This is a genomic window from Actinacidiphila sp. bgisy145 (genome assembly GCF_057708125.1).
Genome location: NZ_JBYIRL010000019.1, coordinates 1 through 57,671, shown reverse-complemented (window position 1 = coordinate 57,671; position 57,671 = coordinate 1). Strand labels below are relative to the sequence as shown.

Sequence of the window (57,671 nt, the reverse complement as noted above, 5' to 3'; positions counted from 1 at the left end):
TTCCAGGAGCCCTCCGTGCCGTTCGTGTCGACCGTCACCGGCAGCGCCGATGCGGAGCAGTTGCGGACGGCCGACTACTGGGTCGAGCACGTTCGTGCGGCGGTTCGTTTCGCTGATGCGGTGGCGGAGTTGCATGGGTTGGGGGTGCGGCGGTTTGTGGAGGTGGGGCCGGCTGCGGTGTTGGCGGGGTTGGTGGGGCAGGTGGTGGAGGCGGATGGTGTGGCGGTGCTGCGGCGGCGGGTGCCGGAGGTGCGGGCGGTGGTGGAGGCGGCCGGTGGGGTGTTCGTCCGGGGTGGTGCGGTGGACTGGGCGGCGGTGCTGGCCGGTGGGCGGCGGGTGGAGTTGCCGACGTATGCGTTCCAGCACGAGCGGTACTGGCTCGACGCCCCGGCCGCAGCCGGTGACGTCACCGCGGCCGGACTGCGGAGCGCCGGGCATCCGCTGCTCGGCGCGGCCGTCGAGCTGGCCGGCGCCGACCGTACGGTGTTCGTCGGCCGCTTCTCGGTCGCCGCTCAGCCGTGGCTGGCCGACCACGCCGTCCACGGCACCGTCCTCGTCCCGGGTGCCGCGCTGGTGGAGCTGGCGCTGCGGGCAGGGGACGAGGTCGGGTGCGGCCGTCTGGAGGAGTTGACGCTTCAGGCGCCGCTGGTGCTGCCGGCGAGCGGGGCCGTGCAGATCCAGGTGACGGTGGGCGAGGCGGACGAGGCCGGGCGCCGTACCGTCGAGATCCACTCCCGCGCCGAGCAGGACGCGGCCGGGACGACCTGGTCCTGCCACGCCCTCGGCGCACTCACCGCGCCCGAGGCGCACCCCGCGCCCGCCGCGCTGTCCGACCTCTGGCCGCCGCAGGACGCCCAGGCGCTCGACGTGGACGGCTTCTACACCGACCTGGCGGACCGCGGTTACGCCTACGGGCCCGCCTTCCAGGGCCTGCGCCGGGCGTGGCGGCGCGGCGACGACGTGTTCGCCGAAGTCGCCCTGCCGGACACGGCACTGGACGCCGCGGACTCCTTCGGGCTGCACCCGGCCCTGCTCGACGCCGCCTTGCAGACCATGAACTTCACCTCCACGGACGCGGGTTCGGGCACGCGGCTGCCGTTCGCGTGGGCGGATGTGGCGCTGCACGCGGTGGGTGCGGTGGCGGTGAGGGTGCGGGTTGCGCCGGATGGGCGTGGGGGTGTGGCGGTGGAGCTGTTCGACGAGGTGGGGTTGCCAGTGGCGTCGGTGGGTTCGTTGACGTTGCGTGAGGTGAGTCGGGAGCAGTTGGCGGCGGCGTCGGCGGGGGGCGACGACGCGCTGTTCGGGGTGGAGTGGGTGCCGGTGACGGGCGGGGCCGAGGCGGGGCCCCCGGTCGCGGTGCTCGGTGCCGAGGGGGCGTACGCCGATGTGGACGCGTTGCTGGCGTCCGGCGATGACATACCCGGGACGGTGGTGTGGGAGTGCGGCCCGGCCGATGACGGCGCCGTTCCGGAGGCCGTGCGGTCGCGGCTGGCCGAGGTGCTGGGTGTGGTGCGGCGATGGGTGGCCGAGGAGCGGCTCGCCGAGTCGCGGTTGGTGGTGGTGACCCGGGGCGCGGTGGCCGTGTCCGCCGGTGAGTTGGTGGAGGTGGGGTCTGCGCCGGTGTGGGGTCTGGTGCGGGTGGCGCAGGCGGAGTACCCGGGGCGGTTCGTGCTGGCGGATCTGCCGGTGGGAGCTGGCCTTGACGTACTGACGGCTGGACTGGCGTCGGATGAGCCGCAGGTGGCGGTGCGGGATGGCGTGGTGCGGGTGCCGCGTCTGACACGGGCGGAGGTTCCGGCGTCGGAGGGCCCGGCGTTCGGTGACGGTCCGGTGTTGGTGACGGGTGCGTCGGGTGCGCTGGGCTCCGTACTTGCCCGGCACCTCGTGGTGGCGCATGGCGTGCGGGAGTTGGTGTTGCTGAGTCGTCGCGGCCTGGAAGCGGCTGGCATGCCGGAGTTGAGCCGGGAGTTGACCGAGCAGGGTGCCGCGGTGGAGGTGGTGGCGTGTGATGCGGCAGACCGGGATGCGCTGGCCGAGGTCCTACGGGATCGCCGTTTCACGGGTGTGGTGCACGTGGCGGGTGTGCTGGACGACGGTGTGCTGGATGCGCTGGACGGGTCCCGGTTCGATACGGTCCTGCGCCCGAAGGTGGACGCGGCCTGGAATCTGCATGAGCTGACCCGGGACATGGACCTGTCCGCGTTCGTTCTGTTCTCCTCCGCTGCGGGTGTGTTCGGCAATGCGGGTCAGGCCAACTACGCGTCCGCGAACGTCTTCCTGGACGCGCTGGCCCAGGCCCGGCGTGCCGAGGGCCTACCGGGGCTGTCCCTCGCCTGGGGCCTGTGGGCTGGGGCGGAGAGTGCGATGACCGCCGGGCTGGGTGTGGCGGACCAGAAACGTATCGCGCGGCTCGGTGCGGAGGCGCTGAGTGAGGCGGAGGGGTTGGCGCTGCTGGACCGGGCGCTGGGTGCGGGCGGCAGTGCGGGGACGGACGGCCTGCTCGTCCCCATACGCCTCAACCTCCCCGCGCTGCGCGGGCGGCCGGAGGAGGCACCCGCGTTGCTGCGCGCGCTGGCGCCTGCCAGGGTGCGGCGGCATGCCGCGGCCGGGGCGGCGCGGGAGGGCGGTCCGGGGCTGGCCGAGCAGCTGGCGGGGATGAACGAGGGCCGCCGGGCGGCGCATCTGCTGGCGCTGGTGCGTACGGAGGTCGCCGCGGTGCTGGGCCACCGGTCGGCGGCGACGGTGGAACCGGAACGCGCCTTCAAGGACCTCGGGTTCGACTCGCTCACGGCGGTGGAGCTGCGCAACCGGCTGCACAGCGCGTCCGGGTTGAAGCTGGCCGCCACCGTCGTCTTCGACCACCCGACGTCCGCGGACCTGGCGCGCCACCTGCGGACGCAGATCCCGGACCTGCCGGCGGCCGGACCGGAGTGGCTGCTCGGTGAACTCGACCGGATCGAGCAGGCGTTGGCCGATGTCGACCCGAACGACGAGCAGAGCGCCGGTATCCAGCAGCGCCTGGCCGCGCTGGCCGCCCGCTTCGAGGCCGCTGCCCGGCCGGCGGAGGCCGAGGAGGTCGCCGACCAGATCGACGCGGCGACGGACGACGAGATCTTCGCGTTCATCGACAACGAACTCGGCTGAGCCCCGCCCGGCGCCGTACCCCTACACCCGGTACGGCGCCGACCCCCGTCCCCGCCCCCGCCCCACGTACGCCGATCGTCTCCGACGACGACTCGAATGGTGACTGACTGATGTCCAACGAGCAGAAGCTGCGCGACTACCTCAAGCGGGTCACGACCGACCTGGCCGACGCCCGGCGCCGGCTCGGCCAGGCCGAGGCCGCCCGGCACGAGCCCGTCGCGATCGTCGGTATGGCCTGCCGCTACCCGGGCGGGGTCGGGTCGCCGGAGGACCTGTGGCAGCTGGTCGCCGAGGGCCGCGACGCGATCGGCGACATGCCGGCGGACCGCGGCTGGGACGTCGACGCGCTCTACGACCCCGACCCGTCGAGCACCGGCACCACGTACTCCCGCGAGGGCGGATTCCTGCGGGAGGCGGCCGAGTTCGACCCGGCGTTCTTCACCATCCCACCGCGTGAGGCGCTCGCGATGGACCCGCAGCAGAGGCTGCTGCTGGAAGCGTCGTGGGAGGCGTTCGAGCGGGCGGGCATCGACCCGGCCACCCTGCGCGGCAGCCGGACCGGGGTCTTCGCCGGGGTGATGTACCACGACTACGGCGGCCGCTTCGGCACCGGCCCGGGCGCGCTGCCCAAGGGCGTCGAGGGGTACGTCGGCAACGGCAGCGCGGGCAGCATCGCCACGGGCCGGATCGCCTACACCTTCGGGCTCGAGGGCCCGGCGGTGACCGTGGACACCGCCTGCTCGTCCTCGCTGGTCGCGCTGCACCTGGCGATCCAGGCGCTGCGGCAGGGCGAGTGCGCGCTCGCCCTCGCGGGCGGCGTCACCGTGATGTCCACGCCGGACACCTTCGTCGAGTTCAGCCGCCAGCGCGGGCTGGCCCCGGACGGCCGCTGCAAGGCGTTCGGTGCGGGTGCGGACGGCACGGGGTGGGCAGAGGGCGTGGGGATGCTGCTGGTGGAGCGGCTGTCGGACGCCCAGCGGCTGGGCCATCCGGTGCTCGCCGTGGTCCGGGGCAGCGCGGTCAACCAGGACGGCGCGTCGAACGGTCTGACCGCGCCCAACGGCCCCTCTCAGGAACGGGTGATCCGCCAGGCGCTGGCCGCCGCGCAGCTGACCCCCGCACAGGTGGACGTGGTGGAGGGCCACGGCACCGGTACGACGCTGGGCGACCCCATCGAGGTCCAGGCGCTCCAGGCGACGTACGGGCAGAGCCGGACCCCCGAACGGCCCCTGTGGCTCGGGTCGTTGAAGTCGAACATCGGGCACGCGCAGGCCGCGGCGGGGGTCGGCGGGATCATCAAGATGGTGATGGCGCTGCGCGCCGACGTGCTGCCCCGCACGCTGCACGCGGCCGAGCCGTCACACCAGGTCGACTGGTCGGCGGGCACCGTGCGGCTGCTGAACCAGGCACGCCCGTGGCCCGAGACCCGGGAGCCGCGCCGTGCGGCGGTGTCGTCGTTCGGGGTCAGCGGCACCAACGCGCACGTGATCATCGAGCAGGCGCCGGAGCAGCAGGAAGAGGCTGCGGCAGACACGACGCCGGTCGGCCCCGCTGCCCAAACGCCGGCCGTCGCACCGGCGTTGCTGCCCTGGCCGCTGTCCGCCGGCAGCGCCGAGGCCCTACGGGCCCAGGCGGCCCGGCTGCACGCCCACCTCCTCGCCCACCCCGACCACACGGCCGCCGACATCGCCCACGCGCTCGGCACCACGCGCGCCGCGCTCACCCACCGCCTCGTCGCACTCGGCGCCGACCGCGCCGAACTCCTCGCCGCCGTGGCCCGGTTCGCCGAGACCGGCGCCGTATCGGGCGAATCCGGCGCCGTACCGGGTGGGACGGGCACCACCGCCTCCGCCGACGGTACGGCCCTCGGCGTCACAGGCACGGCCGCACCCGGCGCGACCGCCTTCCTCTTCTCCGGCCAGGGCTCGCAGTGGGCCGGCATGGGCCGCGAACTCCACCGCCGCTACCCGCGGTTCCGGCAGGCCCTCGACGAGGTGTGCGCCGCACTCGACCCGCTGCTCGAACAGCCGCTGTACGACGCCCTGTTCGCCGAGCCCGGCACGCCCGCGGCCGCCGCGCTCGACGCCACCGGCCGCACCCAACCCGCCGTCTTCGCCCTGGAGATCGCCCTCTTCCGGCTGCTGGAGTCCTGGGGCATACGGCCCGACCTGCTCACCGGGCACTCCGTCGGCGAGATCGCCGCCGCCCATGTCGCCGGGGTCCTCTCCCTGGCGGACGCGTGCGCCCTGGTCGCCGCGCGCGGCCGACTCATGCAGCAACTCCCCGCCGGGGGCGCCATGGTGGCCGTCGAAGCCGACGCCGACGAGGTGCGTCCGCTGCTCGCCGGACACGAGCACGAGGCCGGCCTCGCCGCCGTCAACGCGCCCGGATCGGTCGTCGTATCCGGTGCGGAACCGGCGGTGCGCGCGGTCGCCGACGCGCTCGCGGCCCGCGGCCGCCGCACCAAGCAGCTCAAGGTCAGCCACGCCTTCCACTCGCCGCTGATGGAGCCGATGACGGCGGAGTTCCGGACCGTCGTGGCGGGCCTGGACTTCCACGAGCCGAGCCTGCCGATCGTGTCGACCGTCACCGGCACCACCGATCCGGAGCAGATGCGGACCGCCGAGTACTGGGTCGAGCACGTACGCGCCACCGTCCGTTTCGCCGACGCGGTCGCGGAACTGCACGCGCAGGGCGTGCGCAGGTTCGTGGAGGTGGGCCCGTCGGCCGCGCTCCTGCCCATGGTTGAGCGGACCGTGGACGCGCAGGACGCACTCGACGTGCCGGGCACGGTGGACGCACCGGGCACCCCGGACCCGGCCGACCGGGCGGACAGGAGCGGCGCCGCGGACCCGGGCGGCCCGGCCGTCGTCGTCTCCGTGCTCCGCCGGGCCGCACCGGAGGAGCGCGCCCTGCTCACCGCCGTGTCCCGGCTCCACGCGGCCGGCACGCCCGTCGACTGGGCGGCCGTGCTCGACGGGCTCGGCGCGCGGCGCGTCGACCTGCCCACGTACGCCTTCCAGCGGCAGCGGTACTGGCTCGACGCCCCCGCCGGCACCGGTGACATGACCGCCGCCGGCCTCGGCGCGGCCCACCACCCGCTGCTCGGCGCGTCCGTCGCCCTCGCGGAAGGCGACGGCGTCCTCCTCACCGGCCGGCTCTCCGTGGCGGCCCAGCCGTGGCTGGCGGACCACGCCGTCGCCGGCGCGACGCTGGCGCCGGGCACCGCGCTGGTGGAACTGGCGCTGCGCGCGGGCGACGAGGTCGGCTGCACCCGCGTCGACGACCTCACCCTCGAAGCACCGCTGGTCCTGCCCACGGGTACGGCGGACACCGCGGCCGGGCAGCACCACGCCCAGCTCCAGGTGCAGGTCACCGTCGGCGCACCCGACGAGCGCGGGGCGCGCCCGGTCCACATCTACTCCCGGCCGCAGCCCGACGGGCACCCCGGGCAGGGGCAGAGCGCCGACAGCGCCTGGACCCGCCACGCCACCGGCCTGCTCACCGCGGGCACCCCCGCCCCGGCCCCGTCCGACGACCTCACCGCCTGGCCGCCGCCCGCCGCCGAACCGGTGAACCTCGACGGCTTCTACGACGGCCTCGCCGACCGCGGCTACGCCTACGGGCCCGCCTTCCGCGGTCTGCTGCGCGCCTGGCGCCGCGGCGACGACCTCTTCGCCGAGGTCGCCGTGCCCGACCAACAGGGCTTCGCCGTCGGTGAGTTCGGCCTCCACCCGGCCCTGCTCGACGCGGCCCTCCACCCGATCGGCCTGACCTCCCTCGCCGCCGACGGTGCCACCCGGCTGCCGTTCGCCTGGTCCGGCGTCTCCCTCCACGCCGTCGGTGCCACCGCGCTCCGCGTCCGCCTCGCCCCGACCGGGCCCGACAGCTTCTCCGTCACCGCCGCTGACCCGACGGGCGCCCCGGTGGCCGAGGTCGAGTCCCTGCACGTACGGGAGACGTCGCGGGACCAGCTCGTCGCGGCGATGGGGGCAGCGGTGTCGGCGGGGGGTGAGGACGCGCTGTTCGGGGTGGAGTGGGTGCCGGTGGTGGGTGGGGGTGAGGTGGGTCCGTTCGTGGTGGTGGGTGCCGAGGGGGCGTACGCCGATGTGGACGCGCTGCTGGCGTCGGGTGATGACGTGCCGGGGACGGTGGTGTGGGAGTGCGGTCCGGTGGGTGGTGGTGCGGTGCCGGGGGTGGTGCGGTCGCGGTTGGCTGAGGTGTTGGGTGTGGTGCGGCGGTGGGTGGGTGAGGAGCGGTTGGCGGGTTCGCGGTTGGTGGTGGTGACGCGGGGGGCTGTGTCGGTGTCCGCGGGGGAGTTGGTGGAGGTGGGGTCTGCGCCGGTGTGGGGTTTGGTGCGGGTGGCGCAGGCGGAGTACCCGGGGCGGTTCGTGTTGGCGGATCTGCCGGTGGGTGCCGACGTTGAGACGGTGGTGCCCGGGCTGGCCTCGGCAGAGGGGCAGTTGGCGGTGCGGGATGGCGTTACCCGCGCGCCCCGTCTGGTGCGGGCGCGGGTGGCGGCGGAGGAGGGCGGTCGGGCGTTCGGTGACGGTCCGGTGTTGGTGACCGGGGCGTCGGGTGCGCTGGGCACCGTGGTGGCGCGGCATCTGGTGGCGGCGCATGGCGTACGGGAGTTGGTGTTGCTGAGTCGTCGCGGCCTGGCAGCCGAAGGTATGCCGGAGTTGAGCCGTGAGTTGAGCGATCAGGGTGCCGTGGTGGAGGTGGTGGCGTGTGATGCGGCGGACCGGGACGCGCTGGCCGAGGTCCTACGGGATCGCCGCCTCACCGGCGTGGTGCACGTGGCGGGCGTACTTGACGACGGTGTACTGGACTCACTCGACGACGGGCGCTTTGACACGGTGCTGCGCCCGAAGGTGGACGCGGCCTGGAATCTGCATGAGCTGACCCGGGGCATGGACTTGTCGGCGTTCGTGCTGTTCTCCTCCGCTGCGGGTGTGTTCGGCAACGCCGGTCAGGCGAACTACGCGTCGGCGAACGTCTTTCTGGACGCTCTCGCCCAGGACCGCCGTGCTGCGGGCCTTCCGGGGTTGTCCCTGGCCTGGGGTTTGTGGGCGGGTGCGGAGAGTGCGATGACTGCCGGGCTGGGTGTGGCGGACCAGAAACGTATCGCGCGGCTCGGCGCGGAGGCGCTGAGCGAGGCGGAGGGGCTGGCGCTGCTGGACCGGGCGCTGGGAGCGGGCGGCAGCGCGGAGAGGGAGAGCCTGCTCGTCCCCGTACGCCTCAGCCGGGCGGCGCTGCGGGCCCAGGCGCAGGCGGGGACGTTGCCCGCGCTGCTTCGGGCGTTGGTGCCGGCGACCGTACGGCGGCAGGCCGCGACACGGTCCGCGCCGGGCACGAACGGAGCCGGTGGCGGACTGGCCCAGCACCTGGCCGGCCGGTCACCGGCCGAACGCACCGCACACGTCCAGGACCTGGTGCGCCGCGAGGTCGCCGCGGTCCTCGGCCACAGCACCCCGGACGCGGTACGGGCCACCCAGTCCTTCAAGGAACTGGGCTTCGACTCGCTGACCGCGGTGGAACTCCGCAACCGCCTGACCGCCGCGACCGGCCTGCGGCTGCCCGCCACCCTCATCTTCGACCACCCGACCTCGGCCGCCCTGGCCGCCCGCCTGCTGGCCGACCTCGTCGGCGCGGACGCGGAGCCGGCCGCGCGTGCCGCCCGCACCGTCGTCATGGCGCACGACGAGCCGATCGCGATCGTGGGCATGGGCTGCCGCTTCCCGGGAGGAGTCGACTCTCCCGAGGACCTGTGGGACCTGGTGCTGGCCGGGGGCGACGCCGTCTCCGGCTTCCCGGGGGACCGGGGCTGGGATGTGGAGGCCCTGTTCCACCCGGACCCGGACCACGCGGGGACGACGTACTCCCGCGAAGGTGGGTTCCTGGACGCGGTGGCGGAGTTCGATGCGGGGTTCTTCGGTGTGTCGCCGCGTGAGGCGTTGGCGATGGACCCGCAGCAGCGGTTGTTGCTGGAGACGTCGTGGGAGGCGTTCGAGCGTGCGGGTATTGATCCGGCCGGGTTGCGGGGGAGTCGTACGGGTGTGTTCGCGGGGGTGATGTACCACGATTACGCGTCGCGGTTGCGTGAGGTGCCGGGGCATCTCGAAGGGTTGATGGGGACGGGTAACGCGACGAGTGTGATTGCGGGTCGGTTGTCGTACACGTTCGGGCTGGAGGGCCCGTCGGTGAGTGTGGATACGGCGTGTTCTTCGTCGTTGGTGGCGTTGCATCTTGCGGTGCAGGCGTTGCGTGCGGGTGAGTGTGAGATGGCGTTGGCCGGTGGGGTGACGGTGATGGCCACGCCGGAGGCGTTTGTGAACTTCAGCCGTCAGCGGGGGTTGGCGGTCGATGGGCGGTGCAAGGCGTTCGGTGCGGGTGCGGATGGCACGGGGTGGGCTGAGGGGGTGGGGGTGCTGCTGGTGGAGCGGTTGTCGGATGCCCAGCGGCTGGGCCATCCGGTGCTGGCCGTGGTGCGGGGCAGTGCGGTGAACCAGGATGGTGCGTCGAACGGTCTTACCGCGCCCAACGGGCCGTCCCAGCAACGGGTGATCCGCCAGGCGCTGGCAGCGGCCGGCCTGGAGGCCTCGCAGGTCGACACGGTGGAGGCGCACGGCACCGGTACGACGTTGGGTGACCCGATCGAGGTGCAGGCGCTCCAGGAGACGTATGGGCAGGGGCGTGATGCTGAACGGCCGTTGTGGTTGGGGTCGTTGAAGTCGAACATCGGGCATGCGCAGGCGGCGGCCGGTGTCGGCGGTGTGATCAAGATGGTGATGGCGTTGCGGGCTGGTGTGCTGCCGCGGACGTTGCATGTGGAGGAGCCCTCCCCGCACATCGACTGGTCTGCGGGCGAGGTGCGGCTGTTGGCCGAAGAACGGGCGTGGCCGGCAACGGGTGAGGCGCGGCGTGCGGCGGTGTCGTCGTTCGGGTTCAGCGGGACGAACGCGCACGTGATCATCGAGCAGGCCCCGGCGGTCGTGGCGCCCGAGGAGGACGGGGAGCCGCGGCCGGACGCGGTGGTGCCGTGGGTGCTGTCCGCGGCTTCCCCGGAGGCGCTGCGTGGGCAGGCGGAGCGGCTGAGGTCGTATGTTGCCGGGCGGGCTGGACTGCGGCCGGTGGATGTGGCGTGGTCGTTGGCGACGACGCGGGGTGCGTTGGAGCATCGTGCGGTGGTGGTGGGTGCGGATCTGGGTGAACTGGTCGATGGGCTGGGTGGGTTGGCGCAGTCCGGTGTGGCGGTGGGTGGGCGCACCGCGTTCCTGTTCACGGGGCAGGGTGCGCAGCGGCTTGGGATGGGCCGGGAGTTGTATGACGTGTTTCCGGTGTTCCGGGGGGCGTTGGACGAGGTGTGTGCGGAGTTGGACGCGGTGATGGCGCGTCCGGTGCGTGAGGTGATGTGGGGTGAGGACGTGGAGGTGTTGGCGCGTACGGAGTTCACGCAACCGGCACTGTTCGCCGTCGAAGTGGCGTTGTTCCGGCTCCTGGCGTCGTGGGGGATACGTCCGGACGCGGTCGCGGGGCACTCGATCGGTGAGATCGCGGCGGCGCACGTGACAGGTGTGTTGTCGTTGCGGGACGCGTGTGTGCTGGTGGCGGCGCGGGGCCGGTTGATGCAGCAACTCCCCGTGGGCGGGGCGATGGTGGCGGTCGAGGCGACCGAGGCGGAGGTGCGTGAGCTGCTGGAAGGCGTGGCGGACACTGTGGGTGTGGCGGCGGTCAACGGCCCGCAGTCCGTGGTGATCTCGGGTGCGGAGCAAGCCGTCGAGCAGGTGGCGGAGAAGCTGGCTGGGCAGGGCCGGCGGGTCAAGCGGCTCGCGGTGAGTCACGCGTTCCACTCGCCGCTGATGGAGCCGATGGTGGCGGAGTTCCGTACGGTCGTGGCGGGCCTGGACTTCCACGAACCCTCCGTGCCGTTCGTGTCCACGGTGACGGGTGCTGTGGTCGGCGCGGAGATCGCCGCGCCGGATTACTGGGTCGAGCATGTTCGTGCGGCGGTCCGTTTCGCCGATGCGGTCGCGGAACTGCACGCGCTGGGGGTGCGGCGGTTTGTGGAGGTCGGGCCGGACGCGGTGCTGGCCGGGCTGGTGGAGCCGGCGCTTGAGCCGGTGCTTGAGACGGACGTGGCCGCCGTGGCCGTACTGCGGCGGGACCGGGCGGAGGAGCGGGCGGTCATGGCCGCGGTCGGCCGGCTGCACATGGCCGGGGTGCCCCTCGAATGGGCGGCGGTGCTGCCCGGCGGGCGGCGGGTGGAGCTGCCGACGTACGCGTTCCAGCACGAGCGGTACTGGCTCGAGGCCCCGGCCGGTGCGGGCGATGTCGCCGCGGCCGGGCTGCGGAGCGCCGGGCATCCGCTGCTCGGTGCGGCGGTCGAACTGGCCGGCGCCGACCGTACGGTGTTCGCGGGCCGGCTGTCCCTCGCGTCGCACGGGTGGCTGGCGGACCACGCCGTGGGCGACGTGGTGCTGGTGCCGGGTGCGGCGCTGGTGGAGCTGGCGCTGCGGGCGGGGCACGAGGTCGGGTGCGGCCGTCTGGAGGAGTTGACGCTCCAGGCGCCGCTGGTGCTGCCGGCGAGCGGAGCGGTGCAGATCCAGGTCGCGGTGGGCGAGGCGGACGAGGCCGGGCGCCGAACCGTCGAGGTCCACTCCCGCCCCCATGACCCGAGCGGCGCGGGGACCGCCGAGTGGACCGCGCACGCCGACGGCGTCCTGGCGGCGGTCGACACCGCCCCCGACAAGCAGGACGGACCCTGGCCGCCCGCCGGGGCCACCCCCGTCGACGTGTCCGGCGTCTATGACGCGCTCGCCGACAAGGGCCTGCACTACGGCCCCTCGTTCCGCGGCCTGCGGGCGGCCTGGCGGCAGGGCGACGAGGTCCTTGCCGAGGTTGCGCTCCCCGACGAACTGGCCGACTCGGCCGACTCGTTCGGGCTGCACCCGGCCCTGCTGGACGCCGCTCTCCACACGATCGGCCTGCTGCCGCTCGCCGACGGTTCGGGCACGCGGCTGCCGTTCGCGTGGGCGGATGTGGCGCTGCACGCGGTGGGTGCGGTGGCGGTGCGGGTGCGGGTTGCGCCGGATGGGCGTGGGGGTGTGGCGGTGGAGTTGTTCGACGAGGTGGGGTTGCCGGTGGCGTCGGTGGGTTCGTTGGCGTTGCGTGAGGTGAGTCGGGAGCAGTTGGCGGCGGCGTCGGCGGGGGGTGAGGACGCGCTGTTCGGGGTGGAGTGGGTGCCGGTGGTGGGTGGGGGTGAGGTGGGTCCGTTCGTGGTGGTGGGTGCGGGTGGGTTGTACGCCGATGTGGAGGCGTTGTTGGCGTCGGGCGATGACATACCCGGGACCGTGGTGTGGGAGTGCGGCCCGGCCGATGACGGCGCCGTTCCGGAGGCCGTACGGTCGCGGCTGGCCGAGGTGCTGGGTGTGGTGCGGCGGTGGGTGGGCGAGGAGCGGCTCGCCGAATCGCGGTTGGTGGTGGTGACCCGGGGCGCGGTGGCCGTGTCCGCCGGTGAGCCGGTGGAGGCGGCGCTCGCGCCGGTGTGGGGTCTGGTGCGGGTGGCGCAGGCGGAGTACCCGGGGCGGTTCGTGCTGGCGGATCTGCCGGTGGGCGCCGACGTTGAGACGGTGGTGCCCGGGCTGGCCTCGGCAGAGGGGCAGTTGGCGGTGCGTGACGGCGTTACCCGCGCGCCCCGTCTGGTGCGGGCGCGGGTGGCGGCGGAGGAGGGCGGTCGAGCGTTCGGTGACGGTCCGGTGCTGGTGACCGGTGCGTCGGGTGCGCTGGGCTCCGTAGTTGCCCGGCACCTGGTGGCGGCGCACGGCGTCCGTGAGTTGGTGTTGCTGAGCCGTCGCGGCCTGGAAGCGGTTGGCATGCCGGAGTTGAGCCGTGAGTTGACGCAACAGGGTGCCGCGGTGGAGGTGGTGGCGTGTGATGCGGCCGACCGGGATGCGCTGGCCGAGGCCCTGCGGGATCGCCGCCTCACCGGTGTGGTGCACGTCGCGGGCGTACTGGACGACGGTGTACTGGACTCACTCGACGACGGGCGCTTCGACACGGTGCTGCGCCCGAAGGTGGACGCGGCCTGGAACTTGCATGAGCTGACCCGGGACATGGACCTGTCCGCGTTCGTGTTGTTCTCGTCGGCCGCGGGTGTGTTCGGCAATGCGGGTCAGGCCAACTACGCGTCGGCGAACGTCTTCCTGGATGCTCTTGCCCAGGCTCGGCGTGCTGAGGGTCTTCCGGGGTTGTCCCTCGCGTGGGGTTTGTGGGCGGGGGCGGAGAGTGCGATGACCGCTGGGCTGGGTGTGGCGGACCAGAAACGTATCGCGCGGCTTGGTGCGGAGGCGCTGAGTGAGGCGGAGGGGTTGGCGCTGCTGGACCGGGCGCTGGGTGCGGGCAGCGGCGCGGGGACGGACGGCCTGCTCGTCCCCGTACGCCTCAACCTCCCCGCCCTGCGGACGCTCGCGGACTCCGGCCGGCTGCCCGCGCTGCTCGGCGGGCTCGTCCGTACCCGGCCCCGCCGGGCGGTGGGCGCTGCGGCGGCGGGCGGCGGCGTTCCGCTGCGGGAGCGCCTGGCCGGCATGAACGAGGCCGAGGCGGAACAGCACGTGGTGCGGCTGATCCGGAGCGAGGTCGCCGCGGTCCTCGGTCACGCGTCGCCGGACGTGGTCGGCCCGAAGCGGTCGTTCACCGAGCTGGGCTTCGACTCGCTGACCGCGGTGGAGCTGCGTAACCGCCTCACCGCGGTGACCGGCCTGCGGCTGCCCGCCACGCTCATCTTCGACTACCCCAACTCCACGCTGCTCGCGCGGCAGATCCGGCTGGAGCTCACCCCGGAAGCGGCGGCCGAGGCGCCGGCGGACGCCGAGGAGCGGGCCTTCCGGGAGGCCGTCGCGGCGATTCCGATGGCCCGGTTCCGTGAGGCCGGCCTGCTGGACCTGGTCCGCCAACTGGCCGACCCGGTAGCGGAAGAGGCGACCGTCCCGGGAGGGGACGACGAGGCCGAGTCCATCGACGACATGGACCTCGACAACCTGGTGCGCATGGCGCTCGACGGCAAAGACTCCTGACCCACCTCGTAATCCGGAGCAGAACATGGCAACGCCCAACGAAAAGGTCGTCGCGGCACTGCGCGCCTCCCTCAAGGAGACCGAGCTGCTGCGCCGGCAGAACAACGCGCTGCGCGCCGCCTCCAGCGAGCCGATCGCGATCGTGGGGATGGCGTGCCGTTTCCCCGGGGGCGTCGGGTCACCGGAGGACCTGTGGGAGGTGGTGCGTTCGGGCGCCGACGTCATCGCGGAGTTCCCGGCGGACCGGGGCTGGGATGTGGAGGCGCTGTACGACCCGGACCCGGACCGCCCCGGCAAGACCTACGGCCGCCGCGGTGGGTTCCTGGACGCGGTGGCGGAGTTCGATGCGGGGTTCTTCGGTGTGTCGCCGCGTGAGGCGTTGGCGATGGACCCGCAGCAGCGGTTGTTGCTGGAGACGTCGTGGGAGGCGTTCGAGCGTGCGGGTATTGATCCGGCCGGGTTGCGGGGGAGTCGTACGGGTGTGTTCGCGGGGGTGATGTACCACGATTACGCGTCGCGGTTGCGTGAAGTGCCGGGCCACCTCGAAGGGTTGATGGGCACGGGTAACGCGACGAGTGTGATTGCGGGTCGGTTGTCGTACACGTTCGGGCTGGAGGGCCCGGCGGTGAGTGTGGATACGGCGTGTTCTTCGTCGTTGGTGGCGTTGCATCTTGCGGTGCAGGCGTTGCGTGCGGGTGAGTGCGAGATGGCGTTGGCCGGTGGGGTGACGGTGATGGCCACGCCGGAGGCGTTTGTGAACTTCAGCCGTCAGCGGGGGTTGGCGGTTGATGGGCGGTGCAAGGCGTTCGGTGCGGGTGCGGATGGCACGGGGTGGGCTGAGGGGGTGGGGGTGCTGTTGGTGGAGCGGTTGTCGGATGCCCAGCGGCTGGGCCATCCGGTGCTGGCCGTGGTGCGGGGCAGTGCGGTGAACCAGGATGGTGCGTCGAACGGTCTTACCGCGCCCAACGGGCCGTCCCAGCAACGGGTGATCCGCCAGGCGCTGGCGGCGGCCGGACTGGAGCCCTCGCAGGTCGACACGGTGGAGGCGCACGGCACCGGTACGACGTTGGGTGACCCGATCGAGGTGCAGGCCCTGCAAGGCACCTACGGGCGGGGGCGTGATGCTGAACGGCCGTTGTGGTTGGGGTCGTTGAAGTCGAACATCGGGCATGCGCAGGCGGCGGCCGGTGTCGGCGGTGTGATCAAGATGGTGATGGCGTTGCGGGCTGGTGTGCTGCCGCGGACGTTGCATGTGGCGGAGCCCTCTCCGCACATCGACTGGTCTGCGGGCGAGGTGCGGCTGTTGGCCGAAGAACGGGCGTGGCCGGCAACGGGTGAGGCGCGGCGTGCGGCGGTGTCGTCGTTCGGGTTCAGCGGGACGAACGCGCACGTGATCATCGAGCAGGCCCCGGCGGTCGGGGAGGTCGTGGCGGCCGAGGAGGCGGACGAGCCGCAGCTCGGGGACGTAGTGCCCTGGGTGGTCTCCGCGGCTTCCCCCGAGGGCTTGCGGGCGCAGGCGGAGAGCGTGCGGTCGTACGTCGCCGGGCGGCCCGAACTGCGGCCGCTGGACGTCGCGTTCTCGCTGGCGACGACCCGCGGGGCGTTGGAGCACCGCGCCGTTATCGTCGGCGCGGACCGGGCCGAACTCCTCGACAAGCTAGGCACGTTGGAGCCGTCGGGTCCCGTGTTGGAAGGGACATCCGCGTTCCTGTTCACGGGGCAGGGTGCGCAGCGGCTCGGGATGGGCCGGGAGCTCTACGACGCCTTCCCGGTGTTCCGGGAGGCGTTGGACGAGGTGTGTGCGGAGTTGGACGCGGTGATGGCGCGGCCGGTGCGTGAGGTGATGTGGGGTGAGGATGCGGAGGTGTTGGCGCGTACGGAGTTCACGCAACCGGCACTGTTCGCCGTCGAAGTGGCGTTGTTCCGGCTCCTGGCGTCGTGGGGGATACGTCCGGACGCGGTCGCGGGGCACTCGATCGGTGAGATCGCGGCGGCGCACGTGACAGGTGTGTTGTCGTTGCGGGACGCGTGTGTGCTGGTGGCGGCGCGGGGGCGGTTGATGCAGGAGCTTCCGGTGGGTGGGGCGATGGTGGCGGTGGCGGCCACCGAGGTGGAGGTGTGTGAGCTGCTGGAAGGCGTGGCGGACACTGTGGGTGTGGCGGCGGTCAACGGGCCGCAGTCGGTGGTGATTTCGGGTGTGGAGCGGGACGTCGAGCAGGTGGCGGAGAAGCTGGCTGAGCAGGGCCGGCGGGTGAAGCGGCTCGCGGTGAGTCACGCGTTCCATTCCCCGTTGATGGAGCCGATGGTGGCGGAGTTCCGTTCTGTCGTGGCGGGGCTGGAGTTCCGGGAGCCGTCGGTTCCGTTCGTGTCCACGGTGACGGGTGCTGTGGTCGGCGCGGAGATCGCCGCGCCGGAGTACTGGGTCGAGCATGTTCGTGCGGCGGTCCGTTTTGCTGATGCGGTGGCGGAGTTGCATGGGTTGGGGGTGCGGCGGTTTGTGGAGGTGGGGCCGGCTGCGGTGTTGGCGGGGTTGGTGGGGCAGGTGGTGGAGGCGGATGGTGTGGCGGTGCTGCGGCGGCGGGTGCCGGAGGTGCGGGCGGTGGTGGAGGCGGCTGGTGCGGTGTTCGTCCGGGGTGGTGCGGTGGAGTGGGCGGCGGTGCTGGCCGGTGGGCGGCGGGTGGAGTTGCCGACGTACGCGTTCCAGCACGAGCGGTACTGGCTCGACGCCCCGGTCGGCGCCGGTGACGCCACCGCGCTCGGCCTGAGCGCCGCGCGGCACCCGCTGCTCGGCGGCTCCGTCACCCTCGCCGACCGGTCGGGCGTGCTGTTCACCGGCAGGCTCTCCCTGGCGACCCACCCGTGGCTGGCCGACCACGCGGTCCACGGCACCGTCCTGGTCCCGGGCACCGCGCTGGTGGAGCTGGCGCTCCGGGCGGGAGAGGCGGCCGGGTGCGCGGCAGTCGAGGAACTGACGCTCCAGGCGCCCCTGGTCGTCCCGGCCGCGGGCGCCGTACAGGTCCAGATGGTCGTCGGGGAGCCGGACGCCCGCGGCCTGCGGCCCGTCGACGTGTACGCGCGGACCGAGGACGACACGGCGGACGCCCCCTGGACCTGCTGCGCCACCGGCCTGCTCGCCCCCGCCCCGGCCACCGCCGACCCGGCCGACCTCGCGGTGTGGCCGCCACGCGACGCGGAGCCGGTCGACACCAGCGGCTTCTACGCCTCGATGGCCGAGCGCGGCTACGCCTACGGTCCCGTCTTCCAGGGCCTGCGCCGCGCCTGGCGGAGGGGCGCGGAACTCTTCGCCGAAGTGGCGCTTCCGGCGGAAGCGGCCGACGCGGCACGGGAGTTCGGCCTGCACCCGGCCCTGCTGGACGCCGCCTTGCACGCCGCCGCAGCGACGGCCCCGGACCAGGGCGACGGTGCGCGCGTCCCCTTCTCCTGGCGCCGCGTCGCGCTGCACGCCGTCGGCGCCACCGCGCTCCGCGTCCGCCTGGCCCCCACCGGCGACGACGGGACGAGCCTCGCCCTGGACGTCGCGGACACATCCGGCGGCCCCGTGGCCTCCGTCGAGTCGCTGGCCACGCGGGAGGTCTCGGCGGAGCAGTTGGCCGCGGCGTCGCCGGCGGGTGAGGACGCGCTGTTCGGGGTGGAGTGGGTGCCGGCGGCCGGTGGGGGCAAGGCGGGTCCGTACGTCGTGGTGGGTGCGGGTGGGTCGCACGCCGATGTGGACGCGTTGCTCGCGTCCGGCGATGACGTACCCGGGACCGTGGTGTGGGAGTGCGGTCCGGCCGATGACGGCGCCGTACCGGAGGCCGTACGGTCGCGGCTCGCTGAGGTGTTGGGTGTGGTGCGGCGGTGGGTGGGTGAGGAGCGGTTGGCGGGTTCGCGGTTGGTGGTGGTGACGCGGGGCGCTGTGTCGGTGTCCGCGGGTGAGTCGGTGGAGGTGGAGCTTGCGCCGGTGTGGGGTTTGGTGCGGGTGGCGCAGGCGGAGTACCCAGGGCGGTTCGTGCTGGCGGATCTCGACGCAGGTGCGGGCGTTGACGTGTTGGCCGCTGGACTGGCGTTGGACGAGGCGCAGTTGGCGGTGCGGGACGGTGAGGTCCGCGTACCCCGTCTCGTACGGGCGCAAGTGGCGGCGGAGGAGGGCGGTCGGGCGTTCGGTGACGGCCCGGTGCTGGTGACCGGGGCGTCGGGTGCGCTGGGCACCGTACTTGCCCGGCACCTCGTGGCGGCGCATGGCGTACGGGAGTTGGTGCTGCTGAGTCGTCGCGGCCTGGAAGCGGCTGGCATGCCGGAGTTGAGCCGTGAGTTGAGCGATCAGGGTGCCGTGGTGGAGGTGGTGGCGTGTGATGCGGCGGACCGGGACGCGCTGGCCGAGGTCCTACGGGATCGCCGCCTCACCGGCGTGGTGCACGCGGCGGGCGTACTGGACGACGGTGTACTGGACTCACTCGACGACGCGCGCTTTGACACGGTGCTGCGCCCGAAGGTGGACGCGGCCTGGAATCTGCATGAGCTGACCCGGAGCATGGAGCTGTCGGCGTTCGCGCTGTTCTCCTCCGCTGCGGGTGTGTTCGGCAACGCCGGTCAGGCCAACTACGCGTCGGCGAACGTCTTCCTGGACGCCCTCGCCCAGGCCCGGCGTGCTGAGGGTCTTCCGGGGTTGTCCCTGGCCTGGGGTTTGTGGGCGGGGGCGGACAGTGCGATGACCGCCGGGCTCGGCGCGGCCGACGTGCGGCGGCTCGGCCGCGGCGGGGACGGCGCCCTGTCGGCGGACGAGGGCCTGGCGCTCTTCGACCGGGCCGTCGCCATGGCTGCCGGGGCGGACCACGACGGCCTGCTGGTCCCCATCCGGCTCGACCTGCGCGCGCTCCGGACCGGGGCGGCCGGCGCGGCGCCGGTGCCGTCGATCCTGCGCGGCCTCCTGCCCACCCGCGTCCTGCGCAGGGCCGCGGGCGAGGCAGCGGGGAACCCGGGCGGCGACGAACTGGCCCTCAAATTGGCCGCGTTGGACGCCCAGGCACAGGCGGCGCACGTGCTGGACGTGGTCCGGTCGGCCGTCGCGGCGGTCCTCGGGCATGCCTCCGCCGACGTGGTCGAGCCGGCGAAGTCCTTCCGCGACCTCGGCTTCGACTCGCTGACCGCCGTGGAACTCCGCAACCGCCTCAGCTCCACCACCGGCCTGCGGCTGCCCGCCACCCTGGTCTTCGACTACCCGACGTCCGCCGCCCTCGCCGACCACGTACGGTCCCAGCTCGTCGGCGAGCAGGCAGGCGCCCCCGCCCCCGTCGCGCCCGGGCGTACGGGCCTGGACGACGACCCGGTCGTCATCGTGGGCATGAGCTGCCGCTACCCGGGGGACGTCATGTCTCCGGAGGACCTGTGGGACCTGGTGCTGGCCGGGGGCGACGCCGTCTCGGAGTTCCCGGCGGACCGCGGCTGGGACCTGGAGAACGTCTTCGACCCCGATCCGGACCACCCGGGCACGACGTACTCCCGCGAGGGCGGATTCCTGCACCGCGCGGCCGACTTCGACCCCGCCTTCTTCGGTATCCCACCGCGTGAGGCGCTCGCCATGGACCCGCAGCAGCGGTTGCTGCTGGAGACGTCGTGGGAGGCGTTCGAGCGTGCGGGGATCGACCCGGCCACCTTGCGCGGCAGCAGCACCGGCGTGTTCGCGGGGGTGATGTACCACGACTACGCGTCGCGGTTGCGTGAAGTGCCGGGCCACCTCGAAGGGTTGATGGGGACGGGTAACGCGACCAGTGTGATCGCGGGCCGCCTGTCGTACACGTTCGGGCTGGAGGGCCCGTCGGTGAGCGTGGATACCGCGTGTTCCTCGTCGCTGGTCGCGCTGCACCTCGCCGTGCAGGCGTTGCGCGCGGGTGAGTGCGAGATGGCGCTTGCGGGCGGGGTGACGGTGATGGCCACACCCGGTGCGTTCATCAACTTCAGCCGCCACCGCGGCCTTTCCCCCGACGGCCGCTGCAAGGCGTTCGGCGCGGGCGCGGACGGCACCGGGTGGGCCGAGGGCGTCGGGATGCTGCTGGTGGAGCGGCTCTCCGACGCCGAACGCCTGGGCCACCCCGTCCTGGCCGTGGTCCGCGGCACCGCCGTCAACCAGGACGGCGCGTCGAACGGCCTCACCGCCCCCAACGGCCCCTCCCAGCAACGGGTGATCCGCCAGGCGCTGGCCGCCGCACGCCTGACTCCCGCGCAGGTGGACGTGGTGGAGGGCCACGGCACCGGCACCTCCCTCGGCGACCCCATCGAGGCGCAGGCCCTGCAAGCCACCTACGGGCAGGGGCGTGACGCCGAAAGGCCTTTGTGGCTCGGGTCATTGAAGTCGAACATCGGGCATGCGCAGGCGGCGGCCGGTGTCGGCGGGATCATCAAGATGGTGATGGCGTTGCGGGCGGGTGTGCTGCCGCGGACGTTGCATGTGGCGGAGCCCTCCCCGCATATCGACTGGTCGGCGGGTGACGTACGGCTGCTGACCGAGGCCCGCGCGTGGCCCGAGACGGGGCAGCCGCGCCGCGCGGCGGTGTCGTCGTTCGGGTTCAGCGGGACCAACGCGCACGTCGTCATCGAGCAGCCGCCCGTCCGACCCGACGCCGGAGCCGCCGACGGACCGCGGCCCGCCGCCGTCGTGCCCCTGCCGCTCTCCGCGGCCTCCCCGGAGGGCCTGCGGGCTCAGGCGGAGACCTTGCGGTCGTACGTCGCCGCGCGGCCCGACCTGCGCCCGGCGGACGTCGCGTTCTCGCTGGCTACCACTCGCGGCGCCCTGGAGCACCGGGCCGTCGCCGTGGCCGCGGACCGGGCCGAACTCCTCGACCAGCTCGCCGCGTTGACGTTGACGGGTGCAGCTGTCCCCGGCCGCACCGCGTTCTTGTTCACGGGGCAGGGTGCGCAGCGGCTTGGGATGGGCCGGGAGTTGTATGACGTGTTTCCGGTGTTCCGGGGGGCGTTGGACGAGGTGTGTGCGGAGTTGGACGCGGTGATGGCGCGTCCGGTGCGTGAGGTGATGTGGGGCGGGGACGTGGAGGTGTTGGCGCGTACGGAGTTCACGCAACCGGCGCTGTTCGCCGTCGAGGTGGCGTTGTTCCGGCTCCTGGCGTCCTGGGGGATACGGCCGGATGCGGTCGCGGGGCACTCGATCGGTGAGATCGCGGCGGCGCACGTGACGGGGGTGTTGTCGTTGCGGGACGCGTGTGTGCTGGTGGCGGCGCGGGGGCGGTTGATGCAGCAACTCCCCGCGGGAGGTGCGATGGTGGCGGTCGAGGCCACCGAGGCGGAGGTGCGTGAGCTGCTGGAAGGCGTGGCGGACACCGTGGGCGTGGCGGCGGTCAACGGGCCGCAGTCCGTGGTGATCTCGGGTGCGGAGCAAGCCGTCGAGCAGGTGGCGGAGCAACTGGCTGAGCAAGGCCGCCGGGTGAAGCGGCTCACGGTCAGCCACGCGTTCCACTCCCCGCTGATGGAGCCGATGCTGGCGGAGTTCCGTAGCGTCGTGGCGGGCCTGGACTTCCACGAGCCGTCCGTGCCGTTCGTGTCGACTGTCACCGGCACCGCCGACCCGGAGCAACTGCGGACCGTGGACTACTGGGTGCACCACGTCCGCGCCACCGTTCGCTTCGCCGACGCCCTCACCGAACTCCACGCGCAGGGCGTGCGCCGGTTCGTGGAGGTCGGCCCGGACGGGGTGCTGACCGGCATGGCCGACCAGAGCCTGCCCGCCGACGTGGCCGCGGTCCCCGTACTGCGCCGGGACCAGCCCGACGCGCGGGCGCTGGTGGCGGCCGTGGGCCGGCTGCACATGGCCGGCGTACCGGTCGACTGGGCGGCGCTGCTGCCCGGCGCCCGCCGGATCGAGCTGCCCACGTACACCTTCCAGCACACGCGGTACTGGCTGGACCCGGAGGAACTGGCCGCCGAGCGGACCGCCCCGGACCCCGGTGCCCTGGCCGCCGATGCCTTGGCCGTGGGCCCCAGGGACTCCGCATCCCGGAACACCGCATCCCAGGACACCACATCCCGGCCCGCCGACCCCGACGCGCGCTTCTGGGCCGCCGTCGCCGACCAGGACCCGGGTTCGCTCGCCGCCCTGCTGGGGCTGGACGACGCGCGGGACCGGGCGGCCGTCGAGGGAGCGCTGCCGGTGCTCGCCGCGTGGCTCGGCCGTCGGAAGGCCGCCGCTCCCGCCCCGCACTACCGCCTCGGCTGGACCGCGCTGCCCCCGCGCCCGGCGGCTACGTCCGCGCGCCTGCACGGCACCTGGCTGCTGGCGGTACCGGAGCAGGGGACCGCTGACCGCCTGGTGCCCCGGCTCTCCGCGGTGTTCGCCGCCGCGGGCGCGGACGTGCGGGTCGTCACGGCCGACCCTGCCGACCCCGCTGCCGCCGACCGCCTGGCCGCCCAACTGGCGTCCCTCACGGCCGACGGCACGGAACCGGCCGGGGTGCTCTCGCTGCTCGCGCTGACGGCCCCGGCCGACCCGGCCGACCCGGCCGACCCGGACGGCGCCCGACGCGCGGCCACCGCCACCCTGGCCCTCCTGCGTGCCGTGTCCGACCTCGCGGGCCCCGATGCCGCGGTACCGGTGTGGTCGCTGACCTCCGGCGCGGTGTCGACCGGCGGCGCCGACCGGGTCACCGCGCCCGGCCAGGCCGTGCTGTGGGGCCTGGGCCGGGTCCTCGCGGACGACCCCGCCACAGGGTGGGCGGGCGTCGTGGACGTCCCGGCGCGGTGCTCCGACCGCGTGCTGCGGCGGCTGGCGGACGTGCTGGCCCGGTCGGAGGAGACCGAACTCGCTGTGCGGGACGCGGGCGCCTTCGCCCGCCGCCTGCTGAAGGCGGGCTCCGGCGCGGCCACCGCTGCCGGTACGGCTGCGGCGCCGCGCGGCACGCTCCTGGTCAGCGGCGGCACCGGCGGCTGGCGCGACCGCGTGGCGCGCCGGCTGGCCGCGGCCGGGGCCGCGCACGTCCTGGTGGCCGCGGCACCCGGCGAGCCCGTCGGCACCGCCGGGCCGGTCGCGGACCACGGCGCGGACCACGGCGCGGACCCGGCCGCCGACCCGGCCGCCGCGCGGATCAGCCACGCCGTCTGCGACGTCTCCGACGCGCCGGCCCTGGCCCGGCTGGTCGCGTCCCTGCCCGCCGAGCAGCCGTTGACCGCGGTGCTGCACGCGCCGCGCGCTGCCGCCGATGGCCCGCTCGACAAGGCCCTGGACGAGCTGCTGGGCACCGAACTGCCCGCCGTACCGGCCTTGTTCGCGGTGGACGGGTCCGGCGCCGAGGGCCGCGCGGACGAGGTCGCCCTCTTCCTCGCCGTCGGTGCGACCGATCTGCTCGGTGCCGACGACAGCGCTGCCGCCGCGGCCGTGGCCGGCTGGTGGGAGGCGGTGGCCCGGGACCGTACGGCCGCGCTCGCGCCCGTACGGCTGGTCGCCGCCGACCCGGACGCCCTCGACCTCGCGGTCCTGGACCGGGCGCTGGCACGGGCGGACAGCCTGCTCGTTGCCACGGACCTGGACTGGGCGGACTACGCCGCTACCCGCGCCAGCGCTCGCAGCCGCCACCTGCTGACGGGCCTGCCCGAGGCGCGTGCGGCACTCGCCGCGGCGGCACCGGCCGAGGCGGGCGGCGCGGGCAGCGCCGGCGGACTGCTGGCCGGTGTGGACGGGCCAGAGTCGCTGCGGCGCAAGCTCGCGGGGCAGTCGGCGGAACAGCGGTCCGAGACGCTGCTGGAACTGGTGCGGGGCCAGGTCGCCGTGGTCCTCGGGCACGCCTCGGCCGAAGCGGTGCCCGCCGAGGGGGACTTCATGGACTTCGGGTTCGCCTCCCTCACCGCAGTCGAGTTCGGCCACCGCCTCACCGCCATCACCGGGCTGGAGTTGCCCACCACCCTCGTCTACGACTACCTGCACCCGGCGGAGTTGGCGGCGCACCTCGCGGCGGAACTCGCCGGTGAACCGGCCGCGGCCTGACAGCGTCCATGGCCTACGACAACCTGGGCCGCGCCTCCGCCGCCCCCGCCGCAGGCGCGAACCGCCCGCACCCGACCAGGAAGCGAGACCCGATGACCTCCGCAGTGGACAGCGGCGTGTGGATGCGCCGCTACCGGCCCGCTCCCGACGCGCGCGTCCGGCTGCTGTGCCTGCCGCACGCCGGCGGCGCGGCCGGCTACTACACGCCCGTGGCCGCTGCCCTCACCCCCGCCGTCGACGTGCTGGCCGCCCAGTACCCGGGCCGCCAGGACCGCCGGCACGAGCAACCCGTCACCGACCTGCGGGAGTTGGCGGACCGGGTCGCCGAGGCGGTCACGGACGGGGACGACCGCCCCCTCGCGCTGTTCGGCCACAGCATGGGCGCGCTGGTCGGCTATGAGGTCGCGCTGCGGCTGGAGGCCGCCGGGCGCGGCCCGGTGCGCCTGTTCGTGTCGGGACGGCGGGCCCCGTCGGCGTTTCGGCCCAGCGAGGACCTGCACAAAGCCGCCGACGCCGAACTCCTGGAGAGCGTCCGGCGGTTGAGCGGCACCGACGACCGGGTCCTCGAGGACGAGGAGCTGGTGCGGCTGGTGCTGCCCGCGATCCGCGCGGACTACCAGGCCGTGGAGACGTACGAGCCGCGCCCCGGCGACCGGTTGGGCTGCCCGGTCACGGTGCTGACCGGCGACGCGGACACCATGACGACCGTGGCGGAGGCGCGGGCGTGGTCGCAGCACACCGACGGCCCCAGCGACCTGCACGTCTTCCCCGGCGGCCACTTCTACCTCAACGACCGGGTGCCGGAGGTGACCGACGTGCTCCGGCGCCACCTGGCGCGCTGACCCGGGCACACGACCGGGCCGGGCCCCTCCCGGCGGAGGGCGCCCGGCCCGGTCGTGCCGTGCAGCCCGCGGATCAGGGGGCGGCGGGCGCGGGGCGGTAGGAGGCGGTGTAGCGGTCCAGCATCCGCGCGAGGTAGGCGGGGCCGCCGGCCGGTGCCAGGGCGCCCACGTGCCGCCGCAGCCGGTCGACCGAGACGACGGCCCGCCCGCCCCGGCCCGCTGCGTCCACCACGTCCCAGCGGGCCTGCCGGTCCAACCGCGCCTCGACGCCGCGCACGATGTCCTCGACGGCGTAGGGGGTGCCCGCGGCCACGTTGAACACCTCGTTGCGTACCCCCGCGGCCAGCAGCGCGTCCAGGCAGGCGGTGACGTCGGCGACGTCGACCAGGTCGCGGTACGCGCCGGCGAAGACCCGCACGTGCCCGGCGGTGATCTGCTCGACCAGCCCGGGCAGCAGCTGGTGCGGGCGCTGGTGGGCGCCCACCACGTGGCTGAGCCGCAGCACCAGCCAGGAGGCGCCCGACCCGGCCAGCTCCTCCTCCAGGTGGAGCTTGTGCCGCCCGTACGGGATGCCCGGTGCGGCCGCGTCCTCGCCGGCCGGGGTGTCGCAGGTGCCGTACAGGGCGCTGGAGGCGGTGGAGAAGAACACCACGGTCCGGCCCTCGGCGCGGCAGCGGCGGGCGGTGGCCCGTACGAGGTCGGCCTCGCGCCGGAAGGCGTCGGGCGAGCCGACCGCGGTGCTCGACACCCCCGCGGCCAGTACGGTCACCTCGCCGTGGGAGGCCGGCAACGCGGACAGATGGCGGGCCAGGAACCCTCGTCCGACGATCTCCACCGTGCTCACCGGCCCTTCTCGTTCGCCGCTGCCAGGGGGCGGGCCGCACCGGTGCAGTCCGCTGCCGGCGGCGCGGCCCCGGTCGCGTTCCGGGCCGGGTCCTCGTCGCCGGTGCGGGCGTTCTGGGCGCGCTGGGCGTTCTCGGCACCGGCGGCCGCCGCCTCGCGGACGTCCGCGAGCAGCCGGGCCAGTTCGACCGCCCAGCGCGCGCCCTGCCGGGCGTTCTCGGCGCCTTCCGGGCGGCCGAGCGCCGCCGCGGCGAACGCCCGCACCGCCGCCGCGACCTGGTCCTCCGCGGGCAGCTCGATGAGCTGCTCGTCCTGGCCGGTGCGCAGCTGGAGGACCGGTACGTGGCCGGCGGGCGGGGTGAACGCGCGCTCCAGGCGGATACGGCCGTGGCTGCCCCACAGTTCGTACGAGGACTCGTAGGCGTGCCGCATCCCGAACGACAGCAGCGCGGTGACCGGGGCGCCCGGCGCCGACGGCGGAGTGCGCAGCAGGACCGCGCCGGCGGTGTCGACCCCGGTGCGCGGGTCGGCGACGAGCGCGGCGCCCGTGACGCGCAGGTCCGTGCCGAGGAAGCGGCCGGCGGCGCGCAGCGGGTACACGCCCACGTCCGCGAGCGCGCCGCCGCCCAGGTCGGGCCGGTGCCGGATGTCGTCGGCGGGCAGTTCGGGAATGGTGAACGTGGCGCGCACATAGCGCAGTTCGCCGATCGCGCCGTCCGCCACCAGTGCGGCGGCCCGGGCGTGGGCGCCGTGGTGGACGAACAGCACGTTCTCCACCAGCACCAGGCCGCGGGCCGCGGCGAGCGCGGTCAGCCGCGCGGCCTCGGCCGGGTCGCCGGTCAGCGGCTTCTCCACCAGGACGTGCTTGCCCGCCAGCAGCGCCCGCTCCGCCCAAAGGGCGTGCAGGGCGCACGGCGTGGGGATGTACACCGCGTCCACGTCGTCCCGGGCCAGCAGCGCGTCGTAGCCGGTGACGGCCGCGCACCCGTACTGCGCGGCGAGTTCGTCCGCGCGGCCCGGGGCGCGGCCGGCGATGGCGGTGACCCGGGTGTCCGGCGCGGCGGCGAACGCCGGCAGCATCCGGCGGCGCGCGATGTCCGCCGCGCCGAGCACGCCGACCCGCAGCGGGGCCGCCGTCACCGGGTTCCCGCCGCGGAGCGCAGGCACGCCAGCAGGGTGCGCGCCTGCACGTTGACGGTGAGCCCGGCGCCCGTCAGCCGCTCCAACTGCCGCACGCTCAGCCAGGTGTACTCCGGCGGCAGGGGCTCGGCGGCCAGCGCGTCGTCGGCGTCGACCAGCAGGTAGTGGCTGACCGCGTTGCGGAAGCGGCCGCCCTCCTCGGAGTGCCGGGCACTGTAGCGGATCTGCTCGGGCTGGGCGGACAGCACCTGGTCGAGGTAGCGGGGCCGCTTGTCCACCGGGTGGTTCTCCGGCACGCACTGCACGGTCGGCGCCACCTCCACCACCGACAGCAGGCCGCCTTCCATCCGGGCGTGCGCCAGGACGTGCGGCAGCCCGTCGAAGTCGCGGACGAGGAAGGCGACGACACCCTCGCCGTGCGGCTGGATCAGCGGCTGCGTCCAGCTGGGCACCTCGCGGCTGGCGGCCTCCACGGCGACCGCGACGACGTCGAAGAACCGCCCGTCGCCGCGGCTGACCTCGCGCGCGGTGCGCTGCCAGCCGGGCAGTCCCGCGAGCGGGACCGGGGTGATCGTCCAGTCGTGGGTCGAGCGGTGCTCGGTGAGCCAGCTGAGCACCTCGGTGTCCGGGTGCAGCGCCAGCCGGCTGCCCGGCCCCTCGGCGACGGCGGGCAGGCTGGACAGCACCGTGCGCGAGTCCATGTTCACCACGTTGTCCAGCTGGAGGAACTGGTGCAGCTGGCCCAAAGTGAACCAGCAGAAGTCCGGGTGCGGCGGTACCTCGTCGCGGGTCTCGACGATCATGTTGCGGTTGTGCTTGCGGTAGAACCACGAGCCGTGCTCGGACTGGAGCACGTCGGCGAGCACCCGGCCGCGGCGCGGCCCGGCGAAGTACTCGACGTAGCGCACGGGCGAACCGCGGTGCGCGCGCGTGTAGTTGCTGCGGGTCGCCTGCACCGTGGGGGACAGTTGCAGCAGGTTCGGATTTCCCGGCTCCATCTTCGCCTGCATCAGGAAGTGCAGCACCCCGTCGAATTCCTTGGCCAGGATTCCGAGAATGCCGACCTCGGGCTGCCGGATGATCGGCTGGTGCCATTCCGGGAAGAGCCCGGCCGAGGTGGTGACCCGCAGCCCCTCCACGGTGAAGAACTTCCCCGACTGGTGCACCAGATTCCCGGTGCGGTTCAGGAAATACCAGCCCTTCAGGTCGGCGAAGTCGATGCGCTCCACCGCGAAGGAGTGTTCGCGCCCGCGGCCGGCCAGCCAAGCGGCGAAGTCCGCCGTGGCCAACTGGGCGCCCTGGTCGGTCAGTCGCGCCGAGCCGGCCAGAAGATCCGTGGTGCGCCGGTCCCAACGCGGCCCCGGCTGCTGCCGGCCGGCGTTCGCCACCCGGCCCGCCGCCGCGGACTTCATCGTCGCTGCAGGTATCGTCACTTTCGACAGCGTACGGATACCGGCCCCCCCTATCGTCCCCCTAGGCGCCCCTGACGGAAAGCGGACGACCGTGATTTCGGCGGCGCTGTCCCGGCCCTGCCGCCGGACAATCTTCTGCACCGGTGCGGGCCTTGCTAGTTTGCCGTACGGAATCGACTCGGCCTGGCCGGGTCCGGCTGCAACGGCAGGAAAGCGAATTGTCGAACGAAACGCAGAGAACGCAGGCAAGGCCGCCCGGCGCCGCGCCCGAGGCGGAGCCCGACGCCGTGGGCGTCCTCACCGCGGCGGCACGGCTGACGGTGCCCCGGGACCGGTGGGCGGCACTCGAGGCGCGCCGCGGACGGCTCCTCGGCTGCGGTCAGGCGCTGGACGCGGTCGACCTGGGCCGGCAGCAACTGCCCCCGGCCTTCCGGCTGGAATGGGAGTGAGCGCGATGACCCGGACACCGACCGCCGACGGCACCGAACAGGCCGTCCCCGTCCATGAGTTGACCGCCGTGGAGACCGCGGCACGGATCGCCGACGGCCGGCTCGGCCCGGTCGAGCTGGTCGAGGCGCTGCTCGCCCGGATACGCACCGTCGATCCGGCGGTCGGCGCGTACACCGCCGTCCTGGCGGACACCGTCCGCGCCGAGGCCGAGCAGGCCGCCAAGCGCATCGCGCAGGACGGCCCGCGCGGGCCCCTGGACGGGGTGCCCGTCTCGGTGAAGGACCTCTTCGACGTCGCCGGCACCCCGACCTGGGCCGGTTCGGCCGCACTGCGCGCCGCCGGCGGCACCCCCGCCGCCGCGGACGCCGCCGTCGTCGCGCGGCTACGGGCGGCCGGCGCGCTGATCGTCGGCAAGACACGGATGGACGAGTTCGCCTTCGGCACGGTCACCCCCGGCACCCGCAACCCGCGGTGCCCCGACCGCTCCGCCGGCGGCTCCAGCGGCGGCGCCGCCGCGGCCGTCGCGGCGGGCCTGGGACCCCTGGCCCTGGGTACGGACACCGGCGGCTCGGTACGCATCCCGGCCGCCATGTGCGGGGTCGTCGGCCTCAAGCCGACCTACGGGGTGCTGCCGGCCGACGGGGTCGCACCGCTGTCCTGGTCGCTGGACACCCCCGGAGTGCTGGCCCGCACCGTCGACGACGCGGCCCTCGCCTTCGCCGCGCTCACCGGCGCCGCCGCCCCCGCTGCCGCGGCCGCGCCGCCCGTCAGCGCCGCCGGGCTCACCCTCGCCGTGCCCGACGACGCGCTCTTCGCGCGCTGCGCCCCGGAAGTGGCCGAACGCGTCGCGGCCGCCGTGGAGTTGCTGGCCGCCGACGGCGCGCGGATCGAGCGGGTGAGCCTGCCGCTGGTCGACCTGGTCTCCCCGGCGGTCTCGCTGATCATGGCAGCGGAGGCGAGCGCCCACCACCGCCGTACGCTCCAGGACGGCGCCGAACTGCACCCCACCACGCGCGACCGGCTGGAGGAAGGCGCGCTGGTGCCCGCCCGCGACTACATCGACGCGCTGCGGTTCCGGCAACTGCTGCACCAGCGCTGGCGGGAGGCGTTCACCGGCGTCGACGCGTTCGTGCTGCCCACCGTGGCCATCACCCCCGTCCCGCACGGGGAGTTCTTCCTCCCGCAGCCCGACGGGGGAATGGACGTCGTCCCGGTCGCGAGCACCCGCTTCGCCCACCCCGCGAGCCTGGCCGGCCTGCCCGCACTGTCCGTGCCCTGCGGCGCGCCCGCCGACGGCCCGCCGGTGGGCCTCCAGTTCATGGGCCGCCCGCACGGCGAGCAGACGGTACTGCGGCTCGGGCGGCGGTACGAGGCGCTGAGCGGCGGGCCCTGGCCGACCACCGACCCGGTCGCGGACTGAGCCGCGGCCCGCACACCGCGGCGGGGCGGACCGGTCCGAAGGGACCCGCCCGCCCCGCCGCGGTGTACGGCTCAGGCACTCTGGTCGGCGAACGCCGCCAGCGCCTCCACGCTCCGGTGCTCGAAGACGTCCTGCAACCGCAGTGTCAACCCCTCCGCACGGGCGGCGGCGATCAGCCGGATCGCGCCCATACTGTCCGCGCCCCGCCGGAACAGGTCGTCCTCCGGGCCGATGCCGTCCAGGCCGAGCAGGTCCGCACACAGCCGGCACAGCAGCTCCTCGGTCGGCGTCGCGGCCGCCCGCCCCCCGCCGGAAGCGCCGAACTCGGGCGCCGGCAGGGCCGTCCGGTCCAACTTGCCGTTGGGCGACAGCGGCAGCGCCGCCAGCACCACCACCGCCGACGGCACCATGTACGGCGCCAGCAACTCCCCGGCGTACGCCAGGAGTTGCGCCGGCACGCACCCCTCGCCCACCACGTAGGCGACCAGGTGCGGCGCGCCCGGGGTGTCCTCGCGCAGCAGCACCGCGCACTGCGCCACGCTGCCGTGCGTGCGCAGCACCTGCTCGACCTCGCCCAACTCCAGCCGCTGGCCGCGCAGTTTGACCTGGTCGTCCGCGCGCCCCACGAACTCCGGCACACCGTCCGCGGTAAGCCGCACCAGGTCGCCGGTGCGGTACATGCGCCCGCCGTCCGGCTGCCACGGGTCGGCCAGGAAGCGCTCACCGGTCAGGTCCGGGCGGCCCAGGTAGCCGCGGGCCACGCCCGCCCCCGCGAGGTACAGCTCGCCGGTCTGCCCGGGCGGGCACGGCAGGCCCCGCCCGTCCAGCACGTACGCCCGGGTGTTGGCGACCGGCCGCCCGATCGTGGGCGCCTCATAGGCCGACAGCCGCGCCATGAACGCGTCGACGGTGCACTCGCTCGGCCCGTACAGATTGAGCGCCAGCAGGTGCGGCAGCGCCCGCAGCCGCGCCCACTGCGCGGCCCCCACGGCCTCGCCGCCCAGCGCCAGCACCCCGAGCCGGTGGCCGCCGGACGCCGCGAACAGGCCGCTGCCATCGAGCTGTTCGGCGAACGTCGGGGTGGTCTCGATGACGTCGACGCGCCGCTCGGCGACGTAGGACACCAGCAGCGCCGGGTCCCGCCGGGTGAGGTCGTCGACCAGGTGCAGTTCGTGGCCCGCGAACAGCCACAGCACCGGGTCCCACGCCGCGTCGAAGGACATCGCCGCGCTGTGCGCCACCCGCAGTCGCCCCCGCCCGACATGCTCGGTGGCGGGCCCGAAGAACACCTCGCGGTGCGAGGCCACCAGGTTCGTCAAGGAGCGGTGCTCCACGACCACGCCCTTGGGACGGCCGGTCGAGCCCGAGGTGAACAGCACATACGCCGCGTCGCCCGGCAGCAGCGGTCGGGTCCGGTCCGCGTCCCCGACCGGCGCGGCGGACAGCGCCGACGTCTCCGCCGCCGTCGCCGGGTCGTCCAGGCACAGCGCGGGCAGCGCGGGCACGTCCCCGGCGAGGCTCTCGGCCAGCGCGCTGGTGGTGAGCAGCAGGCGGGGACGCGCGTCAGCGAGCATGCCCGCGATGCGCCGCGCCGGATAACCGCTGTCCACCGGCACATACGTCGCGCCCGCGGTGAGCACCGCGAGCAGCGCGACGACCGCGTCCGCGGTGCGCGGCAGCAGCACCGCGACCAGGTCCTCGGCGCCGACCCCGCGGGCCAGCAGCAGCCGGGCCAACTGCTGGACATGGGCGTGCAGTTCGGCGTAGCCGTACGTCGCGTCCGGGGCGACCAGCGCGGTCGCCCGCGGGTGCGCGGCGGCCGCCGCGCCGAACAGGTCCGGTAGCAGGGTGTCGGGCACCGGGCGGACCGGGCCGATGAGCACATGGCCGGCGGCTGCCGGCTGCGGCGGGGCCGACGGGGCTGCCGCCCCCGGGGCGCTTGGCCGGGTTGACGGGTGCGGCGGGCTTGAGGGGTGCGGGGCGGTCACCGCGGCTCCCTCGCGGTCGGCGGCGCTCACCGCAGCAGGTCGGAGACGGCGGCGGCCACCTCCGGGCTCGCCAGCAGGTCGACGTGCGCGACCTCGGGGAACGGGATCTCCTTCGCGACCAGCCGCCCCGCCTCGCTGCTGCCCGACGACGTCACCGCGGTCGCCTTCGACCAGCTGCCGACCAGCGCCTCGGGCTCCTCCGCCGCGATCTGGCTGGAGCCGCACAGGAACGACACGTACGTCGTGAAGCCGCCCATGAACTCCGCCGTGCGCTCGTCGTCCAGACCCGAGCGGCGGCACGCGGGCTCGCCGTACTCCCGGAACAGCCGGCTCAGTTCGGTGCCCAGCGCGGTCAGGTCGTCGGCCCGCTCGCGCGCCTGCTCGCCGCGCTGCCGCGCCGCGTCCTTCTCCGCCGCCGTCAGCTCCGGCAGGAAGCGCTCCATGATCTGCTGGTACTGCCAGTACAGGAAGAACTCCTGCGGGATGTCCGGGTCGAAGAACACCGCGTCCGGCGTCCGTTCCTGCACGGCGCCGAGCCGGTGCGCGAGCACCGCCGCGTACGGGCTGGCGGCACAGAAGCCCAGCACCGCGCGGACCGGCCGCCCGCCCACCCCGGCCAGCCACCGGTCGATCCACTGCCCGCCGGTCAGTGTCGTGCCGGCGGCCAGCGGCGGCGGGAGCGTCTCCCACAGCGGGTACGGGATCGCCAGCCGCTCGGCGAGATCCGGGAAGCCGGCCTCCCGCCGCCCCGTACCCGGAAAGTCGACGGCGAGCACGACCCCGTCCGCCTCCCGGCCCGCCTCCCCGGCCGACCGGACTGCCCAGGCTTCGCTCTCGCTCATGACGCCCTGCCTCCACCAAGAGTCCCCGCAACGCTCCCTCAACGGCGTTCGATCGCCGACCCTAGGTGCCTCACCTGCCCGAACAAACCCCAACGTCCCCCCTACTCGCCCCTGTCACCGCGCGCGGTCGGCTCGGCGAGCGGGTGAGCGGGGGCGGGGGTGAGCTGGGGCGGGGCGGGGCGGGCGCGCGCTTCACGGCTGGCGGCTCAGGGCTCACCGCTCAGGGCTCACCGCTCAGGGCTCACGGCGCGGTGCTCACGGCTTGGCGCTTACGGCTCAGGCCTCAGGGCTCGGCGAAGTGCTCTGTGCCGCTGCCCGGGAGCGGGTGGCCGCCGAGATGGCGAGCAGTTCGAGTCGCTCCTCGGACGCGGTGCCGGGTTCGGCGGTGTAGATGACCAGGTCGTGCACGGCCCGGTCCGACAGGTGCAGGTCGAGGGACTGGAAGGCCAGTTCCAGGTGGCCGACCTCCGGGTGCCGGAGCTGTTTGACGCCGTCGTGGCGCATCAGGACGTCGTGCGCGGCCCACTGGCCGCGGAACTCGGGGCTGAGGGTGGACAGTTCACCGACGAGTTCGTGCAGCGCCCGGTCGCGGGGCTCGCGCCCGACCTCGGCCCGCAGCAGCGCGGCGGTGGCGACGCAGGCGGCGTCCCAGTCGACGAAGAAGTCGCCGGCGCCGGGGTCGAGGAAGGTGTAGCGCGCGATGTTCGGGCGACGGCGCCGGTCGACGGTGGCGCTGTCGAACATCGGAGCGAAAAGAGCCCGGGCGAGCGGGTTGGCGGCCGCGATGTCCGTACGGCCGTTGCGTACGAACGCCGAGGACATCGTCATGGAGTCCAGCAGCCACTGGACCCGGGGCGGAACCTCCACGTCCCTGCGGCGCGTCGGCGTGCGGCCGACCTGCCGCGACGAGCGGGCCAGGTCGAACAGGTAGGTGCGTTCGTCGTCGTCCAGGCGCAGGGCGCGGGCGACCGCGTCGAGGACCGCTTCGGACACGCCGCCGATGTGCCCCTTCTCCAGCCGCGTGTACCACTCCGTGCTCACGCCGGCGAGGACGGCGACCTCCTCGCGCCGCAGCCCGGCGACCCGGCGGCGGGCGCTGGTCGGCAGACCGGCCTGCTCCGGGGTGATCCTGGCGCGCCGGCTGGTGAGGAAGTCCCGGATCTCGCCGCGGCTTCCGGGCTCGTGGTCCATGCCCTTCAGGGTATCCGCTGGTCACGGCGGGAGGGGGGCTGAGCTTGTACCCCCCATAAACACGACCTTCACCCGCGGCGGCGAGCGGGGTCTCCTGGGATCGAAGGGTCCGGCACGGACCCGGGGCAACGGAGGTAGGACATGACGAGCAACACCCTGAGTGTGCCCGCGGTGGCGCTGGGCACATGGGCCTGGGGAGACAGCGGCGAGGCCGGCGACGGCTACTTCGGCAGCCGGTTGAGCGAGTCCGGACTGCGGGAGGTCGTCGACAAGGCCCTGTCGAACGGGTTCACCTTGTGGGACACCGCCGTCGCGTACGGCATGGGCCGCTCGGAGAAGGCTCTCGGTCAGGCTCTGGAAGGCTATGACCGTAGCTCGTACGCGCTGTCGACGAAGTTCACCCCGCAGCTCGCGGGTGACGGGGACGACCCGGTCGCGGACCTGCTGGAGCAGAGCCTCGACCGTATGGGCACGGACTACGTGGACCTGTACTGGATTCACAACGCCGCCGACGTCGCAAGGTGGACGCCGCCGCTGATCCCGCTGCTGGAGAGCGGCCGGATCAAGCACGTCGGCGTCTCGAACCACAACCTGGCGGAGATCGCCCTCGCCGACCGGATACTCGGCGAGGCGGGCTTCCGCGTGGAGGCGGTCCAGAACCACTTCAGCCTCCTGTACCGGGCGTCCGAGCGCGCGGGCATCCTCGACCACTGCCGCAAGCACGACGTGCCGTTCTTCTCCTACATGGTCCTGGAACAGGGCGCGCTGACCGGCCGCTACAACCCGGCCAACCCGCTGCCGGAGGGCAGCAGCCGCGCGGACGTCTACAACGGCGTCCTGCACCGGCTCCAGGCGCTGACCGACCGGATGGGGGCGCTCGGCGCCGAGCGCGGCGCGTCCGCCGCCGACATCGCCACGGCCTGGGCCATCGCCAAGGGGACCACCCCGATCATCGGCGTCACGAAGGCCGCCTACATCGACGGGCTGGTCCGCGCCCGCGCCATCGAGCTCACCGACGCGGAGATCGCCGAACTGGAAGCACTGGCGGACACCGCGGACGTCGACACCCGCGGCTGGTGGGAGCAGGAAATGTAATAACCCGCACCCCTCGGCGGAGCCGGCGACGGCCACGTCCGCGGGCAAGCGCCGGCGCCCCCGGCGTGACCCGTGCTGGTCGCGTCGGGGCGTCGGGCGAGACGTACGCCGTCGGCCGAATTCCCCGCGGAGAGGCTCCGGAAGTTCACCACTTCCGCGTCTTCGTCCATCTCGACGGCGAGCCCCACGGCCTGTGCACAGGGTTCATCCGCGGGCCCGATCTGACCTGGTCGCGGATCAAACCCTTCGGAAGCGGTCGAGGCCGGCGAGAGGATCACCGCCGAGGTGCGCATCGCGGAAACACGTCGGGGGCAGGTCGACGTCCCGCCGGGTGTCTCGGCCTGTAGGCCCTTCTTTCCGCTTCGGTGGCCGTTCGGATTTCCTGCCCTTGGGCAAGAACGACTCCAGCCGCACCCACTGCGTCGGATCTCCACATGCCACCCGGTGATCATCACAGACCGTGATCTACTTCTGGTCATCGAGTCGGTCACCAGAAAGCCAAGGTCATGACCAACCACTGCTGCGAAGCGATGAGCCGCCACGCGAACGTGGACTGTGATCAGCACGACGACCCCTTCGCATGCCCGGATGCACTGATCGAGTTCAGCGCCAGGTTCCAGGAGTACGGGCTCATCATTCACGACGGCGGCACGTCGAGCATCACCATCGACTTCTGTCCCTGGTGCGGACGACGCCTCCCCGAGTCACAGCGGGACCGATGGTTCGACGAACTGGAACGCCGCGGGATCGATCCGGGGGAGGACGAAGTACCCGCCGAATTCCAGGACGACCGCTGGCTTGCCGTCCTGCCTCGGGGCTGACGAGCCGACAGCCTGGCAAGGCACTTCCGATACACACCCTGGTTGTATTGACTCGCAGGGTTGTTGAGGCGACTGATCTCGTCGAGCGGGTCCTTCGGCTCGCCGGCGTCGGCCCCATTGGTGGGGCGGTGGGCGCGAGAAACGCCCATGGACCGTCAACCGTGCTTTGGGGTGGGACACCCGCCCCTCTGAGGGTGTGGGGATCTGGAGAGCAGACCGCGGCCGGGACGCTCTGGCGAACATCCCGGTCGCGGCGCGCGATCCTATTGATCATGTGGAAGGGGCGGCTCTGCCCGATCGTGGAGTGCGACTGCCGCTTCCTCCGGTGCTGAATCAGCCGGCTGCGCCGGGCGCTGACCGGCGTGCTGGTCAGGACTGCACGGTCGGCTTCAGGACGTTCTGGCACCACTGGCGGAAGTCGGTGGCAGTGGCGGAGGCCGGGTCGCGGGGTTCGGCGTCGTAGATGCCGTTGTTCTGCGCGCTGACCATGTCGGCCATGTCCTGGGCCAGCGAAGGGCTCGCGCCTCGCTGCACCATCCGGTCCTGGAAGTCCGCGAGCGGCACCTGCTGGTAGCTCACCGTGCGGCCCAGGGTTTCCGAGAGGGTCTCGGCCATGGCGTCTGGCGTCAGACGGTCCGGGCTGACCAGGGGAACGCGGGCCTGACCGCTCCAGGTCTTGTCCAGGAGAAGAGCTGCCGCCGCGGCGGCCACGTCGCGAGTGGCGACGGTCAGCAACGGCCAGTCCGCGGTGTTCGCCATGGAGAACACGCCCTGCTGGGCGATCGGCTGGGCCTGGCGCAGGAGGTTCTCCATGAAGAACGGCAGCGCCAGCGCCCGGTCCTGCACGCCGGTGTCCTTGATCAGCTCGTCCATGTCGAGCGCGGCCGACAACAGGCCGGCCTCACCGTCGTACCCGTGGCCAAGGGAGGTGACGTGCACCATCCGCACGCCCCGGCTCGCGGCTTCCTGGGCGGCGGCACGGGTGAAGTCCAGGTAGTAGCTCCTGGCGGGGCCGGCGTCTTGGAAGCCGGCCGGGGGCACGAGCCAGAACAGGTGGTCCGCGCCCTGGAGCGCCTTCGCGATCGTGTCCGCGTCGGCGTGTGAGCCCTCCACCACCTCCACCCGCGCGCGCACGTGCTCCGGGAGGCGGGAGGAATCGCGGGCGATCACCCGGACCGGCTCGCCGCTGTCCAGGACGCGGTCCAGGACCTGTCGGCCGATGTCGCCGGTGGGCGTAGTAATGACGATCATGTGTGCCTCCATGCGTGGCGGTCGACGGCGACCCCCAGGGGCGTGCCGGGGGTCGCTCTTGAGTGAACCCGGAGCAAAGGCACAGGTGAAGGACCGTCTTGGTCGCTATTGATACCCTGGTGGTATGAGTGACCTGGAGGTGCGGCAGCTCCGCTACTTCGTCGCGGTCGCGGAGGAGCTGCATTTCGGGCGCGCCGCCGACCGACTGGGTATGGCGCAGCCGCCGCTGTCCCGCACGATCCGGGACCTCGAACGACAGCTCGGCGTGACGCTGTTCGAGCGGACCACCCGGCAGGTGAGACTCACCGGTGCCGGAGAGGTCCTGCTGCGCGATGCCAGAACCGCTCTGGAGGCGGTCACCGCCGCCGCCCACCGGGCCCGGCACGCCGGCAGTACCGCGCCGCGGCTGCGGATCGCGCTCAAGGCCGACATCGACGGCGGTCTGCTGCCGCAGATCCTGGACACCTACGGCACCGACCCCGCCGCCCTGCCTCCCGAACTGGTCCTCGGCGGGTTCGGCGATCAACCCCAGGTACTGCGCGACGGCCTCGCCGATGTCGCGCTCGTGCTCCGCCCCATGGACGACCGCGGGCTGGACAGTGAGCCGCTGCTGACCGAGGCGGTCCTGGTCGCCATGGCCGCCACCGACCCGCTCGCCGCCCGTACCGAACTGTGCCTGGCCGACCTGGCCGGCCGAAACCTCCCCAGCGGCGCACCGGCCGACGCCGGGCGCACCACACCGCCTGCCCCTGGGGCGACGAGGTCGGCCTCGAATCTGTCGGAGATCTTCAGCCTCGTCGAGACGGGCAGCATAGTGTTCTTCGCACCCGCCTCGGTCGCCCGACGCAACCCGCGCCCCGGGGTCGCCTACCGGTCGGTCAGCGACCTGCCGGACTGCACACTGGCCGTCGCGTGGCCCCAGGACGCCCGCTCTCCGGCTGTCGCCGCCTTTGTCCGCGCCGCACGCTCGACAGCCACCCACCACACACATGCGGAGAGCACCCCGAGTCCTTCACCCGACCCACGGATGTTCCCGTTCCGATCGAAATCGGCCTGGCGTGAATAGGCATTCATGGTGCGAGGCTGGCCGGCGGATGACGCCGTTGCCGAGGGCGGAGAGCCGGGTGGGCCCGCCGGGCCCGTAAGGGTCGGGCCCCGCGCCTTCGGGCAGGCCCGCATGGAGGGCGAGCGCGTCCGGCGGATGAAGGCCCCGCCGAGCGCGGCGGCCCTGTGGCGGCGCCGGCCGCTGGGCTGCCGCGTCGACGCGGCGAGGGTCAGCCGAACCACAGCACGCGTTCAGGGGCCACACAGTTGTCCGGCGCCCGCCGCGGCCGACGGTGTGCCGGGCCCCGCGGGCGGATCGGCGGGGCCCGGCTCCGGAGGGCTCAGTCGCGGCCGGTCGACGGGCCGACCGGGATGTCCCCGCGCAGGGTGATCCGGTGCATGACCCGGTGGGCGTCGCCGTAGTCGCGGTTGGCGTAGTGGGACGTGGCGCGGTTGTCCCACAGGGCGACGTCACCCTGCCGCCACCGGTGGCGGACGACGTGTTCGGGCTTGGTCAGGTGGGCGTAGAGGATGTCGAGGATTCCGCGGCTCTCCTCCGCGGAGACACCGGCGATGTGCGAGGTGAAGCCGGGGTTCACGAACAGCCCTTTGCGCCCGCTTTCCGGGTGCACGCGCACCACCGGGTGCTCGACCGGCACGAGGTCGGTGAACGTCTCCCCCTCCCACAGGTTGCCGCGCCCCTTGCGGCGCTGCGCGAGGTAGTAGCCGAACTCGCGACTGCCGTCGTGCACCGCGGTGAGCGTGTCCACGTAGTCGCGCAGACCGGGGGAGAGAGAGTCGTAGGCGAGCTGGCTGTCCGCCCAGTTGGTGTCGCCGCCGTGCGGCGGCAGGACCAGCGCCCGCAGGATGGAGACCGCCGGCGGGCGCTGGACGAAGGTGACGTCGGTGTGCCAGACGTCGGCGAATCCGTTGTCCTGGCTGTCCAGGGCGTAGACCTCGGGCGCGACGTCTCCGGAGTCGTGGACGGGGTGCCCGGCGGTGACCTCGCCCAGCCGGCGGCCGAAGTCGATCTGCGTCGCGTCGTCGATGGTCTGGTCGTGCAGGAAGAGCACCTTGTGCTCGACGAGTGCCGCGCGGATCGCCCGCACCTGACCGTCGTCGAGCCGCCCGAGATCGATGTCGTGCACGATGGCGCCGAAGCGCGGGCCGAGCTTGGTGAGCCGCAGTCCCGGCCGCTCGTCGGATACCGCGCCGGCGGTGAGGAGTTGCTCGCTGCTGACGGTCATGAGTCCTTCCCTTCCTCGGGGCTTCGGGCTTGGGGCTTCGGGCGTGGGGCTTCGGGTGCGGGGCGTGCAACGTGGAACGGGGCGTGCGACGTGGAACTCGGGTCTCCGGGCGGGGCCTTCGAGTGCGGGAACACCGGACTCCCTCACGCCGCGGCGGCTTTGACGGCATGGGAGACCTGGGCGCGCAACTCACCGAAGTGCGCGGACTCCCGCAGCTCGTCGGCCCCGACCTCCCCCCGCGGCAGATCGATCGGCAGGTCGAGCGCCACGGTGCCCGGGCCCTTGGTGAGCACGACGATCCGGCTCCCGAGGAACACCGCCTCGTCGGCGGAGTGGGTGACGAAGACCGCCGTCCTGCCGGTCTGGTCGGTGACCTTGCGGATGTCCTCCTGGAGCCGTTCCCGGGTCAGCGCGTCCAGCGCCGCGAAGGGCTCGTCCAGCAGGAAAAGCGGGTGCTCGGCGGCCAGCGCCCGCGCGATGGCGACACGCTGCTGCTGGCCGCCGGAGATCTCCCACGTACGCCGCTGCTCGACGTCCTCCAGGCCGACGCGCTGGAGCAGTTCGGCCCGGCGCCGCGGCCACTGGTCGCGGCTGACACCGGCGTAGCGCAGCGCGAGGTCGATGTTGCCGCGCACGGTGCGCCAGGGGAACAGCCGGGGCTGCTGGAACACCATGCCCGCGGCCCGGCCGGGCCGCGGCGCGGCGCCGGAGACCTCGACCGTGCCGTGGGTCGGCTGCTCGAAGCCCGCGATGAGCCGCAGCAGCGTGCTCTTCCCGCAGCCGGACGCGCCGACCAGGACGAGGAACTCGCCCGCGGGAACGGTCAGATCGACCGGTCCGACGGCGGTGACCGCCTGGTCGCCGCGGCCGTACCGGTGGATGACGTCGCGCAGCCGCACGGAGCCGGGGCGCGCCGTGCCGTCGTCCTGCGGGCGGTGGTCCGCGCCGGCCGGGCGCGTCGCGGGGCCGGTGGGTTCCGCCGTGTCACCGGTGGGTTCCGCCGTGCCGCCGGGCTTAGTTGAAGGCACCGGGCAGTCCCTTCAGGTAGAGCGCCTTGGCGACGGTGTCGCGGGTCGGCGCGGCGTCGATCTGCTTCTGGTCCGCCAGGAACCGCGCGGTGCTGGTGATGTAGTCCGCGAGCTTGCCGGGCGCGCCCTCGGTGCCGAGCCACTCGGCGGAGGCGACCTGGCCGGGGGTGAGGAACACCCCTTGTGCGAGCTGCGCCTTGGCGTCCGCGAGGCTGATGTCCAGTTCGGCCGCGACGGACTTGGCGGAGCCTTCCGGGTCGGACTTGAGCAGCCGCAGGGCCTGCGCCTCGGTCCTGCGCCAGACGTCGATGGCGTGCGGGTCGCTGGCGATCAGTTCGTTCGTCACCACGGCGAGGTCGAGGGTCGGCTTGCCGCCGGCGGCGATCTGCGCGCTGCTGATCAGCTGGTTCCCGGTCTTGCGCAGGTCGTCGAGGGTGGGCAGCCAGACGTAGGCGGCGTCGATGTCGCCGCGCTGCCAGGCGGCGAGGATCGGCTGCGGCTGGAGGTCCACGAGCTTGACGTCCGAGGTGGTGAGCCCGGCCTGCGTCAGCGCCGCGAGCAGGCTGTAGTGCGAGGTGGAGGCGAAGGGCGTGGCGACCGTCCTGCCCTTCAGCCCGGCCACCGAGGTGATGCCGGTGCTCTTGCGCGCGATCAGGGCCTCGTTCTCGCCGGCGACGTCGAGTACGAAGGCGGCCTTGTACGGGATCGGCGAGGACCCCGACACCCCGCGGGCGAACGGGCTGGAGCCGAGGGCCGCGATGTCGAGGGACTTGCCGAGGAACGCCTGGTTGACCGTGGACCCCGAGTCGAACTTGATCCAGCTGATCTTGTAGTCCGGCAGCGCCTTCTCCAGCAGCTTCTGGTTCTTGATGACCAGGTCGCCGCTGGGGAAGGCGAAGTACCCCAGGCGCAGCCGTTTTGCGCCCGCGCCGCCGCTTCCGCTGCCGCCTCCGCAGGCGCTGACCGCCGCGGTGGTCGTTGCCGCCAGGGCGGCGGCCAGCACGGAGCGACGCGTGAGCCGGCCGCCGGCGGGGCGGGTGCCGGCACGGTTCGCTGAAGAAGTCATGGGAGCCGTTTCTGTGCGAAGGGACCGCGGGGGAACGGGGATCGGACGAAGGGGCGGGGACGGGTGCGGGGTGGGTCTAGCTACGGCCGCGCCAGGGCAGCGCCGTACGCTCCAGCCACAGCAGCAGACCGTCGATGACCAGGCCCGAGATGCCGATGACGAAGATGCCGACGATCACCACGGGAGTGTTGTTGTAGTTGGCGGCGTCCTTGACCATGCCGCCGATGCCGGGCAGCCCGTTCACCAACTCGGCCGCCACCAGCGACGAGTACGCGACGCCGACGGCCAGCCGGATACCGGTGAAGGTCTCCGGCAGCGCCGAGGGGATCACGATGTCCCGGACGACCTCCCACCGTGACGCGCCCATCGCCCGGGCCGCTTCGACGAGGCTGCCGGGGACCGCGGCCACCGCGGTCGTGGTGGAGACGGCCACCGGCGGGAACGCCGCCACCGCCAGCAGGGTGATCTTCGGCTGCTCGTTGATGCCCAACCACACGATGAGCAGCGAGAAGTACGCCAGCGGCGGCAGCGTCCGCAGGAAGGTGACCCACGGCTCGAAGAGCGCGCGTACCCACCCGACGCTCCCCATCAGCAGGCCGAACAGCACGCCGATCAGGATGCCGCTGCCCGCGCCGATGCCGATCCGCCGCAGGCTGATGGCCAGGTGGTCGATGAGCAGCGTGCCGTTGTAGCCGCGTACGCCGTCGTGCGTGGTGGACACGTCGATGAACGCGTCCCACACCTTGGCCGGTGAAGGGACCAGGATGTCGCTCCACCGTCCGCTGGCCGCGGCCACCTGCCACAGCACGAGGAACAACACGAGCGACAGCAGCGGCAGCCCGAGCCGTACGAGCAGCGCCCGGCCGGCCCGGGCGCCGCGGCGGCGGCGCAAGGGTGACGTGGACCGCGGGGGCCGGCTGGAGCCGGTTTCCGGAACAGGCGGTGCGGTGGGCATCGTCGGCCTCCAGGGGACCGGACAGGGCCAGGCCGCGGCGGCCGGTCCGCCGCGGAGGGGACCGGCCGGCAGTCACCGCGGCCGGGCAGGAAGGGGCGGTACGCGCCGCGAGGCGGCCAGGCGTACGACGGGGCAAGGAAGGACCGCGTGGCGCGGTGCCGGAACACCCCGGACCGGCGGCGCCTCGAAGCGGGCGCTACGCCTCAGGGGCGGGAGGTCAGCGACAACACACGACGGGGCAGCGGCACAGGTCGATGACCAGTCGTCGCACCAGGTTCGTCGTCGTCATGCGTCGGGACTATACAGGTCCGTGCGTGACATGCCCAGGACGTGTGTGCCGCTGCCGGCGCTCAACGTCGGCTCGCCGTAAGCGAGTTGCGAGGTGAACCGGGCCGCGCGGGCGGATCGGCGCGCCTCGTCACACCGCGGGCTGCTGTTCCTCCGCCAGCACCCGGGTGACGCCGCGGGAGGCGCCGGCGGCGTCCTCCGCGTGGAGCCGCGCCAGTTCCTCGACGAACGGCCGAATCCGGGGGTCGTGCGCCTTGTCCGGCCGTGTCGCGACGACGGTCGAGCGCAGCAGGGGCAGACTGGGGACCTCCGCGAGGCACAGGGACCCCGGCGCCACCTCCTCGGTCACCGCGGTGACGGGAAGCAGGGCGATCATGCCGTGCCGCAGCACGGACTCCTTCACCACCTGCACGCCGCGGGACCCGACCTGGGGGACGCCGCCCGCACCTGTTCCACGCAACTGCGCCTCTTCGGGGGCCGGCAGAGGTTCACCGGGCCGGTGCGCACCGTGCGCTGCCTGGGCGACAACGTCCTGGTGCGCGAGGCCCTGTCGGGGCCGGGCGACGGGCGGGTGCTCGTCGTGGACGGCGGCATCCGTACCGGCCGCCCCCGATAGACTCCCGGCCGTGGACGACCAACCTCCGGGCCTGGACTGGGAACTCGTGCGCGAGAGCCCGAAGGCGGCCGGATTCCTGAAAGTGCGCAGCCGTACCTACCGCTACCCCGACGGCCGGCAGGACCAGTGGGACATCCTCTGCGGGCCGCGCACCGTGGCCGTGGTGGCCCTCACCGACGACCGGCGGGGCGTGCTCGCACGGCAGTTCCGCCCGGGGCCGGGGCGCGTCCTCGACGAGCTGCCCGGCGGCATCGTGGAGCCCGGTGAGGACGTCGCGGCCGCCGCCGCCCGCGAACTGCTGGAGGAGACCGGCTACCGGGCGGGGCGGGTCGAGGTCGTCATGAAGACCTACCTCGCGTCCTACGCCACCCACCTGCGCCACGCGGTGGTGGCGTGGGACTGCCGCAAGGTGGGCGAACCCGCCCTGGACGCGGCGGAGTTCATCGAGCCGGTCACCCTGCCGGTCGAGGAGTACGTGCGGCACGTGCTGACCGGCGAGCTGACCGACGCCGACATGGGGCTCGCGGGCCTGTTCGCCGCGGGCCTGCTGGTCCCCACGCCCTGAACGCCGGCCAGTTCCGTGGGCGCCGGTAGTTCCGTGCCGTGCCGGGTCAGTTCCGTGCCGGTCAGTTCCGTGCCGCGCGGAGCGCGGCCGGCAGACGGGCGCCGACGGCCGGCTCGGCCTCGACGTACAGCCGGGTGCGCGGTTCGGTGGCCGCGCGGCGCACGGTGATCCGGCCGTGCCCGCCGTCACCGAACACCCAGCGGTCCTCGACGGCGGCGGCGTGCCAGCCCGGCAGCAGCCGCGCGACGCGGGCCACGACCTCCTCCGGCTCCAGCGCGACGGTGTGGATGTCCTGCCGGTAGGGGTGGTCGCCGCGCAGCGCGGTGACCGCGTCGTCCAGGTCCGCGACGGCGGGGAAGGCGGCGAGGAGCGTGCCGAGCGCGGCGAGGCTGTCGCGTTCGAAGTATCCGGCGCCGTCGGGGCCCGGCCACACCAGGGCCCCGTTGGGCTCGAGCCCCAGGGCGGGCCGGGGGTCGCTCCGCCAGGCCGCCACGATGTGCTTGAAGCCGACCGCGGTCTCGGTGACCTCGACGTCCGGCCGGTCCGCCGCCACCGCCCGGGCCACCATCAGCGGGGCGACGGCGGTGGTGATAAGCCTGCGGGCCGGCAGGCCGGCCCGCAGGAGCAGCGCCGCCTGCTCGGCGCTGCCGATGAACCGTGAGCGGCGGGTGAACAGCGCCAGCCGGTCCCCGTCGCCGTCCACCATGGCCACCAGGCCGCGGCCGGCGTCGGGCAGGCCGGCGAGCACGCGCTCCGCGACGGCTTCGGCCTGCTGACGCAGCGTCGGGTCCGGGGTGGCGCCGGCGAAGAACGGCAGCGGCCGTGCCCGGTGGAAGGCGAGCCCCGGCAGGTGCGGTGCGAGGGCGCCGACCGCGCCGTGGGCGGCGTCGACCACCAGCCGGCCGCCGAAGCGCCGGGCGCCGGCGAGCAGCGCGCGCCCCACCGCCCCCCGCGCGTACGCGGCGGCCGCGTCGACGGCGCGGTGCGCGCGCACCGCGACCCCGGCGGGCTCCGGCGCGGCGCCCGCCTCCACCGCGGCAGGCGGCCACACCACGCCGTACCCGGCGCTGTCGCGGACCTTCAGCCCGAAGAATCCCGGCGGGTTGTGGCTGGCGGTCATGACGACCGCCGCCGCCAGCCCGCCGTCCTCGTGCACCATGCGCCCCAACGCGGGCGTGGGCGCCGGTCCGGTGGCCAGCCGGCAGGACGTGCCGCGCCCGGCGAGCCAGTCCGCGGCGAGCCCGGCCAGTTCGCGGGAGCCGGCCCGGCCGTCGTGGCCGACGAGTACGTCCGCTCCCCGGTCCTGTCCTGAGAGGAGGGCGGGAAGGACGCCGTGCAGGACGGCGAGCACCTCGCGTTCGCTCCAGCCGGGCCCCGGCAGGCCCCGCCATCCGTCGGTCGTGGTGGGCTGTGACGTCATCGAGGTGTCCGCCTTCCGGTCCGGGGCACCAGCAGGGCGCCGATGCCCAGTGGGGGCGCGCAGCCGGGAGCCGTGGCCAGCCACCCGGTGAGCGTGGTGGGGCGGGCGGGGGCCGGCCGCCTTCCGGCGGCGCCCGCGAACCGGCCCCCGGCCGCGCGCAGGACCATCGCGGCGGCCGCATGGTCCCAGGGGGCCACGGCAGGACTGCCCGGCGCGGGGAGACGGACGGCGGCCGCGGCCCGGCCCAGCGCCACCAGCACCAGTTTCACGCTGGTGGTGGGTACTTCACGGACCGTGTAGCGGCCCGGCGCGGTCCGCTCCAGCAGGGCCTGGAGCGGCCCCGAGCGCCCGGGCCCGGTCAGCACGGCACGCGGCCCGTACCAGGGGAGTGCCTGCGGGGAGCCGCTGACGCGCAGCACACCGGGGGCCGCGGCCAACCGCAGCCCGTAGCCGGGCAGGTCGACCAGGGACTGCGCGGGGCGGCCCGCGTCGATCTGGCAGATGGCGATGGAATAGGTAGCCGAGCCGTACAGGAAGGGCACCGTCCCGTCCAGCGGATCGATCAGGAAGCACCGGTCCGGTACGGCGCCCAGCCGCATCCGGTTCTCCTCCGCGACGACCCTCCTGGCGGGCCGGGCGCGGCGCGCGGCGTCCTCCAGGATCGCCTGGAGCCGCAGGTCGAGATCGCAGACCGGCTCCGGACTGCCGTACACGTTCGTCTTCACCCGGGCCGGGGTGGGAGCGCGCCGGAACTCCCGGACCGCGAGGCGGCAGCGGTCCAGCGCACTGCCGAACAGCGCGTCGAGCCCCGGGTCGAGGCCGCCCCCCGCCGGTCCCGGTACCGGTGGGACGGCCCGGCCCGCACCGCCCGCACCGCCAGCACTGCCCGCACCGGACCGCGCCCCGGCCATCACGCGCCCCCGCTGCCGCCGGCGGGCAGCCCCCCGGCGCGGGCGGACGGCCCGCGCGGTGCCGCGTCGACATGGGTGGGCAGCGCGCCCGCCAGCCGCGCCAGCACGTCCGGGCGGTCCCGCCAGACGCCGGCCAGCCGCAGCAGCGCCGCGAGGTTGTCGCCGGCGGTGTGGCAGCGCACGGACGTCCACGGGGCGCGGGCCGCGAGGCGGTCCAGCAGCCGGCCGCGCAGCCCCTCGGCGGCGGTCAGCAGCGAGCCGGCGAGCACCAGGCCGTACGGGGTCCCCGGGCCGATGCCGGCGGCCTGGGTGACGGCCAGGACACCGGCGGACAACTCCTCGGCCGCCGCCTCGACGAGAGCCGCCGCGACGTGGTCGCCGCCCTGCGCCCACCGCAGGACGTACGGGGCGAAGTCGGCGACCTCGGCCTTGGAACGGGCCGCGTGCACCGCCGCGAAGAGAGCCTCGCCCAGCGGCGCGTCCGCCCGCGGCCCGCCCGCTCGCCCGCACCACTCGCGCGCGGCCCCGGTGAGCGCGGTGCGCGGGCCCCGGCCGTCCACGGCGCGCACCGCCGCGCGCAGCCCGGACACCGCCAGGTCGTAGCCGCCGCCTTCGTCGCCGAGCAGCCACTCCAGCCCCGAGGCCCGCGCCCACCGCTGCCCGTTGCCCGCCGCGAAGCCCGTCCCGGTGCCGGCCACCACGGCGCACACGGCTGCGGCGGGGCCGTCCGCGAGCAGCAGCGGGGCGATGTCGTTGGTCACCAGGACCGGCGCCGCCCCCAGGCCCGCGAGTTCGCAGGCGTGCCGGACCAGGGAGGCGAACTGCCGGGCGCAGACGGCGGTGGACGCCGCGCCGTGCGCCGCGACCACCCCCCGCACCGACCCGCCCGGCACGGCCACGGCGGGCCGCAGCGCGGCGAGCAGCGTGCCGAGGCCGTCCAGGGCGGGGCCCGCCCCGACCGAGCGGGGATTGGTCGAGGAGCCCTCGGCCGCCGCGCGTTCACGGCCGTCGCGGGACAGCGCCGCCCAGGTCCTGCTGCCGCCTCCTTCCAGCAGGACCCACTCGCCGTCCGGCGCCGTCATGGCCGGCACCGGCGGTCGAGGTGGCGCAGCGCCCGGTCGAACGCCTCCCGGGTCACGTCGTCGACCACGGTGCAGTGCCCCGGCGCGGCCGGGACCACCAGGTGCAGGTGCCCGTTGCGTACGCGGCGCACCGCCTCCAACGCGTCCCAGACGTCCGCCCGCAGGGGTGCGGGGACGGTGGTGGGCAGCCGGTGCCCGGACAGCACGGCCAGGATGCGGTCGTGGTCGCCGCGGGTGCAGTGGCCGCCGTGCAGGCTCAGGGCGGTGGCCACGGCCAGCCCCGCGGCCACCGCCTCACCGTGCAGGACGCGGAACCCCGCGGCTGCCTCGTAGGGGTGCCCGACGCAGTGGCCGAGGTTGAGCAGCCGGCGCAGGTCGGCCTGTTCGAACGGGTCGGGAGCCAGCAGGAGCAGCTTCGCGGTGATCGCGGCCCGGATGATCGCGTCCCACGGCCAGGTGGCGGCCCCGCGCCCCACGGACCGCTCCAGGACGGCGAAGAGTCCGGGGTCGGCGATCAGCGCCACCTTGACCACCTCGGCCAGGCCGTTGCGGATGTGCTGGTCGGGGAGGGTGCGGATCAGCTCGGGGTCGACGAAGACCGCCGCCGGGTGCTGGAAGGCGCCGACCAGGTTCTTCGTCCCGTCGTAGTTGATCCCGCCCTTCCCGCCGATCGCCGCGTCGACCTGGGCCAGCAGCGTCGTGGGCACCAGCGCGTACGGCACCCCGCGCATGTACGTCGCCGCCGCGGCCGTGGTGAGGTCGCACACCATGCCCCCGCCGACGCCCAGCACGAGGGTGCGCCGCGTCGCTTTCACCCGCTGGAGCGAGCGCCACAGGCCCTGGAGGCCCGACTGCGACTTGGTGGCCTCGCCCTCGGCGACCAGCACCACGTCGAAGGGCACCCCGACCCGGGCCAGCACGGCGGACACCGAGGACAGGTGGTGCGCCGCGACTACGGTGTCCATGGTCAGCACGATGCGGTGGGCGTCGAGCGCCGCCACCAACTCCCGCAGGTGGTCGGCGAGACGGTCCGTCAGTCCGTTCTCCAGGTGGATGCGGTAGCGGTCGGCGCGGCGTGCGGTCACGTCGAACCCGCCGTCCGCGCCGTGCGCGACCTCCAGGCGCGAGGCGGTGGTGGTCACAGCAACTCCTTGGCGATGCGGTCGGCCACGGCCCGGGCGGTCAGCCCCGCGGCTTCGTACAGCGCCTCCTGCGGCCAGCCGGCCGCGCCGTACCCGTCGGCGCCCAGCGCCAGGCCGCCGGGGGGCAGGAAGCGGCCGAGGACCGTCGAAGGCGCGTTGTGGACGCAGGCGGCGGCGGTGCCCGGTGGCAGGTGGCGCTCCCGTCCGGCGGCGGCCAGGCGGGCGAACCTGGTGGTGCTGACGACCTCGACGACGCGCACGGCGCGGTGCCGCTCCTCGGTGAGCAGGTCGGCGGCCCGCACCGCGGCCTCGCGCATCGCCCCGGCCGTGAGCACGACCAGGTCGGGGCTGGGGTGGTCACGCAGGGTCAGCACACCGTCCTGGAGCGGGGCCGCGCCCAGCTCGGCGAAGGTGTGGCGCACGGGCACCGCCTCGTGCGGCAGCCGCAGGTAGGCGGGCCGGCCGTCGGCGAGCGCCTGCACGGCGAGGTACTTCGCCGTGTTGACGTCCGCCGCCTCGAACATCTCCAGGCCGGGCAGGGCGCCGAGGGCGGCCAGGCAGCCGTCGGACTGGACCATCGGCCCCAGCGGGTCGCCCAGGCCGCCGGAGGTCCCCACCAGCAGCACCGGCAGCTGCGGGAAGACGATCGACTCCCGGATCTGGTCGAGCATGCGCCAGTAGAAGCCCTCCATCGAGAACAGCACGGGGCGCAGGCCGGCGCCGGCCGCGCCGCCGGCCAGCGAGGCCGCGTCCTGCTCGGCGATCGCGCACTGGAGCACGTCGGATGCGCGGTTGTGCCAGCTCCAGGAGCCGGTGCTCGCCATGCGGGGCAGCAGCCCCGAGTTGCGGATCGCGTCGGGGGCCATCCACAGCAGCGGCAGCCCGGCCAGAGCGTCGGCCAGCTCGGGGCCCAGGGTCTTCTTGGCCACCGGCGCCCGGCCGACCGGCGTCTCGGCGACCCGGCGCAGCAGCGCGGGGCCGTCGGCCCACGCGGGGCGGCACGGCGGCGGCGCGGTGGGGGCCGGCGCGGTGGGGGCCGGCGCCGCCCGCCGCGCGGCGGCGGCCGCGGTGTACCTGTCGACCACCGCGAGCGCGCGGTCCAGCAGCCGGCCGGTGTCGAGGTCGGGGAGGTGCCGGGGGGCGGCCTCCGCGCCGAGCGTGTTGCCGCCCTCCACCTCCGCCGCGAGGCCGCGGCCCTTGACCGTGTGCAGGATCAGGGCCGTCGGCCGGTCGGCCGGGGCCTCCCGCAGGTGCTCGGTCACGGCCGCGACGTCGTGGCCGTCCACCTCCCTGGTACGCCAGCCGAAACCCGACCAGCGGGCGGCCCAGTCGTCCGCGGGCAGCCGGATGACGCTCCCGGACCCGTTCGCGTCCACCAGCGTGACCAGGTTGCGCAGGCCGAGCGCGGCGGCGGTCATGGCCGCCTCCCACACCTGCCCCTCGGTGCACTCGCCGTCGCCGAGCAGAACGAAGGTGCGGCGGCCCAGGTTGCCGCGCCGGTCGGCCAGCGCGAGCCCCGCGCCGAAGCTGAGCCCCTGCCCCAGGGCGCCGGTGCTCATGTGCACGCCGGGAAGCTGGCCGCGGCGCGGCATACGCCCGAGGCGGTGGCCGACCTGCCCGAAGCCGGCCAGCTCCTGCCAGGACATCCCCGGGACCGCGCCCAGGGCCCACAGCGCGGCGTACCAGGGGGCGACCGCGTGGCCCTTGGAGTACACCAGCCGGTCGCCCTCCTCGCCGCTGCCGGGGCCGAGCGTCGTGGCGCCGGAGAAGTACAGCGCGGTGACGGCCTCCACCGCCGAGGAACTGCCGCCCGGATGCTTGTTGGCGGCGAGGACGAAGGCCCGGATGCCGGCGGCTACGGTGCGCAGTTCGTCCGTCGTCGGAACGGGACGCGGTACGTGGGTCATTGCGGCTCTCCTCACGAGGGTCCGCCCCCTGCCCGCAGGCCGGGGACGCGGTCGGTTCCGTTGAGTGCGTGTGCGCACCGCGCGCGGCCCCGCGCGGTGTCCGGTGCGGGGAGCGGGGTGCCGGCGGGAGCGCGCCGCCCCCGGTGCGGGCGGCGGCCGGCGTTCACCGCCGGTCCGCCATGAGGAGCCGGCGCAGGTGGCGCCTGCGGTCGGTGAAGGCGTTGCGGGCGTGCATCATGCGCCAGTTGTCCCAGACCAGGACGCCGCGCTCCTCGATCCGTACGGCGAGGCGGTGCTCGGCGAAGTAGCGCCGGCCCGCCGCGAGGTAGCCGGCCATCAGCGCGTCGTGGTCGCGGCAGCGGTCGTCGCAGGGGAACCGGACCACCAGGGCCCCGTGCCGGTCCTCCACGAGCGGATGGCGGCACCGATAGCTGACCCCGGAGCGGGCGAGCGCCGCGGTCGGCGTCCAGGTGTAGGACCTGGCGCGCAGCCGCGCGAGCTGTTCCGGCGGCAGGCCCGCGACGAAGTCGTAGGAGTCGGCGAGGGTGGTCTCCCCGCCCGGCCCTTCGGCCTGCGTCACGCACCACAGCGCCTGGTAGCGCGGAGGGGGCCCCGGGAACTCGAACCACTCGGTGTGGGCCCGCAGTTCGCGGGTGTTGGACGGCAGGTACACGCTGTTGTCCACCGCCGGGTCCGGTCGGATGTCCCGCACCACCACGCCGTCGAACTGCGGGACGGCCGGCCCCAGCCGGGTCAGCTGGGCGACGTGGTCGAAGCCGTCGGGGACGCGGCGCAGGTACACGTGCCCGGTGGCCGCCAGGGCCGCGCGGACCCGGTCCACGTCGAGTTCCAGGCCCCCAAAGGCCCGCTGGTCCAGGGTGCTGACGAGGCGCGGCATCACGCCCTCGGTCCGGTCATCGCTTCCACCTCCGGGAGGACCGCGCTCGCGAGCAGTTCCAGATGGGCCAGGTCGGCGAGGTCGACCAGCTGGCAGTAGACGCGGCTCACGCCGAGGGCCGCGTAGCCGGCGAGTTCCGCGACCACCTGGGACGGCGTGCCCGTCACGGTGCCGGGCGCGCGGCCCGCGCCCGCCCGTGCTGCGCGCTCGCGCGCCTGGTCCTCGGTGGTGCCGCAGCACACCCGCAGCAGCGCCGAGTGCCGCAGGGACGCCGGATCGCGCCCGATCGCCCGGCACTCCGCCCTGCCGCGCGCGATCGCGGCGGCGGCCGCCTCCGGCGAGGGCCTGGCCAGGTTGTGCTCGTCCGCGAAGCGCGCGGCGATCCGCGGTGTGCGGACCCGGCCCCGGCCGCCGACGGTGATCCGCGGCCGGGGACGGCCGGACCCGGTCCGCGGCCCGGGGTTCGCCTGGAGGCGGTGGTGCGCTCCGGCGAAGCCGAACGGCCGCTGCGCACTCGCCTCCCACAGCCCGCGGATGATCGCGAGCTGCTCCTCCAGCGCGGCGAACCGCTCGGCCGGGGAGCGGAAGGGCACGCCCATCGCGTGGTGCTCGCGCGCGAACCAGCCCGCCCCCAGGCCCAGTTCCACCCGGCCGCCGCTCATCTCGTCCAGTTGCGCGACCACCGTGGCCAGGAGCGCGGGCGACCGGAAAGGGGCCGCGCTGAGCAGGCTGCCCAGGCGGACCCGCCGGGTCTCACGGCTCAGCCCCGCGAGCGTCGTCCACACCTCCGTGGGGCTGCCGGGCGAGGCGCTAGGCGCCCAGCCCAGGAAGTGGTCGGAGCGGAACACCCCGCCGAAACCGAGGCGTTCGGCGGCCCGGGCCACCGCGAGCTGCTGCTCGTACGTCGCGCGGTGGGCCTCCATACTGACGAAGAGCTCCATGCCGGCTCCCTCCTCCTTCGAGGCCCGCGGTGTCATCGTGCTCCGCCCGCCGCGCCGACGAGCCGGTCCGCCCGGCCGGCCGTGTCGGGCCGCAGCAGCGCGCCGTCGAGATGGTGGGCCGTACCGAACACCGAGCCCGACAGCAGGCTGTACGGGGGGACCTCCGCGCCCGGCAGGACCACGGAGGAGACGATGGAGGTATGCGCGCCGATCACCGCGCCCCGCCCGAGGACCGCCGGGCCGTAGATCCGCGCGCTGGGGTGGGCGGTGACGTCGGGGGCGATCAGCACCGGCCCGCGCACGACGGTGGCTCCGCCGCGCGGTGCGGCCGGGCTCGGCCCGGGCAGGTAGCGGCTGGCCGGGGAACTCCCGCTGACCGCCTCGATGTTGCCCTGCCAGTAGCGCTGGGGGACACCGACGTCGCGCTGGTAGACCACCCCCGCGTCGTAGGCGCCCAACGACCTGCCCGCGCCCGGCAGGCCCGGCAGGACCTGCGCGGAGAAGTCGCAGAAGCCCGTGCGGGGGATCAGGGGGACGACGTCGGGGCGCACCACCCACGCCCCGGTCGAGCCGAGCGCGGTCGGAGCGCCGGCGCCGGGTTTGAAGAGGTACTCCGTCACCACCGGGCCGTCGGTGACCAGGAAGTCGCCGTCCCACCGGGCCGGGTCCTGCCGGGCCACCGCCACCGTGACGGACGCCGGGTGCGCGAGGTGCTGCCGCACCAGGGCCCGGATGTCGACCCCCGCGATGATGTCCGCGGGCACCACCACGATCGGCTCGCCCTCCATGTAGCCGAGGTGGTCGCGCAGCGCGCCGCCGGTCCCGGTGCGCCGGCGCTCCCACAGGCAGCGCACCGGGCAGGCCGGACCGCCCAGGGGCTCGACGAACTCGGCGATGGCCCGGGTCCGCGGGCCGACCGTGACGGCGATCTCCTCGACGCCCGCCTCGCGCAGACTCTGGATGACGTACCAGATCACGGGCCGGTTGGCGACGGGCAGCAGTGCTTTCGGGGCGGCCAGGGACAGCGGACCGAGACGGTCCGCGCGGCCGTTGGCGAGTATGAGCGCTTTCATCCGAACCTGCCTCCACGGGTGCGGTCGGCCGGGCTACACGGTGGCGGAGACGAGGAGCCGCCGCAGGTGCCGCACCTCGTCGGTGAAGGCGTTGCGGGCGTGCATCATGCGCCAGTTGTCCCACACCAGGACGGCCCGCTCCTCGATCTTGACCGCGACGTGGTGGGCCGCGAAGTACTCCCGGCCCGCGGTCAGGAAGCGCTCCATCAGGTCGTCGAAGCGCGCGCACCGGTCGTCGCAGGGGAAGCGCACGATGACGTCGCCGCCGTGTCGTTCCAGCAGCGGGTGGTCGGCGTGGAAGTCGATGCCGAGCTTGCGCAGCACCGCGCTGGGCTGCCACGGGTAGACCGAGGACAGCAGGTGCTCGCGGTCCCGCGCGGTGAGGGTCCGCACGAAGGAGTAGGCGTCCGCCAGCGTGGTCTCCCCGCCCGGGCCCTCGGTCTGCCGCACGCACCACAGGGCCACGTAGCGCGGCGGGTGGCTCGGGTACTCGAACCACTCGGTGTGCGGCATGAGTTCGCGGGTGTTGGACGCGGAGAAGACGGTGTTGTCCACGGTCGGCTCCGGCCGCACCTCGCGCACGATGGCCCCGTCGAACTGGGCGGCGGGCGCCCCGAGCCGGCTCAGCTGGCCGACGTAGTCGAAGTCCTCGGGCACGTCCCTGACGTAGGCGTACCCCTCTCGCGCGAGCGACGCGCGCACCCGACCGAGGTCGAGCTCCCCCGCGGGGCCGTCGGCCAGGCTGATCGAGATCACCGGTACGGTCATTCTCCACTCCGTTCACTCGTGCGGTGGTGGTCGCGGCGGGCGGTGCGCGCACGGCGCGCCGCCCGCAGCAGGTGCAGGACGCGCAGGGGGACGAACCGGATGGCCAGCCTGAACCGGTGGAACCACCCGTACTGGAGGGCGATCAGCCCGCCGAGGTACTCCGGGACGGTGAAGACGCGCTCCGCTCCCGGGAGCAGCCGGGCGCGGACCGCGCCGGCGACGGAACCGACGGACGCGTACATCGCCGCCGCCCGGCGGTAGTCCTGCCCGAGCTCGCCGTCGGGGCGGTCGGGCGCGTAGGTGTCCCGCAGCAGGCGGTGGTGGTAGTTGAGCCAGCCGAGCAGGTTGCCGGTCTCGGCGAACCACGTGCGGTCCCCGTCGGCCCGGTCGTCCCGCCTCGGTGCGCCGGCCGCGAGCGCCCGCAGGCTGCTCGACACGTCCAGCAGCCTGCGCCGCAGATGGACGTCGCTGTCGGGCAGGTGCGCCTGAAGGGCGCGCAGGAACCCCGGTGTCAGCAGCCGGCTCAGGAGCTTCATGCCGGGGACGAGGGCCATGTGCTCCAGCACCCTGCCCTCGGTCTCCATCAGCACGCGGGCCGCGGCGGGCGCTGCTGCCCCGCGGCGGTGCCGGTGCAGCCAGACGTACGCGGGGAGCAGCCGGCCCTGCACCCACAGGCAGGCCCCGATGCGCTCGGCCCGGTGCACGGGGTCGATGCCCGCGGGCAGTACGCCCCGCGACCAGACCCGCCGCAGTTCTCCCCAACGGCCCTTCTCCCACAGCAGTTCGGAGAGCGCCCACCGCGCCTGCGCGGGTGGCACCGCGGAGTGCGTGGCCTCCTCGGCGAGCATGGCCCCGACCTCGCCGACCAGGCCGAGCGCGCGGTACAGGGCCAGCCGCGCGGCGATCCGCTCGGCGTGCGAGACCGGCACGTCGGGGCACCACGTCGTCCGGCGGCCGGGCGCGGCCAGGGCCGGCAGCGACCAGGCCGCGGCGAGCGCCGCGAAGAAGTCGGCGGTCGGTCCGCAGACCACCGCCACCTCCGCGCCGGCGGCCCGCAGCAGCCCGGCCATGGCAGGCTGCCGGCCGCGCGGCACCTGGTGCCAGTCCGCCCCGCGGTCGGTGTGCACACCGTGGTTGACCCATGTCACCCGCTGCCCCCGCAGGGCGTCCGCGGGGAGGGCGGCGAGCAGGTCGTCGACGTCGAAGAAGTCGCTGCCGCTGTAACCCGCGACGACCACGGCCGGGGCCCGCCGCAGCGCCCGGGTCAGCCGCCGTGCCTCGTCCGCGGCGAAGCCGGCCTCGATCCGGGCGAGCGTGGCGCCCAGCGTGCCCAGACGGGGGTCGTCGCGTACCGAGCCGTGGAAGTGCAGCAGCTGTTCCGGGCCGGGCGGCGCGGCGAAGGCGCCCTCGTGGGCGCGCTCGACGCAGTCGTCGAAGTTGGCGGTGACGTGCCTGCCGCCGGCCCGCAGGTGGTGGGCGAAGAAGCGGTGCAGCCGGTTGGGCGGAGCCGTCCGCAGATCGGCCAGCAGGCGCAGCGCCCGGTGGTCGTCGCCCAGGACGCGGTCGGCGACGCCGAGCACGGTCTCCAGCCGCGGCAGCCGTACCGTCCCGGGGCGGGCCGCGCCCGCGGACCGGTCGCAGATCTGCGGGGCCGTCCAGCCGAGCGAGCGGTGATGGGCCATCACGGTGCCGAAGCTGTCGGTGTCCGGGCCGCTGTCGAAGTACAGCGCGAAGGCCCGCCGGGTCAGTGCCTCCGCCGCCGGCAGGCAGGACGGGGCGTCCAGCGACACGCCGGCGCCGGTCCAGCAGGTCACCTCGGCCGGTCCCAGCGCCGCCAGCGGGCGGACGATGTCGTCGAGCGGGGACATGGGTGGGCTCCTCTCCCGCGCCGCGGGGGATGTCGTCGGTGCCGGGGCGGCCCGGTCAGTGGAGGGGCGAACGGCCGGCCGGGTCCTGGCCGGCGCCGGGGGCCGGGGCCGGGTCCGCCGGTCGGACCGGCTCGGGCACCGCAGCCTCCCAGATCGCGTCGAAGCGCCCGGACCAGTAGTCGAACCACCTCGGCGAGTCGCGGCGGTGGATCGTGATGTGCATGCGCTCGGCGATGCTGTCGTCGCGGAAGCCGTGCGTCTCGACGATCAGGTAGCCGTCGGGGGACTGGGCGTCGACCACGATCAGGCTGAACCCCGGATTGAAGTCCAGCAGCCGGTAGTCGAACCCCGCGGCGCCCGCGAGCCTGCGCAGACCGCTCAGCGTCGACTGGAGGGTCTGGCCGAGATCGAGGCTGGTGTCCAACTGCGCCGCGGTCCGCGCGAGTTGGCCGGGCTCGGGCGACTGCACGACGATCCTGAAGGTGCCGCCGCGCTGGAGCACCTCGCGCCGGATCTCCGCGGTGTTGACGACGACGTTGACGGCCGTCGGCCCGTACACGCGGATGTCGCGGGCGTCGCGCAGCAGCACCCCGAACTGCGTGAAGGAGGTGCGGTCCTGGAGCACTTCGTCCACCGGGAGCCGGGCCGGCGCCGGTTCGGTGTGCAGCACGAGGAACGCCACCGTCGCCAGCACCATGCTCTGCACGACGCGCGTTCCGACGACGTCGAACAGGCCCAGCGCGGTGAGCGTGGTGCTCAGGCCGAAGATCCCGTACGTCTCCAGCCGCCGGCCGTGCAGGATGTCGTCGGCTCCCCGGCGCAGCCCGCGGGGCAACCGACCGGCTCCGAACCGCCTCAAGGCGCCCATGGTGAGACCTCCGCTGCCGTCGATCGGATGAGTCGGATGGGGATGCGCGCCCTCCCGAATCCGGCCGGAGCCGGGGGCGGCGCGGCCGCGCGTGGGAGAATCGGGCCGCGGTCCGCGCGCCGGGAGGCGTGCGTTTCGATGCTGCCAGGGCGCCCCGGCCCCGCCCAGGCCGGCGGTGGTGCCGGGGTGGTGCCGATGTGGTGCCGCACCATCCCCGAACGACGGGAGGGCCCAGGCCATGCGAGAGCAACCGGACTTCCGAGAGCAACCGGACTTCGCCGCCCTCCTGCGGCACCTGCGGCAGCAGCGCGGCTGGTCGCTGCGCGCCCTGGGCCGGAAGATCCACCTCGACCACAGCGTGCTCAGCCGATACGAGAACCGGCTGCGCGTCCCCGACCCGCAGGAGGCCGCCCGGCTCGACACCGCCCTCGGCGCCGACGGGGCCCTGCGCGCGCTGGCCGGGGCCGCCGCCCAGGCGGCGGCCC

General features: G+C 74.4%; 35 protein-coding genes (1 of these 35 running past the window's edge). 12 read left to right on the top strand and 23 right to left on the bottom strand.

The window, feature by feature from the left end; genetic code table 11:
- From AC3ERT_RS18675 to AC3ERT_RS18660, 4 genes are all read left to right on the top strand, one after another.
- Nucleotides 1-3,144, top strand: the final stretch of a protein-coding gene (locus AC3ERT_RS18675) for a type I polyketide synthase (protein WP_435175467.1). Its footprint begins 7,662 nt before the window's first position; the window shows 3,144 of its 10,806 coding nt (coding positions 7,663-10,806); its start codon lies off the left edge, out of view; its stop codon occupies nucleotides 3,142-3,144.
- 110 nt (nucleotides 3,145-3,254) lie between these two features.
- Nucleotides 3,255-14,219 (top strand): type I polyketide synthase, encoded by a 10,965-nt coding sequence (locus AC3ERT_RS18670; protein ID WP_435175465.1) that lies wholly within the window; start codon nucleotides 3,255-3,257, stop codon nucleotides 14,217-14,219.
- Between the two features lie 25 nt (nucleotides 14,220-14,244).
- A complete protein-coding gene (locus AC3ERT_RS18665) occupies nucleotides 14,245-24,204 on the top strand; it encodes an SDR family NAD(P)-dependent oxidoreductase (protein WP_435175463.1) in 9,960 nt (3,319 codons plus the stop codon).
- A 92-nt stretch (nucleotides 24,205-24,296) separates the two neighbouring features.
- Entirely contained in the window at nucleotides 24,297-25,046 is a 750-nt protein-coding gene (locus tag AC3ERT_RS18660; RefSeq protein WP_435175461.1) for a thioesterase II family protein, read from the top strand.
- Between the two features lie 73 nt (nucleotides 25,047-25,119).
- Here AC3ERT_RS18660 and AC3ERT_RS18655 read toward each other — a convergent pair whose 3' ends face one another.
- The 3 genes from AC3ERT_RS18655 to AC3ERT_RS18645 are packed head-to-tail and all read right to left on the bottom strand — an operon-like array spanning nucleotide 25,120 to nucleotide 28,441.
- Nucleotides 25,120-25,890 (bottom strand): NAD-dependent epimerase/dehydratase family protein, encoded by a 771-nt coding sequence (locus AC3ERT_RS18655; protein WP_435175459.1) that lies wholly within the window; start codon nucleotides 25,888-25,890, stop codon nucleotides 25,120-25,122.
- Nucleotides 25,887-27,056, bottom strand: coding sequence for a Gfo/Idh/MocA family protein (locus AC3ERT_RS18650; protein ID WP_435175457.1), 1,170 nt, complete (start codon nucleotides 27,054-27,056; stop codon nucleotides 25,887-25,889). Before AC3ERT_RS18650 ends, AC3ERT_RS18655 begins: the two co-directional genes overlap by 4 nt.
- Complete coding sequence (locus AC3ERT_RS18645; protein WP_435175560.1) at nucleotides 27,026-28,441, bottom strand: NDP-hexose 2,3-dehydratase family protein; 1,416 nt, start codon at nucleotides 28,439-28,441, stop codon at nucleotides 27,026-27,028. Before AC3ERT_RS18645 ends, AC3ERT_RS18650 begins: the two co-directional genes overlap by 31 nt.
- A gap of 218 nt (nucleotides 28,442-28,659) precedes the next feature.
- Here AC3ERT_RS18645 and AC3ERT_RS18640 point away from each other — a divergent pair, with 218 nt between their 5' ends.
- Nucleotides 28,660-28,890 (top strand): hypothetical protein, encoded by a 231-nt coding sequence (locus tag AC3ERT_RS18640; protein WP_435175455.1) that lies wholly within the window; start codon nucleotides 28,660-28,662, stop codon nucleotides 28,888-28,890.
- A gap of 5 nt (nucleotides 28,891-28,895) precedes the next feature.
- On the top strand, nucleotides 28,896-30,311 hold the full coding sequence (locus AC3ERT_RS18635; protein ID WP_435175453.1) for an amidase: 1,416 nt from the start codon (nucleotides 28,896-28,898) through the stop codon (nucleotides 30,309-30,311).
- Between the two features lie 71 nt (nucleotides 30,312-30,382).
- Here AC3ERT_RS18635 and AC3ERT_RS18630 read toward each other — a convergent pair whose 3' ends face one another.
- The 3 genes from AC3ERT_RS18630 to AC3ERT_RS18620 all read right to left on the bottom strand — a co-directional run bounded on the left by AC3ERT_RS18630 (nucleotide 30,383) and on the right by AC3ERT_RS18620 (nucleotide 34,332).
- Nucleotides 30,383-32,170 (bottom strand): non-ribosomal peptide synthetase, encoded by a 1,788-nt coding sequence (locus AC3ERT_RS18630; protein WP_435175451.1) that lies wholly within the window; start codon nucleotides 32,168-32,170, stop codon nucleotides 30,383-30,385.
- Between the two features lie 155 nt (nucleotides 32,171-32,325).
- Nucleotides 32,326-33,141: a hypothetical protein gene (locus AC3ERT_RS18625; protein ID WP_335984259.1), complete on the bottom strand. Its 816-nt coding sequence runs from the start codon at nucleotides 33,139-33,141 to the stop codon at nucleotides 32,326-32,328.
- 276 nt (nucleotides 33,142-33,417) lie between these two features.
- Nucleotides 33,418-34,332, bottom strand: a complete 915-nt coding sequence (locus AC3ERT_RS18620) for a helix-turn-helix transcriptional regulator (protein ID WP_435135615.1) — start codon at nucleotides 34,330-34,332, stop codon at nucleotides 33,418-33,420.
- 141 nt (nucleotides 34,333-34,473) lie between these two features.
- Between AC3ERT_RS18620 and AC3ERT_RS18615 the strand changes: the two genes are divergently transcribed.
- Nucleotides 34,474-35,427 (top strand): aldo/keto reductase, encoded by a 954-nt coding sequence (locus AC3ERT_RS18615; protein WP_435175448.1) that lies wholly within the window; start codon nucleotides 34,474-34,476, stop codon nucleotides 35,425-35,427.
- 506 nt (nucleotides 35,428-35,933) lie between these two features.
- Entirely contained in the window at nucleotides 35,934-36,248 is a 315-nt protein-coding gene (locus AC3ERT_RS18610; RefSeq protein ID WP_435175446.1) for a DUF6980 family protein, read from the top strand.
- Nucleotides 36,249-36,617: 369 nt separating this feature from the next.
- Here AC3ERT_RS18610 and AC3ERT_RS18605 read toward each other — a convergent pair whose 3' ends face one another.
- A complete protein-coding gene (locus tag AC3ERT_RS18605) occupies nucleotides 36,618-37,499 on the bottom strand; it encodes an NmrA family NAD(P)-binding protein (protein WP_435175444.1) in 882 nt (293 codons plus the stop codon).
- 124 nt (nucleotides 37,500-37,623) lie between these two features.
- Here AC3ERT_RS18605 and AC3ERT_RS18600 point away from each other — a divergent pair, with 124 nt between their 5' ends.
- On the top strand, nucleotides 37,624-38,565 hold the full coding sequence (locus AC3ERT_RS18600) for a LysR family transcriptional regulator (RefSeq protein ID WP_435175442.1): 942 nt from the start codon (nucleotides 37,624-37,626) through the stop codon (nucleotides 38,563-38,565).
- Between the two features lie 319 nt (nucleotides 38,566-38,884).
- Here the strand turns inward: AC3ERT_RS18600 and AC3ERT_RS18595 are convergent, their stop codons facing one another.
- The 5 genes from AC3ERT_RS18595 to AC3ERT_RS18575 all read right to left on the bottom strand — a co-directional run bounded on the left by AC3ERT_RS18595 (nucleotide 38,885) and on the right by AC3ERT_RS18575 (nucleotide 43,611).
- The gene (locus AC3ERT_RS18595) at nucleotides 38,885-39,790 is read right to left on the bottom strand and encodes a TauD/TfdA dioxygenase family protein (RefSeq protein WP_435175440.1); all 906 of its coding nucleotides are present in this window, start codon (nucleotides 39,788-39,790) and stop codon (nucleotides 38,885-38,887) included.
- 143 nt (nucleotides 39,791-39,933) lie between these two features.
- Nucleotides 39,934-40,689 (bottom strand): ABC transporter ATP-binding protein, encoded by a 756-nt coding sequence (locus tag AC3ERT_RS18590; protein WP_435175558.1) that lies wholly within the window; start codon nucleotides 40,687-40,689, stop codon nucleotides 39,934-39,936.
- Nucleotides 40,690-40,804: 115 nt separating this feature from the next.
- Complete coding sequence (locus tag AC3ERT_RS18585; RefSeq protein WP_435175438.1) at nucleotides 40,805-41,884, bottom strand: taurine ABC transporter substrate-binding protein; 1,080 nt, start codon at nucleotides 41,882-41,884, stop codon at nucleotides 40,805-40,807.
- A gap of 76 nt (nucleotides 41,885-41,960) precedes the next feature.
- Nucleotides 41,961-42,839: an ABC transporter permease gene (locus AC3ERT_RS18580; protein WP_435135629.1), complete on the bottom strand. Its 879-nt coding sequence runs from the start codon at nucleotides 42,837-42,839 to the stop codon at nucleotides 41,961-41,963.
- A gap of 418 nt (nucleotides 42,840-43,257) precedes the next feature.
- Nucleotides 43,258-43,611 (bottom strand): LysR substrate-binding domain-containing protein, encoded by a 354-nt coding sequence (locus tag AC3ERT_RS18575; RefSeq protein ID WP_435135686.1) that lies wholly within the window; start codon nucleotides 43,609-43,611, stop codon nucleotides 43,258-43,260.
- Here AC3ERT_RS18575 and AC3ERT_RS18570 point away from each other — a divergent pair.
- Together AC3ERT_RS18570 and AC3ERT_RS18565 are read left to right on the top strand one after the other, a co-directional pair.
- A complete protein-coding gene (locus tag AC3ERT_RS18570; protein ID WP_488179836.1) occupies nucleotides 43,507-43,743 on the top strand; it encodes an RraA family protein in 237 nt (78 codons plus the stop codon). The genes AC3ERT_RS18575 and AC3ERT_RS18570 overlap by 105 nt on opposite strands.
- A gap of 10 nt (nucleotides 43,744-43,753) precedes the next feature.
- Nucleotides 43,754-44,308, top strand: a complete 555-nt coding sequence (locus AC3ERT_RS18565) for an NUDIX hydrolase (protein WP_435135633.1) — start codon at nucleotides 43,754-43,756, stop codon at nucleotides 44,306-44,308.
- A 61-nt stretch (nucleotides 44,309-44,369) separates the two neighbouring features.
- On the opposite strand, the gene AC3ERT_RS18560 is transcribed toward AC3ERT_RS18565, so the two are convergent.
- The 11 genes from AC3ERT_RS18560 to AC3ERT_RS18510 form a co-directional block, all read right to left on the bottom strand.
- Nucleotides 44,370-45,728, bottom strand: coding sequence for a phosphohexomutase domain-containing protein (locus tag AC3ERT_RS18560; protein WP_435175436.1), 1,359 nt, complete (start codon nucleotides 45,726-45,728; stop codon nucleotides 44,370-44,372).
- Entirely contained in the window at nucleotides 45,725-46,639 is a 915-nt protein-coding gene (locus AC3ERT_RS18555; RefSeq protein ID WP_435175434.1) for an inositol monophosphatase family protein, read from the bottom strand. The genes AC3ERT_RS18560 and AC3ERT_RS18555 overlap by 4 nt, the downstream gene beginning before the upstream one ends.
- A complete protein-coding gene (locus AC3ERT_RS18550; RefSeq protein WP_435175432.1) occupies nucleotides 46,639-47,721 on the bottom strand; it encodes a BadF/BadG/BcrA/BcrD ATPase family protein in 1,083 nt (360 codons plus the stop codon). Before AC3ERT_RS18550 ends, AC3ERT_RS18555 begins: the two co-directional genes overlap by 1 nt.
- Nucleotides 47,718-48,863 (bottom strand): 3-dehydroquinate synthase, encoded by a 1,146-nt coding sequence (locus AC3ERT_RS18545; protein ID WP_435175430.1) that lies wholly within the window; start codon nucleotides 48,861-48,863, stop codon nucleotides 47,718-47,720. Before AC3ERT_RS18545 ends, AC3ERT_RS18550 begins: the two co-directional genes overlap by 4 nt.
- Nucleotides 48,860-50,770 carry a transketolase-like TK C-terminal-containing protein gene (locus AC3ERT_RS18540; protein WP_435175428.1) on the bottom strand — a complete coding sequence of 637 codons (1,911 nt, stop codon included), beginning with the start codon at nucleotides 50,768-50,770 and terminating at the stop codon, nucleotides 48,860-48,862. Before AC3ERT_RS18540 ends, AC3ERT_RS18545 begins: the two co-directional genes overlap by 4 nt.
- 163 nt (nucleotides 50,771-50,933) lie before the next feature.
- Complete coding sequence (locus AC3ERT_RS18535) at nucleotides 50,934-51,668, bottom strand: TauD/TfdA family dioxygenase (RefSeq protein WP_435135645.1); 735 nt, start codon at nucleotides 51,666-51,668, stop codon at nucleotides 50,934-50,936.
- Complete coding sequence (locus tag AC3ERT_RS18530; protein ID WP_435135647.1) at nucleotides 51,668-52,609, bottom strand: LLM class flavin-dependent oxidoreductase; 942 nt, start codon at nucleotides 52,607-52,609, stop codon at nucleotides 51,668-51,670. The genes AC3ERT_RS18535 and AC3ERT_RS18530 overlap by 1 nt, the downstream gene beginning before the upstream one ends.
- Before the next feature lie 32 nt (nucleotides 52,610-52,641).
- Nucleotides 52,642-53,682, bottom strand: a complete 1,041-nt coding sequence (locus tag AC3ERT_RS18525; protein ID WP_435135649.1) for a nucleotidyltransferase family protein — start codon at nucleotides 53,680-53,682, stop codon at nucleotides 52,642-52,644.
- A gap of 33 nt (nucleotides 53,683-53,715) precedes the next feature.
- Entirely contained in the window at nucleotides 53,716-54,450 is a 735-nt protein-coding gene (locus AC3ERT_RS18520) for a TauD/TfdA family dioxygenase (RefSeq protein WP_435175426.1), read from the bottom strand.
- A complete protein-coding gene (locus AC3ERT_RS18515) occupies nucleotides 54,447-56,318 on the bottom strand; it encodes a hypothetical protein (RefSeq protein WP_435175424.1) in 1,872 nt (623 codons plus the stop codon). The genes AC3ERT_RS18520 and AC3ERT_RS18515 overlap by 4 nt, the downstream gene beginning before the upstream one ends.
- Before the next feature lie 55 nt (nucleotides 56,319-56,373).
- Complete coding sequence (locus tag AC3ERT_RS18510) at nucleotides 56,374-57,177, bottom strand: hypothetical protein (RefSeq protein WP_435135654.1); 804 nt, start codon at nucleotides 57,175-57,177, stop codon at nucleotides 56,374-56,376.
- 247 nt (nucleotides 57,178-57,424) lie between these two features.
- Between AC3ERT_RS18510 and AC3ERT_RS18505 the strand changes: the two genes are divergently transcribed.
- The coding region (locus AC3ERT_RS18505; protein WP_435175422.1) for a helix-turn-helix domain-containing protein at nucleotides 57,425-57,671 on the top strand (247 nt) is incomplete at its 3' end.

Coding starts and splice junctions, on each gene's coding strand:
- AC3ERT_RS18625 (WP_335984259.1), bottom strand. CDS start 33,141: ATGAGCGAGAGCGAAGCCTGGGCAGTCCGGTCGGCCGGGGAGGCGGGC.
- AC3ERT_RS18610 (WP_435175446.1), top strand. CDS start 35,934: ATGACCAACCACTGCTGCGAAGCGATGAGCCGCCACGCGAACGTGGAC.
- AC3ERT_RS18560 (WP_435175436.1), bottom strand. CDS start 45,728: ATGACGTCACAGCCCACCACGACCGACGGATGGCGGGGCCTGCCGGGG.
- AC3ERT_RS18585 (WP_435175438.1), bottom strand. CDS start 41,884: ATGACTTCTTCAGCGAACCGTGCCGGCACCCGCCCCGCCGGCGGCCGG.
- AC3ERT_RS18525 (WP_435135649.1), bottom strand. CDS start 53,682: ATGAAAGCGCTCATACTCGCCAACGGCCGCGCGGACCGTCTCGGTCCG.
- AC3ERT_RS18660 (WP_435175461.1), top strand. CDS start 24,297: ATGACCTCCGCAGTGGACAGCGGCGTGTGGATGCGCCGCTACCGGCCC.
- AC3ERT_RS18645 (WP_435175560.1), bottom strand. CDS start 28,441: ATGAAGTCCGCGGCGGCGGGCCGGGTGGCGAACGCCGGCCGGCAGCAG.
- AC3ERT_RS18520 (WP_435175426.1), bottom strand. CDS start 54,450: ATGACCGTACCGGTGATCTCGATCAGCCTGGCCGACGGCCCCGCGGGG.
- AC3ERT_RS18620 (WP_435135615.1), bottom strand. CDS start 34,332: ATGGACCACGAGCCCGGAAGCCGCGGCGAGATCCGGGACTTCCTCACC.
- AC3ERT_RS18555 (WP_435175434.1), bottom strand. CDS start 46,639: ATGGCCGGGGCGCGGTCCGGTGCGGGCAGTGCTGGCGGTGCGGGCGGT.
- AC3ERT_RS18530 (WP_435135647.1), bottom strand. CDS start 52,609: ATGGAGCTCTTCGTCAGTATGGAGGCCCACCGCGCGACGTACGAGCAG.
- AC3ERT_RS18615 (WP_435175448.1), top strand. CDS start 34,474: ATGACGAGCAACACCCTGAGTGTGCCCGCGGTGGCGCTGGGCACATGG.
- AC3ERT_RS18605 (WP_435175444.1), bottom strand. CDS start 37,499: ATGATCGTCATTACTACGCCCACCGGCGACATCGGCCGACAGGTCCTG.
- AC3ERT_RS18665 (WP_435175463.1), top strand. CDS start 14,245: ATGGCAACGCCCAACGAAAAGGTCGTCGCGGCACTGCGCGCCTCCCTC.
- AC3ERT_RS18550 (WP_435175432.1), bottom strand. CDS start 47,721: ATGACGGCGCCGGACGGCGAGTGGGTCCTGCTGGAAGGAGGCGGCAGC.
- AC3ERT_RS18670 (WP_435175465.1), top strand. CDS start 3,255: ATGTCCAACGAGCAGAAGCTGCGCGACTACCTCAAGCGGGTCACGACC.
- AC3ERT_RS18580 (WP_435135629.1), bottom strand. CDS start 42,839: ATGCCCACCGCACCGCCTGTTCCGGAAACCGGCTCCAGCCGGCCCCCG.
- AC3ERT_RS18515 (WP_435175424.1), bottom strand. CDS start 56,318: ATGTCCCCGCTCGACGACATCGTCCGCCCGCTGGCGGCGCTGGGACCG.
- AC3ERT_RS18600 (WP_435175442.1), top strand. CDS start 37,624: ATGAGTGACCTGGAGGTGCGGCAGCTCCGCTACTTCGTCGCGGTCGCG.
- AC3ERT_RS18540 (WP_435175428.1), bottom strand. CDS start 50,770: ATGACCCACGTACCGCGTCCCGTTCCGACGACGGACGAACTGCGCACC.
- AC3ERT_RS18595 (WP_435175440.1), bottom strand. CDS start 39,790: ATGACCGTCAGCAGCGAGCAACTCCTCACCGCCGGCGCGGTATCCGAC.
- AC3ERT_RS18635 (WP_435175453.1), top strand. CDS start 28,896: ATGACCCGGACACCGACCGCCGACGGCACCGAACAGGCCGTCCCCGTC.
- AC3ERT_RS18535 (WP_435135645.1), bottom strand. CDS start 51,668: ATGCCGCGCCTCGTCAGCACCCTGGACCAGCGGGCCTTTGGGGGCCTG.